This window comes from Gordonia sp. CPCC 205515, assembly GCF_048537925.1.
Taxonomy (GTDB): Bacteria; Actinomycetota; Actinomycetes; order Mycobacteriales; family Mycobacteriaceae; genus Gordonia.
The window spans coordinates 57275-114945 of the sequence record NZ_JBCLVJ010000014.1 but is presented as its reverse complement, the minus strand read 5'-3'; the positions used below and the strand labels follow the sequence as shown (position 1 = coordinate 114945).

Genomic DNA, 57671 nt, shown 5'->3' with positions numbered 1-57671 from the left:
ACCCTCAAGGCGGGTACCACCGTGAACCTCGTCATCGAGAAGGACTGACATCATGACCGACACCCCGGTCCGCCTGACCGCCTACGTCCACGGCCGCGTCCAGGGTGTCGGTTTCCGCTGGTGGACCCGCTCCCGCGCGCTTGAACTGGGGCTGGTCGGCTACGCATCGAACCAGGTCGACGGGCGGGTGTTGGTCGTCGCCGAAGGACCGCGCAGCGCCGCGGAATCGCTGCTGGCGGCGCTGCGCTCGGGCGAGACGCCCGGCCGGGTGGACCAGGTCGTCGAATCCTTCGACGACCCGCGTGGCGACCTGACCGGTTTCGGCGAGAGATAGGGCGTGCCGACGCCGTCGGTATGTGCGGATCCGACGCCGATCAGTGAGTACTCTGGTCCGACGTGCACCTCAAGAGCCTGACACTCAAGGGCTTCAAGTCCTTTGCGTCGGCGACGACCCTGCGTTTCGAACCGGGCATCACCTGTGTGGTCGGTCCCAACGGCTCGGGTAAATCCAACGTCGTCGACGCGCTGACCTGGGTCATGGGGGAGCAGGGTGCCAAGGCGCTGCGCGGCGGCAAGATGGAGGACGTCATCTTCGCCGGCACGTCCGGCCGACCCCCGCTCGGGCGTGCCGAGGTCACCCTGACCATCGACAACGCCGACGGTGCGCTACCCATCGAATACTCCGAGGTGTCGATCACCCGCCGCATGTTCCGCGACGGCGCAGGCGAATACGAGATCAACGGGTCGTCGTGCCGGTTGATGGACGTCCAGGAACTGCTCAGCGACTCCGGTATCGGCCGCGAGATGCACGTCATCGTCGGACAGGGGCGGCTCGCCGCCATCCTCGAATCCAGGCCCGAAGATCGCCGCGCCTTCATCGAAGAGGCCGCCGGCGTCCTCAAACACCGCAAACGCAAAGAAAAAGCGGTCCGCAAACTCGACTCGATGCAGGCCAACCTCGCGCGCCTGTCCGACCTCACGGCCGAACTCCGGCGCCAACTCAAGCCCCTGGGCCGCCAAGCCGAGGTGGCCCGCCGCGCGGCGACCGTGCAGGCCGACCTCCGCGACGCGCGTCTGCGGCTGGCCGCCGACGACCTCGTCACCCGGCGTTCCGAGATGGCCGAACAGACCGCGGGGGAGGACGAGGTGCGGGCGCAGCAGGACGAGGTCGCCGCCGCCCTCGATACCGTCAACGCCGAACTCGCCGACCACGAGCAGCGCCTGGCCGCGGTCACCCCCGCCGCCACCGAGGCCGGCCAGACCTGGTTCCGGCTCTCCGCATTGGCCGAACGCGTCGACGCGACCTGCCGGGTGGCCGCCGAACGCAGCCGCTACCTGGCCGAACCCACCGCCCAGAACACCGGCCCCGATCCCGACGCACTCGACCGCCAGGCCGAGGAAGCGGCCATCACCGAAGCCGAACTGACCGAGTCGGTGGAGGTGGCCGCCGACTACCTCGACGCCGCCAAGGGGGAACTCGCGCGCGCCGAGCAGACCGCGCAGGAGGCCGAACAGGCTCACCTGGCCGCGGTGCGGGCCATCGCCGACCGGCGCGAAGGTCTCGCTCGCCTCGAAGGACAGGTCGACAACCTGCGGACCAAGGCCGAATCCGTCGACGGTGAGACTGCCCGACTCACCGCGGCGATCGCCACCGCTGCCGAGCGTGCCGAGACCCAGCAGGCGCAGCAGGACACCACCGCGGCGAGTCTGGGCCAGTTCGAGGCGGCCGAGCACGGACTCGACGAGCACCATGAACGATCGATCACCGCCCTCAACCGATCCAACGAACGAGTCGCGACCCTGCAGCGCACCCAGCGGGAGACCGAGCAGAAGATCGCGTCGCTGACCGCGCGGATCGAGGCACTGTCCGTCGGTCTGGAACGCAACGACGGCGGGGCCTGGCTGCAGGAGAACGCTCCGGACGGACTGCTGGCGCCGATGTCGGAACTGCTGCGGATCGAGCCCGGCTACGAGACGGCGATCGCCGGTGCGCTCGGCACCGCGGTCGACGCGATCGCCACCGTCGATGCGATCGCCGCGGTCCGCGCCCTGACCGCACTGAAGTCCGGCGATGGCGGACACGCCGCTCTGATCCTGGGCGGATTGCCCGCGCCCGCGGCACCGGCCCGCTTCGACCTGCCCGACGGTGCGCGCTGGGCGTCGTCGGTGATCACCTGCCCGCCGGAGATCCAGGGCGCCGTCGAACTCGTGCTGGCCGACACCGTCCTCGTCGACACCGCCGAGCACGGCCTGGAATTGAGCCGCACCCACCAGGTACAGACCGTCACCCGCGACGGCGACCGCATCGGCCCGGCCAGCGTCGAAGGTGGTTCGTCGCGGCGGCCGTCCACCCTCGAGGTGCAGTCCGCGATCGACACCGCCACTGCGGAACTGGCTGCGGCGCAACGGAGTTCCGAAGAGATCGAGGCCGCGCTGGCGGGTGCGCTGACCGATCAGGCCGAGCGTGCCGAGGCTGCCGAGGAAGCGCTCGCCGCACTGCACGAATCCGACGCCACCGTCGGCGGCACCTACGAACAGATGGCCCGGCTCGGGCAGGAGGTCCGGACCGCGCGAGCCGAGGTCGACCGCCTGACCCGGCAGCGGGACTTCGTCGAGCGGGGCCGCGCGGAGACGCTGGAGAAGCTGCACGAACTCGAGGAACGGTTGCGGCTCGCGCACGACGAGTCGGAGGTGACCCCCGATCAGGTCGGCGACGACACCCCGCGCGCCGCGGCCGCCGAGGCCACCGCCGCCGCCCGCGCCGCGGAGATGGAGGCACGGCTGACGTTGCGGACCGCCGAGGAACGGCTCGCGTCGGTACGCGGCAAGGCCGACTCACTGCGCCGGGCCGCCCAACGCGAACGCGATGCTCGGGCGCGCGCCGAGCAGGCCGATCGGGCACGCCGGCACGCGGCCACCGTCGCCGCCGCCGTCGCGGACGCGGGAGCGCAAGTGGCCCAACGGCTTTCACTGGCAGTGGCGTCGGCGCAGGCCGGCCGCGACGAACTCGAGCAGGTGCGGGTCGAACGCACCGCCGCGCTCGACGAATGCAAACGCCAATCCGCGGACCTGACCGCGCGGCTCAACACGCTGCGCGACGCCGTACACCGCGACGAGGTCGCCCGCGCCCAGGTGGTGCTGCGGATCGAGCAACTCGAGGAACAGATCCTCGAGACGTTCGCGATCACCCCCGACGACCTGATCGCCGAATACGGTCCCGACGTGCCGCTGCCGCCGTCGGCACTGGAGATCGCCGAGTACGAACAGGCCAAGGAACGCGGCGAACAGGTGGTGGCGCCGGCGCCGATGCCGTTCGACCGGGCCGCTCAGGAGAGCCGCGCGAAAAAGGCGCAGAAGGACCTCAACACCCTGGGCAAGGTGAATCCGCTGGCGCTCGAGGAGTTCGCCGCCCTCGAGGAGCGCTACAACTTCCTGTCGGCCCAACTCGAGGACGTCAAGGCCGCCCGCCGCGACCTGCTCGCCGTCGTCGAGGAGGTCGACGCCCGCATCCTGCAGGTCTTCACCGAGGCCTACGCCGACGTCGAACGCGAGTTCACCCAGGTCTTCAGCACGCTGTTCCCAGGCGGGGAGGGGCGTCTCGTGCTCACCAACCCCGACGACATGCTGACCACCGGCATCGAGGTGGAGGCCCGCCCGCCGGGCAAGAAGGTCAAGCGGTTGTCGTTGCTGTCCGGTGGCGAGAAGTCGCTGACCGCGGTCGCGATGCTCGTCGCGATCTTCCGCGCGCGTCCGTCGCCGTTCTACGTGATGGACGAGGTGGAGGCGGCCCTCGACGACACCAACCTGCGTCGGCTCATCGCGCTGTTCGAGCAACTGCGCGAACGGTCGCAGCTGATCGTCATCACCCACCAGAAGCCGACCATGGAGGTCGCCGACGCACTCTACGGCGTCAGCATGCGTGGTGACGGCATCACCACCGTGATCTCCCAACGTCTTCGCGGCGTCGACATCCCCGTCGCCGCCGACACCACCAATCGATAGGGGCTCCGACCGTGAACACCGGAATCATCATCGGCATCGTCATCGCCGTGCTCGTGCTGATCGCGCTCGTCGCGCTCGGCGTGGGGATGTCGCGTCGTCGACGAATCTCGCTGACCGATGACCCGACCAAGCAGGCGCCGATCGACGGCACCAAGCCGCAGGTCGACAAATCCGGCGGCTACCAGGCGGGCTCCGGCTTCAACTTCAGTCAGGGCGGATCGGGCACCGCGCTCGCCGAACCACCGAGCAAGCCCGAATCTGCCACCCCGCCCGAATCTGTCACCCCGCCCGACACTGTCACCCCGCCCGTCGAGCGCACCGAGGTCGACGGACAGCCCGGTGTCGGCGACGACGCGTCGGTGCCGCGGGATTCCGCGCAGCGCGGTATCACCGAGGTCGAACTGCCGGACGTCGAGGTGGCCGAGGGGACGCTGATCGAACCCGACGGCACCGTTGTCTCTGTACCCGACGACGCCTCGACGCTGACCGCCCCGGCGCTCGACGAGATCGCGCCCACGGCCGGACGTCTGGGTCGGCTGCGGGGCCGCCTCGCACGGTCGCAGGGTGCGATCGGCAAGGGCGTGCTCGGCCTCCTGGGCGCCGGGGACCTCGACGAGGACTCGTGGGAGGAGATCGAGGACACCTTGCTGATGGCCGATCTCGGTACCGCGTCGACGACGGCGGTGGTGGACAAGCTCCGAGGAGAGCTGGCCACACACAGCGTGCGCAGCGCGGACGACGCCCGCGCGCTGCTGCGCCGCACCCTGGTCGGTCAGCTGCACCCCGAACTCGACCGGTCGGTGCGGGCGCTGCCGCACGGCGATCGTCCCGCGGTGGTGCTCGTCGTCGGCGTCAACGGCACCGGCAAGACCACCACCACCGGCAAACTCGCGCGCGTGCTGGTGGCCGACGGCCGGCGGGTGACCCTCGGTGCCGCCGACACCTTCCGTGCCGCGGCCGCCGACCAGCTGCAGACCTGGGGGGAACGCGTCGGTGCCGAGGTGGTGCGCGGCAAGGAGCAGGCCGATCCCGCCTCGGTGGCCTTCGATGCGGTCAACAAGGGCATCGAGAACGGCGTCGACGTCGTCATGATCGACACCGCAGGCCGCCTGCACACCAAGACCGGTCTGATGGACGAACTCGGCAAGGTCAAGCGGGTGGTGGAGAAGAAGGCGCCCGTCGACGAGGTGCTGCTGGTGCTCGACGCCACCGTCGGCCAGAACGGCCTCACCCAGGCGCGGGTGTTCGCCGAGGTCGTCGACATCACCGGCGTCGTGCTGACCAAGCTCGACGGCACCGCCAAGGGTGGCATCGTCTTCCACGTCCAGGAGGAACTCGGCGTGCCGGTCAAGCTCGTCGGCCTCGGTGAGGGTGCCGACGACCTTGCGCCCTTCGAGCCCGAGGCCTTCGTCGACGCGCTGCTCTGACCCGTCGGCAGGACGGTCACGCGGCGACGAATCGCCGATTTGCCGAATGCGATTCGGACATCGACGATTCTTCGCCGCGCCCGCCCGGCGCCAAAAGGCGACCTGGGCGGTTACTCGCAGGAAACATTTCCGGGCGTCGTGTTCACTCCGGCGAAACATGCCGTCGCCATCACTGAAACATCAACCGAGCACTCTTCTCGTCAGGTCAAGCCGCGGCCACAACGTCGCGGTGTGGATGAGGAGGGATACGAGTGGCGGATTTCCCCACTATGGGTTTGCCCGATACGGGTGACACCGCGTGGATGCTGACCAGCTCCGCGCTGGTGCTGCTGATGACGTTGCCGGGCGTGGCATTCTTCTACGGCGGCATGGTCCGTTCGAAGAACGTGCTCAACACGATGATGATGAGCGCGATGTCGATGGGCATCGTCACCGTGCTGTGGTGCATCTACGGCTTCTCGATGGCATTCGGCGACGACGAGGGCGGCGTGGTCGGTAACCCCGGGCAGTACTTCGGCCTCAAGGGCCTGCTCTCGGGCAACAGTGCCGCAGCGGTACCGGCCGATGCGGCGACCGGGACGGCGGCCACGGACGCGGTGAACATTCCGCTGTTCGGCACGATGCCCGCCATGGTCTTCGTCGCGTTCCAGTTGATGTTCGCGATCATCACCGTCGCGCTGATCTCGGGTGCGGTCGCCGACCGCATGAAGTTCGGGGCCTGGACCGTGTTCACGGTCATCTGGGCGACGGTCGTCTACTTCCCGGTCGCGCACTGGGTGTTCTCGTTCGACGGTTTCACCGCGGAGACCGGTGGATGGATCGCCAACAAACTCGGCGCGATCGACTTTGCCGGTGGTACCGCCGTGCACATCAACTCCGGTGTCGCGGGCTTGATCCTCGTGCTGTTCCTGGGTAAGCGCAAGGGCTGGCCGGGCACCCCGATGCGGCCGCACAACCTGCCGTTCACCATGCTCGGTGCCGGTCTGCTGTGGTTCGGGTGGTACGGCTTCAACGCGGGTTCGGCCGGCTCGGCCAACGGCGTCGCCGGCGCGACCTTCCTGACGACCACCGTCGCCACCGCGACCGCGATGCTGTTCTGGCTGCTCACCGAGCGTATCCGCGACGGTCACGCCACCAGCCTCGGTGCCGCATCGGGCATCGTCGCCGGCCTGGTCGCGATCACCCCGTCCTGTTCGTCGGTCGACGTGTGGGGCGCGATCATCATCGGTGCCTGCGCCGGTGTGATCTGTGCACTGGCGGTGGGCCTCAAATACAAGCTGGGCTATGACGACGCGCTGGACGTCGTGGGCGTCCACCTGGTCGGCGGTCTGCTGGGCACCATCCTGATCGGTTTCCTGGCCACCGAGAAGGCGCCGGCCGCGGTCAACGGCCTGTTCTACGGCGGCGGCGTCGAACAACTCTGGAAACAGATCGTCGGTGCGGGCGCGGTCCTCGCGTACTCGGCCGTGGTCACTGCAATAATCGCTGTTGTGTTGAAGTACACGATCGGCCTGCGGGCAGACGTCGAGGACGAGGCCACTGGTCTCGACGAGTCGCAGCACGCAGAGTCCGGATACGATTTCACACCCATCGGCGGAGGGTCCGCACTGGCCCAGTCCGGCGTTTCCCTCGGCAAGGAGGCATGATCCACAGTGAAGCTGATCACCGCAATCGTGAAGCCGTTCACCCTTGAGGATGTCAAGGCCGGACTCGAGCAGTCCGGGATCCTGGGTATGACCGTCAGCGAGGTCCAGGGCTACGGACGCCAGAAGGGGCACACCGAGGTCTACCGCGGTGCGGAGTACTCGGTCGACTTCGTGCCGAAGGTGCGGGTGGAGGTCGTCGTCGACGACGCCGCCGTGGACAAGGTCGTCGACGTCATCGTCGAGGCGGCACGCACCGGCAAGATCGGTGACGGCAAGGTGTGGGTCTCGCCGGTCGAGTCGGTGGTCCGCGTCCGCACCGGTGAACGCGGCGGCGACGCGCTGTAGGCCGACGCCCGTTCTCGATCGTTCATCTCGCACGGCCCCGCGTCTGACCCGTCGGACGCGGGGCCGTGCTCATCCTCGAGGGTTGTTTCCTCGACGACGATGTGGAAAGTCTTGTGGCGGAAACAGATCTCGCAGCAACCCGACGACAACTCCTGGATTCGTCGCGGTCCGGAAAACTCGACGCGGCCGGTTTGCGTCAGGTCTTGGTGGATCTGCACGAATTCTGGTTGACCAGCAAGGGTGCCGAACTCGGCATCAAACCCGACAGCGGTTTCGCGATCGTGGCGGTCGGCGGACTCGGCCGCGGCGAGTTGCTCCCGTATTCCGACCTCGATCTCATTCTGCTGCACGACAATCTGCCCGCCGAGCGGGTCTCCGAGGTCGCCGACGGACTCTGGTACCCGCTGTGGGACGCCAACATCCCGCTCGACCACAGCGTCCGGACGGTGCCGCAGGCGTTGCAGGTGGCTCGCGAAGATGTCAGTGCCGCACTCGGTTTGCTCGAAGCGCGGCACATCGCCGGCGACGAGGATCTCTCGACGCTGCTCATCGGCGGTATCCGGCAGCAGTGGCGCAGCGACATTCGCGACCGGTTCCCCGCGGTGGTCACCGCCGCCCAGGACCGGTGGCGCCGCGCCGGCGACATCGCCCACCGCGCGGAACCCGACCTGAAGAACGGTCGCGGTGGGCTGCGTGACGTGCAACTGTTGGGCGCGTTGGCGATTGCCCAACTGACCGACGGAATGGCAAGTCTGCGACCGGATTCCCCGGGTGCCGGACCGCAGATCGCCTATCAGCGATTGTTGGACATTCGTACCGAATTGCACCGGATCGCAGGTCGCCCACGCGAACAGGTGCGTGCCCAGGACGCCGACGAGATCGGTGCGGCACTGCGCATCGGTGACCGCTTCGACCTCGCGCGCGTCATCAGTGACGCCGCGCGCACCGTCAGCTACTCCATCGACGTCGGATTGCGCACGGCCGGAAACGCCTTGCCCCGCCGCGGTCTCGCGAAACTGCGCCGCTCGCCGATTCGTCGGCCCCTGGATGAGGGTGTCGTCGAACACAATGGGGAGATCGTGTTGTCGCGCAATGCGATTCCCAGCAAGGATCCCGGACTGATCCTGCGGGTGGCGTCCGCGTCGGCGCGCACCGGGCTGCCGATCAGTGCGTCCACACTGAGCCGGCTGGCCGACTACGCACCGGAACTGCGTGAACCCTGGCCCGCCGAGGCGCTCGGTGATCTGCTGGTGCTGCTCGGGTCCGGACATCACATGGTGGATCCGATCGAGGCGCTCGACCGCACCGGTCTGTGGGGCCGTCTGCTCCCGGAATGGGGTGCGGTGCGCGACCTTCCGCCGCGGGACGCCATCCACACCTGGACCGTCGACCGGCACCTGGTGGAGACCGCCGCCTACGCCGGGTCGATGACCACGCGGGTGGCCCGACCCGATCTGCTGGTCCTCGGCGCGCTCATCCACGATCTCGGCAAGGGGCGCGGGTCCGACCACAGCATCGTCGGTGCTGAACTCGCCATCCAGGTGGGCAATCGGTTCGGGCTCTGGCCGCAGGACGTGACCGTGCTCTCGGAGATGGTGCGCCACCATCTGCTGCTGGCGACGGTCGCAACACGGCGCGATCTCGACAATCCCGCGACGGCCGAACACGTCGCGGCCACCCTCGGCTACAACCGCGACCTGCTCGAGCTGCTGGCCGCGCTGGCCGAGGCCGACTCGCTGGCCACCGGCCCGGGCGTGTGGGGGGAGTGGAAGGCCTCGCTCATCAATGAACTCGTCCGACGATCGATGCGGCTCATCGACGGCGGGGAACTGGCCCGCCCGGACCCGCTGACGCCCGAGCAGATCGCGTCGGCCGAGAAGGACACCTACGCCGTCACCCTGAGGCCTGCCGAGGGTCCGCACACCTTCCGCGTCACGATGATCGCGCCCGATCACCCCGGCATGCTGTCCAAGATGGCCGGAGTGCTCGCCCTCAACGGGCTGCGGTCGCTCAAGGCCACCGTGCAGTCGCATGCCCGCAAGGCGGTCAACACCTTCATCGTCGTGCCGGTGTTCGGCAGCCCGCCCGAGGCGGGTCTGATGCGCCAGCAGCTCATCGCGGCCGTCGACGGAAAGGTCGATGTGCTCGCGCGCCTCGATGCGCGGGAGAAGGAGTCGCCGATCCCGACGATCGGCACCGTCAACGCGGCGCTCGGGATGTCCGCCAACACCGGTGCCTCGGCGGGCAGCACCGATCCGGCCGTCGACGGTGCGGGACACCCGAAGAACGCGGTGCCCGCGCTGTTTGCGGTCGCCCCACCGCGAGTGCTGTGGCTGGACAACACCTTCCGCTTCGACGTCACCGAGGACGACGCCACCGCCGACGACGTCGAGGGCACCGAGGTGCTGCTCGAACTGCGCACCGACGACCGGGTGGGCCTGCTCAGCCGGGTCAGCGCCGTCCTCGAACGACATGGTGCGCATGTTCGATGGGCCAAGGTCACCACCCTCGGCAACACCGTCGTCGACACCTTCAGCCTGCTGCTGACCGACGACTCCGACGAGCTGCGCACCACGCTCGCTGCCGCGATCATCGCGGTCTGTCCGCCGCCGCAACCGCGCGCCGACGGCGAAGGTGACGACGGTCCGCAGTCCTACGGCGGTACCGCCCGCACGGGCGTGCCCATCTCGTGAGCGACCGGACCCGAACCGGGCGTCGGTCGGACATGGAACACTAGGGGAATGTTCGATTCCCTCTCCGATCGGTTGGCCGGCGCGCTCAAGGACCTGCGCGGCAAGGGCCGCCTGTCCGACGCCGACATCGACCGCACCTGCCGCGAGATCCGCCTCGCCCTCCTCGAGGCCGATGTGTCGCTGCCCGTGGTCCGCGGATTCATCGCCAAGATCAAGGAACGCGCCAAGGGCGCCGAGGTCTCCGGCGCACTCAACCCGGCCCAGCAGGTCGTCAAGATCGTCAACGAGGAACTCGTCGGCATCCTCGGCGGCGAGACCCGGCGCATCGCGATGGCCAAGAAGCCACCGACGGTCATCATGCTGGCCGGCCTGCAGGGTGCCGGTAAGACGACCCTGGCCGGCAAGCTCGGTCACTGGCTCAAGAAGCAGGGGCACACCCCGCTGCTCGTCGCCTGCGACCTGCAGCGTCCGGGCGCGGTGTCGCAGCTGAAGATCGTCGGTGAACGGGCCGGGGTGAAGGTGTTCGCCCCGCATCCAGGTACCGACATCGGCGGCGAAGGCGCCCTGGGGGTGACCGCGGGCGACCCGGTCGCGGTCGCCCGCGCCGGCAAGTTCGAGGCGATGGCCCAGCAGTACGACGTCGTCGTCATCGACACCGCAGGCCGCCTCGGCATCGACGAAGAGCTGATGAAGCAGGCCTCCGACATCCGCGAGGCCACCGGTCCCGACGAGGTGCTCTTCGTCGTCGACGCCATGATCGGCCAGGACGCGGTCACCACCGCCGAGGCCTTCCAGTCCGGCGTCGGCTTCACCGGCGTCGTCCTGACCAAGCTCGACGGCGACGCCCGGGGTGGCGCGGCCCTGTCGGTGCGTGAGGTCACCGGCAAACCGATCATGTTCGCGTCGTCGGGGGAGAAGCTCGACGACTTCGACGTCTTCCACCCCGACCGTATGGCCAGCCGCATCCTCGGCATGGGCGATGTGCTCTCGCTCATCGAGCAGGCCGAACAGCATTGGGACGCCGAGCAGGCCGAGGCCGCGGCCGCGAAGATCACTCAGGGCGACCTCACCCTCGAGGACTTCCTCGAGCAGATGCTGATGATCCGCAAGATGGGTCCGATCGGCAACATCCTCGGCATGCTGCCCGGCGCCGGGCAGATGAAGGACGCGCTGTCCCAGGTCGACGACAAGCAACTCGACCGGGTGCAGGCGATCATCCGCGGCATGACCCCCGCCGAGCGGGACAACCCGAAGATCATCAACGCCTCGCGCCGCCTGCGGATCGCCAACGGTTCCGGGGTCGCGGTCTCCGAGGTCAATCAGCTCGTCGACCGCTTCTTCGAGGCCCGCAAGATGATGTCGCAGATGTCCGGGCGGATGGGGATGGGTCCGGGCAGCCGCAAGACCAACCGCAAGAAGGGCAAGGGCAAGAAGGGCAAGGGGCGCGGACCGACACCGCCGAAGGCCGCACGCGCCGGTATGCCCGGGATGGCCGGGATGCCCGGTCTGCCGCCGGGATTCCCCGACCTGTCGAACATGCCCGCCGGACTCAACGAACTACCGCCGGGCCTCGAGGGCCTCGACGTCTCCCAGTTCCAGAAGCCGAAGAAGAAGTAGGTCCGATGAGCGACGACGTCCGGCACTACCGCGGGCGCGACCCGTTCACCGACGACTCGCTCGACCTGTGGGTGGTCGGTGACCGGATCAGCCGGGAACCGGTCGCCGGGGCACCCACCGTCGCCGACGACGTCTGGCTCATCCCCGGCCTCGTCGACGCCCACAACCACGTCGGGATCGCACCCGGCCTCGGCGTCACCGTCGATCAGGCCCGCGAGTACGCCCGGGCCGACGCGCGCGCCGGGACGCTGCTGATCCGTGAGGTCGGTTCGCCGCTGGACACCCATCCGCTCGACGACGACCCGAGTTGCCCGCGGTTCATCCGGTCCGGCAAACACATCGCCCGGCCGAAACGGTATCTCCGCGACTACGGCATCGACCTGGAGAACCCGGACGACCTCGCCGACGAGGTCACCCGCCAGGCGCGAGCCGGTGACGGGTGGGTGAAGATCGTCGGCGACTGGATCGACCGCGAGGTCGGCGACCTGGCGCCGCTGTGGACCAGGACCCAACTCGACGCCGCGGTCGCGGCCGCACACGCCGAGGGGGCGCGCATCACCGCCCACGTCTTCGGTGCCGACGCCCTACCCGACCTCATCGACGCCGGCGTGGACTGCATCGAACACGGCACCGGCCTCACCCCCGATCAGCTCGACCAACTCGTCGAACGCTCGATCGCGTTGGTGCCCACCATGATTCAGGTGGAGAACTTTCTCTCCATCGCCGACGGTGCGGACCGGTTCCCGACCTATCAGGCCAATATGCGCAAGCTGCATCAGAACGCGGGCGACGTGTTCGCCGCCGCCCGGGAGGCCGGTGTGACGATCTTCGCGGGCACCGACGCCGGTGGCTTCGTCGAGCACGGACGCATCGTCGACGAGATCGACGCGTTGGCCGCGATCGGCTTCGGCGCCCGCGACGCCCTGGCCGCGGCGTGCGTCGGACCGCGGGCCTGGCTCGGTGCCGGAACCCTCGCGGACGGCGACCGGGCGGATTTCCTCGTCCTCGACGCCGATCCGGGTGTCGACCTGACGACGTTGCGTCGTCCGCGGGAAATCGTTTGCTCGGGGCTAACGGTCGTCTGACGTTCCTTTCGGGAAAAGTGCAGGTAGACGACATTCGGATCGCGACAACATGTGATGTACAACACCCGTTGAGGTCTGGTGGTGCTAACTTACTGCCTGGTAAAGTAGCTCACGCGTTGCACGGCCCGTCGAAGCGTTGCGGGGTAACCGCCGACGCGTACGCGCCAGCAGACCGGGGGAGGGTCGAGCTCGCGAACGCGGCGGTGCGGGGGGTTGATATCGACGGGCAACGCCGGCATGTGGTCGCTCTCTGCGGGGTGGGTGACCACATGCCGTTGCCGTTTCCGGGGCTCGACGATTTCCGCTCGACGATTTCCGCTCGACGATTTCCGCTCGACGATTTCCGCTCGACGTAGCCGATCTGGCAGAATGGCACGCTGGTTCGTCGGAGCCGGTCACGTACCGACCGACGGTCACCCCGAAAGAGAACGCAAAACCGGATTCGCCACACCGGCGGATCGCTGAATTGCGCAGTGACAACACAGAAGGAACCCAGATCATGTCTGTCAAGATCAAGCTCACGCGGCTCGGCAAGATCCGCAACCCGCAGTACCGCATCGTCGTCGCCGATTCTCGGACCCGCCGCAACGGCCGGGTGATCGAGACCATCGGCAAGTACCACCCCAAGGAAGAGCCGAGCCTGATCGAGGTCGATTCCGACCGCGCACAGTACTGGCTCGGCGTGGGCGCACAGCCCACCGAGCCGGTGGCCGCCATCCTCAAGGTGACGGGTGACTGGCAGAAGTTCAAGGGCCTGCCGGGCGCCGAGGGCACCCTGAAGACCGCCGAGGCCAAGCCGTCCAAGCTGGACCTGTTCAACGCTGCGCTCGCCGCCGCCGACAGTGCGCCGGTCGCCGAGGCCGTCACCCCGAAGAAGAAGGCCGCCAAGAAGGACGACGTCCAGCCCGAGGCCACTGCCCCGGTCGAAGAGAAGCCGGTTGAGCCGGAATCCGAGGCGGTTGCCGAGGCCGTCGCCGAGGATCAGGCGTGAGCGCAGTTGTCGCCGATGCGGTCGAGCACCTCGTCCGCGGAATCGTCGGCAACCCCGATGACGTCCGGGTGGAAATGATCACCGGACGTCGTGGGCGCCTCGTCGAGGTCCATGTCAATCCCGAGGATCTCGGGAAGGTCATCGGCCGCAATGGCCGGACCGCGACCGCCCTGCGCACCCTGGTCTCCGGTATCGGTGGCCGCGGTATGCGGGTGGACATCGTCGACACCGACCGCTGAGCACTTCACCCTCGATGGATCTCGTGGTGGGCCGTGTGGCCAAGTCGCACGGCGTACGTGGCGAACTCGTCGTCGAGATCCGCACCGACGACCCCGAAGCACGATTCGCGCAGGGCACCGTCCTGCGCGGCCGGCTGCCGAAGGGCGCGGGGGAGAAAAGCTTCACCGTGACAGCCGCCCGGCACCATGCCGGGCGGCTGTTGCTGTCCCTCGACGAGGTCGGCGATCGCGCCGCCGCGGATGCGTTGCGCGGCACGCTGTTCCTCATCGACGCCGCCGACGTCGACTCCGGCGACGATCCCGACGAGTTCTACGACCATGAACTCGAAGGGCTGGCCGTCACCACTGTCGACGGCACCGAGGTCGGGATTCTCGCGTCGGTGCTGCACCTGCCCGGCGGGGAGGTGCTCGCGGTCCGCACCCCTGACGACCGGGAGGTACTCATCCCGTTCGTCCGGCAGATCGTGCCGACCGTCGGACTCGACGGTATCGTGATCGACCCGCCCGACGGCCTGCTCGACGAAGCCTGATCATGCGCATCGACGTCGTCTCGATCTTCCCTGAATACCTCGATCCTCTCCGAGTTGCCCTGCTGGGCAAGGCAATTGATGCCGGTCACATCAGCGTCGACATTCACGACCTACGGAACTGGACGCACGACGTACACCGCAGCGTCGATGACTCGCCTTACGGGGGTGGACCCGGCATGGTGATGAAACCCGACGTCTGGGGCCCCTGTCTGGACGAGGTCTGCGCCGACGACGCCCTCCTCGTGGTGCCCACGCCGGCCGGCGTCCCGTTCACCCAGGCCACCGCACAGCGCTGGAGCACCGAGCAGCACCTGGTCTTCGCGTGTGGCCGCTACGAGGGCATCGACCAGCGGGTCTTCGACGACGCCGCCCGCCGGGTGCGGGTCGAGGAGGTCTCCCTCGGCGACTTCGTGCTCATCGGCGGCGAGGTCGCGACGATGGCGATGATCGAGGCCACCGTCCGTCTGCTCGACGGTGTGCTCGGCAATCCGCAATCGCATCAGGAGGATTCGTTCTCCGACGGTCTGCTCGAGGGGCCCAGCTACACCCGGCCGGTGTCCTGGCGCGGACTCGACGTGCCACCGGTGCTGCTGTCCGGCAACCACGCGAAGGTCGCCGAGTGGCGACATGAGCAGTCGCTGGAACGCACCCGCGCGCGGCGGCCCGATCTGCTTCCCGACCCCGAAAACCCGCCCACCGCCTAACCTGGGCGTGTGCACCATTGGCTCTCGCAGCGGGCCGCCGACTGGTTGAATCACGACATCATCGACCGCGGCAGATTGCCCCTGCTGGTGTTCTTCCTCGGCCTGATCATCGGCTTCGTCGGCATCCGCATCAGCGTGCGACTCATCCGTGCCGATGTGCGCTGGTGGTTCTCCAATGTCACCGCCGGCGACACCCACGTCCATCACGTGGTGTTCGGCGTCGTGCTGACCCTGTTGTCCGGGCTGGGGCTGATCGTGTTCGCGCTGTCCGGCGATCAGGCCATGATGTCGCTGCTGGCCGGGCTGTTCGGGATCGGCGCCGCACTGATCCTCGACGAGTTCGCCCTGATCTTCTACCTCCGCGACGTCTACTGGTCACACGAGGGCCGGACGTCGGTCGATGCGGTGTTCGTCGCGGTGGCCGCCACCGGGATGATCGTGCTCGGCTTCCGGCCGCTCGACCTCTACTTCGACGCGCTGCACGACCTGCAGATCGGCCGCACCCATGTCGTCGACATCGCCGCCGCAATCCTCAACCTCCTGTTGGCGGCGATCGTCGTCCTCAAGGGCAAGGTGTGGACCGGGGTCATCGGGGTGTTCGCGTGGCCACTGCTCATCGTCGGGGTGCTCCGCCTGGCCCGGCCGACCTCGCCGTGGGCACGCTGGCGGTATCTGTCCCGGCCACGCAAACTGAACCGGGCGATCGAGCGGGAACGACGGTGGCGCCGACCGTTCGTGCGGGCGAAGATCTTCGTGCAGGATCTGATCGCCGGCCGACCCGACGTCCTGCCGCACATGCGTGCCGCAGCCGAGGACCAGCTCGACGAGGTGGTCCACCCGGCACCCCCGCCACCGGCGATTTCGCCGCACCGGGGTCTGTCTGGCACAATAGTCGGGTTGCCTGGCGACGATGTCGGTCCTGTTTCGACGGACAGACGTGGTCGCGGGCCGCACCCTGACTCGGAGCACGAACCGGTCGAGCCTCACATGTGATGACCCGATGATCTCGTCGAACATCACTGTGGAGCCGCCAGGTTCCTCTGTTCACGCCAAAAGCAGATTGGACCCAACCACGATGAACACCCTCGACTCACTCGACCAGCAGTCGCTGCGCGACGACATCCCCGCCTTCCAGCCCGGTGACACCCTCGACGTCCACGTCAAGGTCATCGAGGGCAGCAAGGAACGTGTCCAGGTCTTCAAGGGTGTCGTGATCCGCCGCCAGGGTGGCGGCGTGCGCGAGACCTTCACCGTGCGCAAGGTGTCCTTCGGCGTCGGCGTGGAGCGCACCTTCCCGGTGCACAGCCCGAACATCGCCAAGATCGACGTCGTCACCCGCGGTGATGTGCGTCGCGCGAAGCTGTACTACCTGCGCGATCTGCGCGGCAAGGCAGCCAAGATCAAGGAAAAGCGCTGACGCGTCTACCCTGACCACGTGGCCGACAATCCATCGCCGGACAGCGAGTCCGAACCGACCGTCGAGGAGCGCCCCTGGCGCACCAAGGACGACAAGACGGAGAAGCGCGGCGGGTCAGTGCTGCGCGAAGCCGTCATCATCATCGGCTGCGTACTGCTGCTGACCTGGCTGCTGCAGACCTTCGTCGGACGGCAGTACGTCATCCCGTCGGAATCGATGGAACAGACGTTGCACGGTTGCGCCGGGTGCACCAACGACCGGATCGTCATCGACAAGTTCTCCTACCGATTCGGTGAGCCGCAGCCGGGCGACGTCGTCGTCTTCAAGGCGCCCACCGAATCGTGGGACGGCGCGTGGCTCTCGCCGCGGTCGGACAACGCGGCGGTGCACGCTCTGCAGGACGGACTCTCGTGGTTCGGCTTCGCGCCGCCCGACGAGAACGATCTGGTCAAGCGCGTCATCGCGACCGGCGGCCAGACCGTCGAATGCCGCAACGCGGCAGGGGTCGGCGTCACGGTCAACGGCAAACCCCTCGACGAGCCCTACGTCGACAAGGAACTGCAGGCGCAGGATGTCGCGGCCGGCAACGAGCTCGCCGCCGGTCCCGACGGCAAACCCAACGCCTGCTACGGCCCCGACTTCGGGCCCATCAAGGTGCCCGACGGCAACGTCTGGGTGATGGGGGACAACCGCGCCAATTCGGCCGACTCCCGATTCCACATGGAAGACGAGTACCACGGCACGGTGCCCGTCGACGACATCCGCGGCAAGGTCCGATTCATCATCTATCCTTTCTCGCGGATCGGTGGTGTGTCCTCGGACAACCCCCAATCATGAGTCCGCGTGTCCTGGGTCCGTCCGCGACTCGGTGGCCCCCGCGGTCGCCGGTGCGCAAGGCCGCGAGTCTGCGTACCTTCGAGTTCGCACTGCACCGCAATGGGCTCGGCCCGGTAGCCGGTGTCGACGAAGCCGGCCGGGGTGCGTGTGCCGGGCCGCTGGTGGTCGCCGCGTGCGTCCTCAAACCGACCCAACTCACCTCGCTCGCCGACCTCGACGACTCCAAGAGGCTCACCGAGGCCATGCGTGAAACGCTCTACAAGGCGGTCACCAAGTACGCGGTCAGCTGGAGCGTGGTGGTGATCGACTCGGCCGAGATCGATCGCATCGGCATCCACGTCGCCAACATCGAGGGCATGCGCCGGGCAATCGCCGGACTCGACGTCACCCCCGGCTACGTCCTCTCCGACGGATTCGTCGTCCCCGGCCTCACCGTGCCGTCGTTGCCGGTGATCGGCGGCGACGGGGCGGCGGCCTGCATCGCCGCCGCCAGCATCCTGGCCAAGGTCACCCGAGACCGCATCATGGTGGCGATGGACGACGACCTGCCCGGCTACGACTTCGCCGTCCACAAGGGCTACAGCACCGCCCACCACATGGCCCGGCTCGACGAGCACGGGCCGTCACAGCAACACCGCATGTCCTACCGGAATGTCGCCGCCCGCGCGACCTCCCGCCCGACCCCGACCACGATAGGCTTGATCAATGAGTGCTGAGGATCTCGAGAAGTACGAAACCGAGATGGAACTCTCCCTGTACCGCGAGTACAAGGACATCGTCGGGCAGTTCACGTATGTGGTCGAGACCGAACGCCGCTTCTACCTCGCCAACGCGGTCGAATTGGTCCCGCGCAACACCGACGGCGAGATCTACTTCGAACTACGCATGAGCGACGCATGGGTGTGGGACATGTACCGGCCGGCGCGCTTCGTCAAGCAGGTCCGGGTCATCACGTTCAAGGACGTCAACATCGAGGAACTCGAGAAGTCCGAACTGCGGCTGCCCGACGAGCCGTGAACCCTGTGGGCGTGATCTCGCCGCACATGTGATCTATCCACAACGGGGGTTCATCCACAGATTCGGCGGTGGATTGGATCGCGTCGTCGGATTCGACCGTTTCTGCGGTGATGCTGAACGGCATGAGCGACAACGCATCACCGCCGCCCCCGTCCGCGGGCAGGGTCCGGCGGTCGGGGAGACAGACCGCGGGTATCGGCCGTCTCGGTGAGGATCTCGCCGCCGACCATGTGCGTGCCCTCGGGTGGCGGGTGCTGGACCGCAACTGGCGCACCAAGTACGGAGAGCTGGATCTGATCGCCGCCGACGGCACGACGCTGGTGGTGATCGAGGTCAAGACGCGAGCGTCGCGGTTCTACGGCGATCCGGCGGCCGCGGTGACACCGCAGAAACTGGGGCGGATGCGGCGCCTCGCGGGGCAGTGGCTGCGCGAGAGCGGCCACGGATGGGCGCAGATCCGGTTCGACGTGATCTCGATCCAACTCGATCCGCGGGACCCGGAGGACACTGCGGCCGCGGTCGTCCGCCACCATCGCGGGGTGTTCGAGTAACCATGCGGCTCACGGGTTTCGGTCACACATATGCGGTGGCGCTCAATGCGTTCGAGGCGACCGGCGTGGAGGTCCAGGCCAATGTCGGGCAGGGATTGCCGAACTTCACGATCCACGGGCACGTCGACGCATCGTTGCGGGAGGCCAAGGATCGGGTGCGTCCGGCGATCACCAACTCCAAGTTCAGTTTCCCCGATCTGAAGGTGACGGTGTCGCTGGCGCCTGCGGATGTGCCGAAGGCGGGGTCGTCGTTCGATCTGGGTATTGCGGTGGCGATCCTGACGGCCACCGATCAGGTTGCGACAACGCGGATTCGGAACACGGTGTTGCTGGGGGAACTCGGTCTCGACGGGCGGTTGCGGCCGGTGCGCGGGGTGCTACCGGCACTGGTGAAAGCCCGCGCCGCGGGGTTCACACACGCGGTGGTGCCGCGGCTCAACGTGGCCGAGGCGACGTTGGTGACCGACCTGGAGATCGGTGGTGCGGACAGTCTTCGGGAGGTGACGCGATGGCTCGACGGCGATCACGTCTTGGACACCGTGGGTGGCGACGAATGCGCTCCGTCGCCGGAAATTCCGGACATGGCCGATGTCGTCGGGCAGGCCGAAGCGCGACATGCACTCGAAATCGCCGCTGCCGGAGCACATCACGTGTTGATGACGGGACCCCCGGGTATCGGCAAGACGATGCTGGCACGCCGGTTGCCCGGCATCCTGCCGCCGCTCGGGCGGGAGGAATCGTTGGAAGTGACCGCGATCCACTCGATCGCCGGCACCCTGCGCCCAGGACATCCGCTGATCTCCGAGGCGCCGTTCATCGCGCCGCACCACAGCACCTCGACCACCGCCCTGCTCGGGGGCGGCACCGGCATGGCCCGGCCCGGCGCGGTCTCGCGGGCGCATCGGGGTGTGCTGTTCCTCGACGAATGCGCCGAGATGGGACCCAAAGTGCTTGATTCCCTGCGTCAACCACTCGAAGAAGGGGAGGTTCACGTGTCGCGTCGCGACGGAGTGGCCAGCTACCCGGCCCGTTTTCAACTCATCTTGGCCGCCAACCCGTGCCCCTGTGCGCCGGCCCACGACGTCGACTGCGTCTGTTCGGCGCTGGCCCGACGACGCTACCTCGGGAAACTGTCCGGGCCACTGATGGACCGCGTCGACATCCGGGTCCGCATGGACCCGCCCGGCAACACCGCCCTCATGACCACGGTCGGCGAATCGTCGGAAGCGATGCGCGTGCGGGTGGCGGCAGCCCGCGCCGCGGCGACCGAACGGTGGCGTGCGCACGGCTGGCTCACCAACGCCGAAGTTCCGGGTTCAGCTCTGCGGCAACGGTTTCGGCTGCCGCCGGCGGCGTTGCGGCCGATCGAACTGTTCCTGCGCGACGGTCGGGTGACCGCCCGTGGCGCCGATCGGGCCATCCGGCTGAGTTGGACGCTCAGCGACCTCAAGGGCGCCGACCAGCCCACCGAATCCGACGTTGCCGAGGCGCTGCTCTACCGCGACCGGGGTGCCGCGTGGTGACCGCCGCCGGCGACGACACCCGGCGCGCCTGGGCCTATCTGTCCTCGGTGGCCGAATCACCCTGTGCACCAATCGAACTCCTCGCTGCGGAGTTGGGGCCGGTCGAAGCGACGGCGGCGATCAAGGCGCGGTCGGTGCCGCCGCAGCACGTGGCGGTCCTCGATGCGACGCAAGCCCGGTACGCGGTGGACAGTTCCACCCGCGACCTCGAGATCGCCGACCGGATCGGGGCACGGCTGGTCACGCGTGACGATCCCGAATGGCCGGGGTGGTCGCTGATGGCGTTGAGTCACGCCGACACCGCGGCCCGCGGCGGGGAACCGATCGCATTGTGGGCGCGCGGCCCTGGCCGGCTCGACGAGATGGCCGCGTCCGGGATCGGACTCATCGGGTCGCGGGCGGCGTCGTCCTACGGCGAACACGTGACCTCGATGCTCGCGTCGGGCCTCGCGATCGACGGGCACGCGGTGATCTCCGGCGGAGCCTATGGGATCGACGGCGTCGCTCACCGCGCCGCACTCGCCTCGGGCGGTCCGACGATGGCGGTGATGGCCTGCGGCATCGACCGTGACTATCCGGCCGGTCACGCCCGGCTCCTCGCCGAGATAGCCGAGACCGGCCTGGTGGTCTCCGAGTACCCGCCCGGCACCACGGCGGCCAAACACCGCTTCCTGACCCGCAATCGGCTGGTCGCGGCCATGTCGACGGCGATCATCGTGGTCGAGGCCGGTCGCCGCTCGGGGGCGGCCAACACGGCGGCATGGGCGCGCAAACTCGGGCGGCCGCTCGGCGCGGTACCCGGCCCGGTGACGTCGGCGACCTCGGTGGGCTGTCATCGCCTGATCGCCGACGACCTCGCGGAGCTGGTGACCGACGTGCCATCGGTGCTGGCATTGGCGAATCCGGACCCGACCGCCGACGCCGGGCGCGGCGCCACACGACCCACCGACCGACTGTCCGACGACGAGAAACGGGTACACGATGCGATCCCTGGCCGCGGGACGGTGACGATCGAAGAGATCGCATTCTCCGCGGGGCTCGACGTCGGGGTGGTGCGTAGCGCACTGGCCCGCATGGACGTGGCCGGGTTGATCACCACCGCGGACGGGGGATGGCGGTTGGCGTGAGCCACGGACACCACTAGATACGGGTGAGGATCTCCACGAGGATGCGCTTGTCCTCGTCGGTGGCGATGTCAAGGTGCTCACTGCCGGCCATGTAGCCGATACCGACGTAGACGAGGGTGGTGGCCCGCGCGTGGGCCTGCTGCTCGTCGAATCCGAGTTCCATGAACGCGTCGTGCGCGACGTCGAACACGGTGCTGTCCAGCGCGATCACGGACTTGGCCAGGTGGGGGTCGGTCTCGGCCCACGCCCGGACGGCGGCCTCGACCGACCGTCGGCGGGTGTCACTGACCAGCACCCCCATCGTGCGGATGCGCTCGACGGGCGGCAACGATCCGAGACCTTCAAGGGTCTCCATCGCGTCGGCCTGCACCCTGCGGCAGTGGTCGGCCAGTGCCGTCATCAAGGCGGCGATGTCGGTGAAATGCCAGTAGAAGCTGCCCTTGGTGACGCCGAGTTGCCGGCACAATCGGGAGATCTTGATCGCGCCGACGCCCTCGCTGATCAGCAGGCGCATCGCCGCGTCGAGCCAGTCGTCGACCGTGAGACGCGACCCGCGTCGCGACGGCGATGACTCCGGCATGATCTCCTCTTCGGCAGGCGCCCAGTGGGTGCGTCTGGTTCGACGTGATGAACTCCCAGGTTACGGGACTTCACGGGGTAACTCGGTGCCTCTTTAATTTAGGTTTACCTAAGTAGGCGTATCGTGATGTGCGAGAGGAGGCTTCATGGCCAACGGAAGCAACACTTTGACGGTGGTGCGGCGCGAACAGCTCAGCCCACACTTCGTCCGTCTCTATCTCGGGGGCGACAGGTTCGACGATTTCCTGTCCGCACTGGGTGACCAGCCCTGGGATACCGACCTGTACATCAAGCTGCTGTTCGCACCGCCGGGGGTGAGCATCCCCGACGAGTTCGACCGCCGCATGCTGCGCACGCTGCCGCCGGAACAGCAACCGGTGCTGCGGACCTACACGATCCGCCGCGTCGACGTGGAGAACAAAGAGATCCAGGTGGACTTCGTGGTCCACGGGGACGAGGGCATCGCCGGCCCGTGGGCCGCGACCGTCGAGCCGGGCACCGTGGTGCGGTTCCTCGGACCGGGCAGCGGCTACCGCCCGAAGTCCGACGCGCCGTGGCACCTGATCGCCGGTGACGAGGCCGGACTGCCGGCCATCTCCGCGGCCGTCGAGGCACTGCCGGCCACCGCGATCGGCAAGGTGTTCGTCGAGGTCGCCGGTCCCGACGACGAGATCGCATTCGACGCGCCGGCCGGTGTCGAGGTGACCTGGATTCATCGTGGCGGCGGAGCGGGCGAGGTCGGCGACGATCTGGCCGGCGACAACGCCCCGCTGATCGCCGCGGTCCGCGACGCCGAGTGGCTCGACGGCGAACCGCACGTGTTCATCCACGGCGAGGCGCAGGCGGTCATGCACAACCTGCGCGCCTACGTCCGCAAGGAACGCGGCGTGAGCGCGGGCAACGCGTCGATCTCGGGCTACTGGCGGCGAGGCCGCACCGAGGAGGGCTTCCGGGAATGGAAGGCCGAACTCCGTGACACCGAAGAGGGTGGATCGGGCGGCGGGATCGCCGGCAAGATCCGCCGCGGCGTCGCGTCGGTCACCGGTCGCTGACACGCCTTGCCGGGCTCGCCGGATCCCGACGACACGATCCGGCAACGCCCGAGCGCGTCCGGTTGCGCCTGGGGGCGCTGGACGGTTTGGTCTCCTGACATGACCACACCGTCCGGCGCGGTGCCGTCCGGGGGAGTCCTGGACGACTTCACCACCTACCTGCGCTACGAAAAGGGCCACAGCGAGCACACCGTGCGCGCCTACCTCGGCGACGTGCGCGGCCTGGTGTCCTACGCCGGTGCCCGCGGCGTGCCGATCGGCGACATCGACCTGCCGCTGTTACGGTCCTGGCTGGCCGATCACACGCGGCGCGGTGCCGCCCGCACCACCGTCGCGCGGCAGGTGTCGTCGGCAAAGACGTTCTGCGCGTGGGCAACTCGCGAAGGGCTCCTCGGCAGCGATCCATCCACCCGACTGCAGGCGCCCAAGGCGCACCGCACCCTGCCTGCGGTCCTCGCGCCCGCCCAGGCCGCCGTCGCGGCGACCGCGGTGGCCGACGACGCCACCGACGACCCCATCGCCCTGCGCGACCGGCTCATCGTGGAGTTGTTGTACGCCAGCGGGATTCGTGTCGGTGAACTGTGCGGCCTGGACATCGACGACGTCGACTCACCCCGCCGGGTGCTGCGCGTCATCGGCAAGGGCAACAAACAACGCACCGTGCCCTACGGCGATCCGGCGGCCCGCGCCATCGACCGGTGGCTGAGTCATGGACGTCCTGCGCTCGTCGGTCCGCGCTCCGGTGACGCGCTGCTGCTCGGTGCCCGGGGCGGGCGGCTCGACCAGCGGATGGCGCGCACCGTGGTGCACCGCGCGGTGGCGGCGGCGGGCGGCCCCGACATGGGCCCGCACGGACTGCGCCACAGCGCCGCCACCCATCTGCTCGAGGGTGGCGCCGACCTGCGCGTCGTCCAGGAACTGCTCGGGCATTCCTCGCTCGCGACCACTCAGATCTACACCCACGTCAGCGTGGAACGGCTGCGCGCGGTGCACCGACAGGCACATCCGCGGGCCTGAGCGGTTTCAGACGAACCCGGATCGCGCCGAGCAGCGCTCGCGGATCGAGGTAGGCCGCGTCGTGACCGCGCCCGCGGCGCGCACCCCAGTGCAGGCAGGCACTCGCCGGGCAGCCGGGATGACCCGCGATCACGGTGCCGATGAACTCGCCCCGGCTCACCGACTGACCTTGGCGCACCGACGCCTGCACCGGCTCGTAGGTGGTGATGAGTCCGTCGGCATGCCGGATCGACACCAGGCCACGACCCGCGACCTGCCCGGCGAACTGCACCGTTCCGGTTCCGGCCGCGCGCACCGGGGTGCCCGGCGCCACCGCGAGATCGACGCCACGATGCCCGGACTGCCAGCGTTGCGTCGGATTGTCGAAGCCCCGCACGACCTGCGGTGTCGGCGACACCGGCCATCCGAAATCGCCGCGCGCGGCACTTGCCGTGGCCGGTAGCGCACACAGCAGTAGCACCACGATCGCGATCCCGGCGAGGGCGAGGAGTAGGCCGTGACGCCGTGAGGTCATATAGATCAGACGCAGCGGGGGCCTCGACGGCTCCATCGTTTTGGTTTTCGACCCCTGACCGGCGTAAACTTCTCCGCGCACCTCATCGATTGCGATGGGGTGACTTCGCGCGCTCGTCACGCGACCCGCACCACAGCTGTGGAGCGGTGTCGGAAACAACCGCGGTGGGCGGTCCCGGACACCCGGGTCCACCTCGGTACGAGCGCCAGGATCGACACCAACCGGTGTCGATGTCAACTGCACACAAAGGACAAATCATGGCAGTCGTGACCATGAAGCAGCTGCTCGACAGCGGCGCACACTTCGGGCATCAGACCCGCCGGTGGAACCCGAAGATGAAGCGATTCATCTTCACCGACCGCAACGGCATCTACATCATCGACCTGCAGCAGACGCTGACCTACATCGACAAGGCGTACGAATTCGTCAAGGAGACCGTCGCCCACGGCGGCACCATCCTCTTCGTCGGTACCAAGAAGCAGGCGCAGGAATCCATCGCCGGTGAGGCCACCCGCGTCGGCATGCCGTACGTCAACCAGCGTTGGCTCGGTGGCATGCTCACCAACTTCTCGACCGTCCACAAGCGCCTGCAGCGCCTGAAGGAACTCGAGACCATGGAGCAGACCGGTGGTTTCGAGGGTCGCACCAAGAAGGAAATCCTCATGCTGACGCGTGAGAAGAACAAGCTCGAGCGCACCCTCGGTGGTATCCGCGACATGGCCAAGGTGCCGTCCGCGGTGTGGGTTGTCGACACCAACAAGGAGCACATCGCTGTCGGTGAGGCACGCAAGCTCAACATCCCGGTCATCGCGATCCTCGACACCAACTGCGATCCCGACCTCGTCGATTACCCGATCCCGGGCAACGACGACGCGATCCGCAGCGCCGCACTGCTGACCCGCGTGGTGGCCTCGGCCGTCGCCGAGGGCGTCCAGGCGCGTGCCGGCCAGGCGTCGGGCGACTCGAAGCCGGAAGCCGGTGGCGGCGAGCCGCTCGCCGAGTGGGAGCAGGAACTGCTCACCCAGGCCGCCTCGGGCACCGAGGTCGCCGCCGCAGCCGGTGCGGCCACCGAGGCCCCGGCCGCCGGCGCCGAGCAGTAGTCCCGGCGCCCGACATTCGGTAGCGATTGCGAAGCCGGCGCGTCACCTCGCGGTGATGACGCCGGCTTCGTACCGCCGAACACCTATCCGACACCACTTCTAAGGAGGTCGCCAACGATGGCGAACTACACCGCAGCCGATGTGAAGAAGCTCCGCGAGCTCACCGGCTCAGGAATGATGGACTGCAAGAAGGCGCTGGAGAACAACGACGGCGACTTCGACAAGGCCGTCGAGGAACTGCGTATCAAGGGCGCCAAGGACGTCGGCAAGCGCGCTGAGCGCTCCACCGCCGAGGGCCTCGTGGCCGCCAAGGACGGCGTGATGGTCGAGCTCAACTCCGAGACCGACTTCGTCGCCAAGAACGCCGAGTTCCAGGAACTCGCCGATCAGATCCTGGCCGCTGCCGCCACCGCCAAGACCAACGACGTCGATGCGCTCAGCGCCGCCGCCCTCGGTTCCGGCACCGTCGCCGACGCCGTGCAGGCCCTGTCGGCGAAGATCGGCGAGAAGCTCGAACTGCGCCGTGTCGCCAGCTACGACGGCCCCGTCGCCGTCTACCTGCACAAGCGTGCGTCGGACCTGCCGCCGGCCGTCGGTGTGCTCGTGTCCTACAACGGTGAGGGTGACGCCGCGGCCGAGGCCGCACGTGGCGCTGCCATGCAGGTCGCCGCGCTCAAGGCGCGTTACGCCACCCGCGAGGAGGTTCCGGCCGACGTCGTGGAGAACGAGCGTCGTATCGCCGAGGAGACCGCCAAGGCCGAGGGCAAGCCCGAGCAGGCGCTGCCGAAGATCGTCGAAGGCCGCGTCAACGGCTTCTACAAGGATGTCGTGCTCCTCGACCAGTCGTCGGTGCAGGATTCCAAGAAGACCGTCAAGGCCCTGCTCGACGAGGCCGGCGTGACCATCAACGGTTTCACCCGCTTCGAGGTCGGTCAGTCCTGACCCGAGTCGGTCCAGTTGTGTTCGAACGACCCCGTGTCACCCCGAGAGGGTGGTGCGGGGTCGTTCGTCGTTGCACCTAAGATGGTTCCGGATGTTCATCGTGGACTTCGTCGCCGCACCAGTGAGGATTAGATGAGCCAATCGCCTGCCCCCCAACCCGAGCGCCACGGCTACCATCGCGTCCTCCTCAAACTCGGCGGGGAGATGTTCGGCGGGGGTGAGGTCGGCCTCGACCCCGACGTCGTGGGTACCGTGGCCGATCAGATCGCCGAGGTCGTCAACTCCGGCGTACAGGTCGCGGTGGTGATCGGTGGCGGCAACTTCTTCCGCGGCGCCGAACTGCAGCAGCGCGGCCTGGACCGCTCCCGCTCCGACTACATGGGCATGCTCGGAACCGTGATGAATTGCCTTGCGCTGCAAGACTTCCTGGAGAAGCGCGGCATCTCGACCCGCGTGCAGACCGCCATCACCATGGGGCAGGTCGCCGAACCGTACATTCCGCTGCGCGCGCAGCGGCACCTGGAGAAGGGGCGTGTGGTGATCTTCGGCGCCGGCATGGGCATGCCGTACTTCTCCACCGACACCACCGCCGCGCAGCGTGCGCTGGAGATCGGGGCCGAGGTCGTACTGATGGCCAAGGCCGTCGACGGCGTGTACGACGCCGACCCGCGGGTGAGCCCCGACGCCACCATGTTCACCGAGATCACCCACCGCGAAGTGCTCGACAAGGAACTCAAGGTCGCCGACGCGACCGCGTTCAGTCTGTGTATGGACAACAAAATGCCGATCTTGGTGTTCAATTTGCTGGTGGAGGGCAATATCGCCCGCGCGGTCGCCGGCCAGCCGATCGGCACCCTGGTGGCGACCTAGCGTCCCCGCCTGCACCTCCGCACCACACCGAGACAAGCCGCACCGAGTAGAAGTAGGACGACGATGATCGACGAAACCCTCCTGGACGCCGAAGAGAAGATGGAGAAGGCGGTCACCGTCGCCAAGGAGGACATGGGTTCCATCCGCACCGGCCGTGCGAACCCGGCGATGTTCAACAAGGTGCATATCGAGTACTACGGCGCACTCACCCCGATCACCCAGGTCGCCGGAATCACCACGCCCGAGGCTCGGCTCGTCGTCATCAAGCCGTACGAGCCGTCGTCGCTGCGCGACATCGAGACCGCCATCCGCAACTCCGACCTCGGGGTGAACCCGACCAACGACGGCCACATCATCCGCGTGGCCATCCCGCAGCTCACCGAGGACCGTCGTAAGGAACTCGTCAAGCAGGCCAAGGGCAAGGGCGAGGACGCCAAGGTCGCCATCCGCAACGTGCGGCGCAAGGCCGTCGACGAACTCAAGCGCATCCAGAAGGACGGCGAGGCCGGCGAGGACGAGGTGACCCGCGCCGAGAAGGAAATCGACAAGACCACCCACGAGTACGTCGCCCAGGTCGACGAGCTGGTCAAGCACAAAGAGAACGAATTGCTCGAAGTGTGAGCGACACCGACAGCGCACCCGCCAAGAAGTCGCGGGCCGGCCGTGACCTGCCCGCGGCCATCGGCGTCGGGCTGACGCTCGGCATCGGCATCATCCTCACGCTGCTGTTCGCGCCGAAGGTCTGGTACGGCATCGTCGCGGTCGCGTTCGCGATCGCTACGTGGGAGGTCACCAAGCGGCTGCGTGACGGCGGCTATCAGGTCGCCCTGTGGCCGCTGCTGATCGGCGGTCAGGCGGTGATCTGGGCGGGCTGGCCGTGGGGCCAGACCGGTGTGCTGACCGCCTTCGTGGCGACCGTGCTGGTCTGCATGGTGTGGATGCTGCTGGAACAGGGCATCAATCATGCGCCCGAGAATTATCTGCGCAACCTCGCCGCCAGTGTCTTCGTCCTGGCGTGGCTACCGCTGCTGGCGTCGTTCGGCGCCTACATGGTGGTGCAGGATCACGGTGCGGCCCGGGTGGCGACGCTGATGGTCGTCGTCGTCTGCTCCGACGTCGGTGGCTATGCCGCGGGTGTGCTGTTCGGCAAGCATCCGATGGCGCCCGCGATCAGCCCCAAGAAATCCTGGGAAGGCCTGGTCGGGTCGTTGCTGGTCGGGACGGCCGGCGCGGTGGGCTGCGTGGTGTTCCTGCTCGACAGCGCCTGGTGGGTCGGTGTCGTCCTGGGCCCGGTGCTCGTGGTCTGCGCCACCCTCGGTGACCTCGTCGAATCCCAGGTCAAACGCGATCTCGGGATCAAGGACATGGGCACGCTGCTGCCCGGGCACGGCGGCATCATGGATCGCCTCGACTCGCTGCTGCCGTCGGCGTTCATCGTGTGGGCAGTGCTGACCGCCCTGCTCTAGCTCACCCGAGGACTGGTCTTTGCCTTCTTGAGTGCCCGGTTCATCTGGAACATTCGGAGTCCGCCGACCAGCGCGATGATCAGCGCGCCCGCGATGGCCGCGATCAGCAGACTGACCCCGAGCGGCAGGTTGACCTCCCACAGGAAGAGGTTGATCCTCTGCGAGTCCATGTTCTGCACGATGAAGATCAGCAGCAGGATGGTGATCACCGCGCCGATCACCAGACCCATGAAGGTTGCCCGGGTGCGGGTGTGTTCGACCTTCTTCACCTTGGTGCGCAGCGCGTTGCGCTCGTCGAGCAGCGCTTGGCGGTCCACCTCGGCCGACGACGGTTCGGGGGTCGCCGGCCCTGTCCCCAGCGGATCGGCACTGGTCTGGTCAACCGGGGGCTGCGGATCAGGATTCGTCATTCACCCATCATGACATGCGACAATGGCAACATGACGTCACTGCCGCTCGTGTTCGACGCGCCCAAGCGCGGGCGTCCGCCCACCCACTTCGCCGACCTCGACACCGAGGCCCGAATCGCTGCGCTCGCCGACCTCGGCCTGCCCAAGTTCCGCGCCAACCAACTGGCCCGGCAGTACTACGGCCGCCTCAACGGCGACGTCGAGGAGATGACCGACCTGCCGTCGGGTGCGCGAGAGGCGGTCGGGCAGAAGCTGTTTCCGTCGCTGCTGACCCCGGTCCGGCACATCGCCTGCGACGACGGCGACACCCGCAAGACGCTGTGGCGGTTGCACGACGGCACGCTGCTGGAAAGCGTGCTGATGCGCTACACCGACCGCAACACGCTCTGCATCTCGAGCCAGGCCGGCTGCGGCATGGCCTGCCCGTTCTGCGCCACCGGGCAGGGCGGTCTGGACCGCAATCTGTCCACCGCGGAGATCGTCGACCAGGTTCGGGCGGCCGCGCGGGCGTTGCGCGACGGTGAGTTCGGTCACGAGGGCCGGCTGTCGAATGTGGTGTTCATGGGCATGGGGGAGCCACTGGCCAACTACAAGCGGGTGGTCAGTGCGGTGCGGCAGATCACCTCACCGGCCCCCGACGGCCTCGGTATCTCCGCGCGCTCGGTGACCGTGTCCACCGTCGGACTCGCGCCGTCGATCCGACGCCTCGCCGACGAAGGACTCTCGGTGACGCTCGCGGTGTCGCTGCACACCCCCGACGACGAACTCCGCGACACCCTCGTACCGGTCAACAACCGCTGGTCCGTCCAAGAGGTGCTCGACGCGGCCCGCTACTACGCCGACACCACCGGACGACGGGTGTCGATCGAGTACGCGCTGATCCGGGACGTCAACGACCAGCCGTGGCGGGCAGATCTGCTCGGCAAGAAGCTGCACCAGGCGCTCGGCTCGCTGGTGCACGTGAATCTGATCCCGCTCAACCCGACGCCCGGATCAGAATGGGACGCCAGTCCCAAACCGGTGGAGCGAGAGTTCGTGCGGCGAGTGCGCGAGCAGGGTGTGTCGTGCACCGTCCGCGACACCCGCGGTCAGGAGATCGCCGCGGCGTGCGGTCAGCTCGCGGCCGAGGAACGCTGAGCGCGCCAGGCTTCCGGAGAGCGAAATGAGGTCGCACGCGGACTCATTTCGGTTTCGCGTACCCAGCTGAGTACGCGGAACCGAAATGACGTCGCATGCGACCTCGTCTCGAGACGTGCGCTAGTTCCGCCAGGTTCCGCGGGTGCTGAACGTGTTCTTGATCAGGAAGTACGCCAGGATCAACGCGGAGGCGGCGAGCCAGATGTCCTCGATGTGCCCGGTGTGGTTACCGATCATCATCAGCAGCAGGAACGCGACAAAGAACCAGCCGGCGACCATGAAGGTCTTCCTAGCCTGGCCGTGCCAGCCGAAACGCGCAGAGGGAGCATCGGCGGGCTCTCGCACCCAACCGGTGTCAACGGGCTCAACGTCGGTGCTTGCCACGGTGGCTCCTCACTGTCGTACGCGGCGACTCCGGGGACAGAACTCTGACGCCCGGTAGTAGTTCCCGCTCAGCATAGCGGTACCACCCGCGCACCGATGCGCGGACCGCGCCGCTGCGCCGAATCGGCTCTGCGGTGACAGAATGCGCGCATGTCCGAGAGCGCGCACCGCACCCTGGCCGACTATCGAGCCGAGGACTATCCCCGCGACATGGTTGGCTACGGCGCGTCGCCCCCCGATCCGCAGTGGCCGGGCGGTGCGAAGATCGCGGTGCAGTTCGTCCTCAACTACGAGGAGGGCTCGGAGAACAACGTCCTCGAAAACGACCGGGGCAGTGAGACTTTCCTATCCGAGATGATCGGCGCCCAGTCGTTCCCGAACCGGCACATGAGCATGGAGTCGCTCTACGAGTACGGATCGCGCGCCGGCGTGTGGCGCATCCTGCGCACCTTCTCCGAACGCGGGCTGCCGCTGACCATCTTCGCCGTCGCCCAGGCGATGGCCCGCAACCCGGAGGTCGTCGCCGCGTTCGCCGACCGTGGCGATGAGATCGCCTGCCACGGCTACCGCTGGCTCAACTATCAGATGGTCGACGAACACGTCGAACGCGAACACATGCGGGCGGCCATCGCACTGCTCACCGAGATCACCGGACAGCGACCGGTCGGCTGGTACACCGGCCGCGACTCACCCAACACGCGGCGGCTCGTGGTCGAACAAGGCGGGTTCGTCTACGACTCCGACAGCTACGCCGACGACCTGCCCTACTGGGTGAAGGTGCCGCACGCCGGCGACGAAATCGATCACCTCGTCGTGCCGTACACCATGGACACCAACGACATGCGGTTCGCGTCGCCGGGCGGATTCCCGTCCGGGGAACAGTTCTTCGCGCAGCTGCGCGACGCGTTCGACGTGCTCTACGCCGAGGGCGTGGCCGGTGCGCCGAAGATGCTGTCGGTGGGGCTGCACTGCCGGGTCGTCGGGCGGCCGTCGCGGCTCGCTGCCCTGCAGCGCTTCCTCGATCACGTGCAGTCCCACGACGACGTCTGGATCGCGCGTCGCATCGACATCGCCGAACACTGGCGGACGGTGCATCCCGTGTCGTAGGCACGCGCCACAATAGGAGGGTGACTCGCGTACTCATCCTCGGTTCCACCGGCTCGATCGGCGTCCAGGCGCTCGAGGTCATCGCCGAACACCCGGAACGATTCCAGGTGGTCGGGCTCGGTGCCGGGGGCGGCAACCTCGACCTCCTGCGGGAGCAGGCCACGGCGTTCGGCATCCCGACGAGTGCGCTCGCGGTGGCCGACGAGCAGGCCGCCCGCACTCTCTCCGACGACCTCGGCGGCCCGATTCTGGGCGGCCCGGACGCCATGTGTGAGCTGATCGACGCGGTCGACGCCGATGTGATTCTCAATGCGGTTGTCGGGTCGATCGGACTGCGCCCGAGCCTCGCCGCGCTGCGTTCCGGGGCCCGGCTGGCGCTGGCCAACAAGGAGTCCCTCGTCGCCGGCGGCTCGTTGGTGCTCGACGCCGCCGCACCCGGCCAGATCATGCCGGTCGACTCCGAACACTCGGCGATCGCCCAATGCCTACGGGCGGGCACCGCCGACGAAGTCGACCGGCTGGTGCTGACCGCCTCCGGCGGCCCGTTCCGCGGCTGGACCGCCGACGCTCTGGACGCCGTCACCCCCGAGCAGGCGGGACACCATCCGACGTGGTCGATGGGTCCGATGATCACGCTCAACTCGGCCACCCTGGTCAACAAAGCGCTCGAGGTCATCGAGGCTCACCTGCTGTTCAGCGTGGATTACGACCGCATCGACGTCACCGTGCACCCGCAGTCGATCGTGCACTCGATGGTCACCTTCGTCGACGGCGCAACCGTCGCGAAGGCGTCACCGCCGTCGATGAAACTGCCCATCGCGCTCGCGCTGGGATGGCCGGACCGGGTACCCGGATCGTCGTCGGCGTGTGACTTCTCCACCGCGTCGGCGTGGACCTTCGAACCCGCCGCCAACGCCGTCTCCCCGGCGACCGACCTCGCGCGCGAGGCCGGCCGGGGCGGGGGGTCGCTCACCGCCGTCTACAACGCGGCGAACGAGGCGGCCGCCGAAGGCTTCTTCGCAGGTGCGATCCGGTTCCCGCGGATCGTCGCGATCATCGGTGAGGTGCTCGCGCAGGCGGATCAGTGGCGCGCCGAGCCAGGTACTGTAGAGGAGGTTCTGGCCGCTGATCAGTGGGCGCGGACGCGCGCCGCGGAACTGGTCACGGCATATGCGGATGGAGTGAGTCAGTGAGTTTTGCGCTCGGCGTGGCGCTGTTCGCCGCGGCGTTGCTGCTGTCGGTGGCATGGCACGAATGCGGTCACATGTGGGCCGCGCAGGCGACCGGCATGAAGGTGCGCCGCTATTTCGTCGGCTTCGGACCCACCGTCTGGTCGACCCGCCGCGGCGAGACCGAATATGGCGTCAAGGCCCTGCCGCTCGGCGGTTTCTGCGACATCGCAGGCATGACCCCCTACGAGGAACTGACCGCCGACGAGAAGCCCCGCGCGATGTACGCGCAGAAGGCGTGGAAGCGCCTCGTCGTGCTGTTCGCCGGACCGGCACAGAACTTCATCCTCGGCTTCGTCCTGGTGTTCATCGTCGCCGTCGGCTGGGGACTGCCCAACCTCGACGGCACCGCGAAGGTCTACGTGGACCGCACCACGTGCGTCGCGGCGACGACCGACGCGAAGGGCGAACCCGTCGACTGCACCGGCACCGGACCCGCTGTACAGGCCGGCCTCCAGGCCGGCGACCAGATCATCGCCGTCAACGGACATCGGGTCGCCAACGCGCAGGATCTCGTTGCCGTCACGCAGAAGTCCACGGCGACCGCGACCGTCGAGGTGGCCCGCGACGGTCAGACCCAGACCTTCCAGGTGCCCGTCACCCAGGTCCAGCGGATGACCAAGAACGACGACGGATCGCTGAGCCCGGTCACCGTCGGCGCCATCGGCATCGGCCTGTCCCAGGACGGGATGAACCACTACAACGTGCTCACCGCCATCCCCGGCTCGATTGCCTTCACCGGCGACCTGTTCGTCGCGACCTGGGATGCCCTGCTGTCCCTGCCGTCGAAGATCGGCGCACTGTGGACCGCAGTCACCGGTGGCGAACGCTCCGCCGACACCCCGGTCAGCGTCTACGGCGCATCGGTGATGGGCGGGCAGGCCGCCGAACGCGGCGCGTGGAGCATGTTCCTGATGCTGCTGATCAGCGTCAACTTCTTCCTCGGCCTGTTCAACCTGGTGCCGTTGCTACCACTGGACGGCGGCCACATGGCCATCGTCGGGTACGAGAAGGGTCGCAACACGGTCCGTGGCTGGTTCGGTCGCGCACCCGGGGGCCCCGTCGACTACCTCAAGCTGATGCCGATCACCTACGCGGTGGTGATCGTGATGGGCGCCTTCATGGTGCTCACCCTGACCGCCGACATCATCAACCCGATCCAGGTTTTCTGACCGTTCCACACAGCCCGTTGCACCACCCAGCCAGCCCGTCGTTCCCAGAGGTGAAACAGATGAACAACCCGATCTCGGTCGGACTCGGCATGCCGGCCGCGCCGCCGCCCGTGCTCGCCCCCCGCCGCCAGACCCGACAGATCCAGGTCGGGTCGGTGGGCGTCGGCAGCGACCATCCGATCTCCGTGCAGTCGATGACCACCACGAAGACCCACGACATCAACGCGACGCTGCAGCAGATCGCGGAGCTGACCGCGTCGGGCTGCGACATCGTCCGCGTGGCCTGCCCACGCAACGAGGACGCCGAGGCGCTGCCCATCATCGCCAAGAAGTCGAAGATCCCGGTCATCGCCGACATCCACTTCCAGCCGCGCTACATCTTCGCCGCGATCGACGCCGGCTGCGCCGCGGTCCGTGTGAACCCCGGCAACATCAAGGAGTTCGACGGCCGGGTCAAGGAGGTCGCCAAGGCGGCAGGCGACGCGGGCATCCCGATCCGTATCGGTGTCAACGCCGGCTCGCTGGACAAGCGCATCCTGGAGAAATACGGCAAGGCCACCCCGGAGGCACTCGTCGAGTCGGCGCTGTGGGAGGCGGGCCTGTTCGAAGAGCACGGCTTCGGTGACATCAAGATCTCGGTCAAGCACAACGACCCGGTCGTCATGGTCGAGGCCTACCGGCAGCTCGCCGCCCAATGCGACTATCCGCTGCATCTCGGCGTGACCGAGGCCGGTCCCGCCTTCCAGGGCACCATCAAGTCGGCGGTCGCCTTCGGGGCCCTGCTGAGCGAGGGCATCGGCGACACCATTCGCGTCTCGCTCTCCGCGCCGCCGGCCGAAGAGGTGAAGGTCGGCGACCAGATCCTGCAGTCGCTCAACCTGCGGCCCCGCAAGCTCGAGATCGTTTCCTGCCCGTCTTGCGGACGGGCCCAGGTCGACGTCTACAAGCTCGCCGACGCCGTGACCGCGGGACTCGAGGGCATGGAGGTGCCACTGCGTGTCGCGGTCATGGGCTGCGTCGTCAACGGCCCTGGTGAGGCCCGCGAAGCCGACCTCGGTGTGGCGTCCGGCAACGGCAAGGGACAGATCTTCGTGAAGGGTGAGGTCATCAAGACCGTGCCCGAAGCGCAGATCGTGGAGACCTTGATCGAAGAAGCGCTGCGGATTGCGGGGGAGTCGGGTGACACTGGTGAGGACACGGAAGTGGGTTCGCCGATCGTCACGGTGAGCTGACCCCCGGCCCGAGTGGACAGGAGCAGTGGTGCTGAAGCTGCTGGGCGACCGCCCACTGGGTGCGCGCGACGCACCGGTGGTCGAACGCGTGATGTCGTCGGATCCGGTGGCGATGTGCATGGTGGCCGCCCGCTTCGAATCGCACGGCATCAACCCGCGACTGCTCGGCGGTGAACTGTGGACCGTCGACAACCCGACGACGTCGCTGTGCTTCTCCGGTGCCAACCTCATCCCGTTGCTCGGCGGCGTGTCGGACATGGAGAGCTTCGCCGACCGCGCGGCCGCGGCCGCCCGCGTGTGTTCCTCGATCGTCGGCCGTGCCGAACTCGTCCTACCGTTCTGGGACCGCATCGGTGCGTCGTGGGGTCCCGCCCGTGAGGTGCGCGAGGCGCAACCGCTGATGGCGCTCACCGGTCCGCCGGTGGTGCCGCCCGACCCCGCGGTCCGTCTGGTCACCCTCGACGACCTCGACGCCTACCTGCCGGCCGCGATCGACATGTTCATCGGCGAGGTGGGCGTGGACCCGTGCGCCGGTGACGGCGGGCGGTCGTACCGTCGTCGACTGGCATCACTGATCTCGGCGCAACGCGTGTTCGCCCGGTTCGACCGCGGTCAAGTCGTCTTCAAGGCTGAAATCGGTTCTCTCTCAAGAAGAGTCGGGCAAATTCAGGGGGTCTGGGTGGCGCCGGATCGGCGCGGCGGGGGGCTCGGCGCGACCGGTACGGCGGCGGTCGCCGCGGCCATCCTCGCGCACGGCCGGACACCGAGCCTCTACGTCAACAGCTTCAACGTGGCCGCCCGCGAGGCCTACCGCCGCGTCGGTTTCGCCGAGGTCGGCACCTTCGCCACGATTCTCGTCGACTGATTTCTCCCACGACCCGCGCGTGGCGCGGCGGTTTCGTCACGATTGCGCATTAAAGTCGTAACTGATGTGGCAGATGAGACGACGTGTAATCAGCGTGACGTGTGTGTCGGTGAGTGCCGCCGTCACTCTCGGAGTGGCCGGCTGCGCCACCGTCGACGACGGACCGCGGCAGGCCGTCGAACGATTCCTGGCTGCCTACGGAACCAACAACACTGCCGGGGCCGCAGACCTCACCGACAACCCCACGCAGGCGCGTACCGATCTGACCGCGGCGTGGGAAGGTCTCGCGGCGACGAAGCTGACCTCCTCGACGGGGCGGGCGCGGGTCAACGGTGACACCGCCGACGTCGACGTCACCTATCGCTGGGAGTTGCCGCGCGGTCGGCAGTGGAGTTACCCGGCCACGGTGAAGATGACCCGATCCGACGCCGCCGGCTGGACGGTGCGTTGGACGTCGACCGACATTCACCCGGAACTCGGTGCCAATCAACGACTTTCGCTGCGCACCGTGGAGGCGCCGCGGGCCACGGTGAACGAGTCCGACGGCTCGCGGGTGATGACCAACGGCACGGTCGTGGGCATCAACTTCGACGCCAAGCAGGCCGCCGCGAGCGGGTCGGTGGCCGATTCGGTCACCCGTCTGGTGTCCGCGCTGCACGGCGTCGACCCGACGTTGTCGGCGCAGAAGATCGCCGAGGACGCCACGGCGACCGACGGTCAGTACCCGATCACCCGGATGTCGCATCAGACCTTCGACCGCCTGCGGGACCGCCTGGCCATCCCCGGTGTCGTGCACAACGAGCAGGCCGAACTCGTACCGACCGACAAGAACTTCGCGCCGGCATTGCTGTCGGAAGTGAAGAAGGTCGTCGATGGTGAGGTCGACGGTCGGGTCGGGTGGCGAGTGGTCACCGTCAATCCCAACGGGCTCGATGCCGATGTCCTCGAAGATCATGCCGCCCAGCCCTCTCCGTCGATCTCGTTGAGTTTGTCGCGGCAGGTGCAGACCGCGGCGCAGCGGGCGGTCGACGCGACCAACCGGTTCCAGATCGCCATGGTGGTGATCCAGCCGTCGACCGGGCACATTCTGGCGATCGCGCAGAACTCCGCGGCCGACCGCAACGGGTCGATCGCGACGACCGGTCTCTACCCACCCGGCTCGACCTTCAAGATGGTCACCGCCGCCGCGGCGATCTCTCGGAACATCGCGCACCCCGAGTCGATGGTGCCGTGTCCGGGGGAGATCGAGATCGGGCCGCGTCGAATCCCGAACTACGACCGGTTCTCGCTCGGCACGGTGCCCATGTTCAGTGCGTTCGCCAACTCGTGCAACACCACCTTCGCCCACCTCGCCAGCAAGATGGGGCCGTCGGATCTGGCGCACACCGCCGCGGCGATGGGTGTCGGCGAACAGTACGAGATCGCCGGTCTCGACGCGGTGTCCGGGTCGGTGCCGATCGCGCCGGGGCTGGTGGCGCGCAGTGAGGACGGATTCGGTCAGGGACGCGTGCTGGTCAGTCCGCTGGGCCTGTCGCTGGTCGCAGCGACCGTGGCGCACAACGGGAAAGCGCCGGTGCCGCAATTGATCCTGGGGAAGCCGACGAAGGTCATCGGCCCGCAGCCGACGTTGGACCCGGCGGTGGTCGCGCAGTTGCGGCCGATGATGCGCGCAGTGGTGACCGAGGGCACCGGCACCGCGATCGCGGGGCAGGGCAACGTGCTCGGCAAGACCGGTGAGGCCGAGTTCGACGGTGGCTCGCACGCGTGGTTCGCCGGCTACCGCGGCGATCTCGCGTTCGCGACGCTGGTCGTACGGGGCGGCGACTCGAACAACGCGGTTGGCGTCACCCGCGACTTCTTCTCCTTCCTGCCGCCGGGCTACGCCACCGCCACCGCGTCCTGAGCGCGTCGGCCATTCGGTCGATCACGGCCACCGGATTCGACGCCGCGGGAGTGTATGTCGGGCGATGGGGATCGGTTGCCGAGTAGGGTTCGGACCATGTCGAATCCGAATGAGCCTTTCGGCCGTCCGCAGCAGCCGGGACAGCCCGGTTACGGGCAACAGCCGCCGAGCGAGCAGCAGCCGTACGATCAACCACCACAGGGGTATCCCGGTCCGGGACAACCCCAATCGGGTCAGCCGGGTGAGGGACAGGCGCCGTATGGGCAGCCCCAGTATGGACAACCCCAGTACGGCCAACCTCAATACGGCCAACCCCAGCCGGGGCAGTCGCCGTATGGCCAGCCCCAGTACGGGCAACCGCAGTATGGGCAACCGCAGTACGGGCAACCGCAGTACGGGCAACCCCAGCCGGGGCAGTCGCCGTACGGCCAGCCCCAGTACGGTCAGCCGCAACCCGGACAGCCCGCCTACGGGCAATCACACCCGGGACAGTCCCAGCCGGGCCAACCCCAACAGGGACAGCCCGCCTATGGCCAACCGCCGGCCGGTCAGCAACCCTACGGTCAGCCGTACGGGGCCGCGCAGCAACCCGGAGCCGGGTATCCCCCCGCCGGGTACGGTCACCAGGGCGGCGGTCACTACCCGCCCGCCGGTGCTACGGCCGGTGGCAAGCTGGCCGGTCTCATCCCGGTGATCTACTGGGTGCTGGCGGGTATCTCGTTGCTCATCATGATCAGCGCCTTCCTACCGTGGGTGAGCGCAGCGGGTAAGTCCTACAACGGTTTCGGAGGCAACGACAATGCCTCCGATGGCATGATCACGCTGATCCTCGCGTTGATCGCGGCCGCGGTTGCTCTCGCCGCGGTGTTCGTCGCGCGGGTGCCGCTGCTGGGATTGGCGGCCGGGGCGGTCGCGGTGCTGGCCGGTCTGGTCATCACGATCGTCGGTTTCCGCGACATCAGCGACGTGAACAATGCCAAGGACCAGTTGAGCAACATCCCCACCAACATCCCGGGCCTGCCGTCGAACATGCAGCCGACGCTGCCGGACCTCGACATCAGTGTCGGGATCGGTTTGTGGTTCACCGTGATCCTGGGTGTGCTGCTGATCGTCGCGGGTGTGGTCGCGGCGATCCCCGGGTTCGGTGCCCTCACCAACAAGCGCTGATCGGCGTCGTGATCAGTGCCGTCGGGGCACGATGACGGGTTGTCCCGACTCGGGGTGATCCCAGATCTCGACGGGGTGGTCGTAGGTGCTCGACAGCAGTTCCGCGGTCATCACGTCGCGGGTCGGGCCCTGGGCCAGGATGTGCCCGTCCTTCATCAGCGCCACCCGGTCGGCGTAGGCGGCGGCCAGCGACAGGTCGTGCACCACCAGCAGGATGGCGGTTCCGGCGTCGCGGGCCGCCCGCAGGATGTCGAGGACCGCCTCCTGATGGTGGATGTCGAGCGCCGCGGTCGGTTCGTCGAGCAGCATCACCGGCGCCTGCTGGGCCAGCGCCCGGGCCAGGGAGACGCGTGCCTGCTGTCCGCCGGAGAGCTGGGCGAACGGGCGGTCGATGATCTCCTGCAGGTCGCAGGCGCGGATGGCGTCGTCGATGACCTGCGGTGACTGCGCGGCCTGCGGCGTCCGCAGCCATGGGAACCGGCCCATCTCGACGACCTCGCCGACGGAAAACGGGGTGTCGCCGCGGTTTTGCTGCGTCATGAACGAGCGTTGCCGGGCGAGTTCCCGCGATGACAGGTCGGCCACCGAATGCCCGTTGATGCGGATGCTGCCGCCGTCGGGGCGTCGTAGATGCGCGATCACCGACAGGAGTGTCGACTTGCCGCAGCCGTTGGGGCCGACGAGCGCGAGGAGTTCGCCGGGTGCCACGCGCAGCGACACGTCGTGCACCACCTCACGCCCACCGAGGGACACGGTCACGTGCTCGGCGACGACACCCGTTTCACCGCCATCGGCAGCGGCCGCGGTCACCACCCGGCACCCGCGTGACGGCTGCGGCGCAACAGGATGAAGAACACCGGGCCGCCGACCAGCGAGGTGAACACGCCGAGCGGCAGGTCGGCGTCACCCATCACGGTGCGCGATGCCAGGTCGGCGGCGGCGATGACGATGGCACCGCCGATGATGCTGGTGGGCAACAGGATCGCGTGCCGCGGCCCAACGATCAGCCGCATCAGGTGCGGCACGATCAGCCCGACGAACATGATGATGCCGGCGAATGCGACCGCCGCGGCGGTGAGGATCGCGACCAGCACGATGACCTGCCGCCGCACATTCTCCACGTTGATGCCCAGCGACGCCGCCTGGATCTCGCCGAGCGCCAGCAGATCGAGCTTGTGTACCAACAGCATCGACGCCGCCACACCCGCGATCACCAGCGGCAGCACCACCCACACTGAACTCCACGTGGCGCCGGCGAGTGAGCCGAGTTGCCAGAACACGATCTGCTCACGGGCGGCGGTGGTGGCGACGAACGTGAGGTAGGCGATGATGCCGAGCGCGAAGGCGTTGACCGCGATACCGGTGAGCACCAACATGATCGCCGACGACGAGCCGTCGCGCAGCGACATGATGTAGACCGCGGCCGCGGTCGCCAGGCCGAAGACGAACGCGGCACCGGCCAGGGCCCAACCGTTCACGCCGACTCCGCCGATGACGATCATCAGGCAGGCGCCGACCGCGGCCCCCGACGACACCCCGATCACGCCGGGTTCGGCGAGGGGATTGGCCAGCACCCCCTGCAGCAGGCAGCCTGCGGCGCCGAGCGCCGCACCGACGAGCAGGCCCAGCACGATCCGCGGGAAGCGGATGATCCACAGCGTGTGTTCGCCCTGCGGGTGCTGCGGCAGCGGACCGATCTGCAGGTGGAAGTGATGGGCGAGGCTGCCGAGGACTTCCGACGGTGGGATCACGACCTGCCCGATCCCAGCCGAGATCACCACGACGACGGCCAGCAGTACCAGCATCGTCGCCACCACGAGCACGTTGCGTCGGGTGCGGGACGCGGGCCGCAGGTGGCGTCGCGCCGACTCGTCGGCTTCGGTGGTCGTCGGGGTCGTCATACGTAGATCGCCTGCGCCAGCGAGCCCAGCACCTGCCCGATGTCGGGACCGAACGCGAGGATCTCGGTCTGATCCATCTCGACGATGCGGCGGGCGCGGCCGGCGTTGGTGTCGGCGATGCCGGGCAGTCCGATCACCCCGTCGATCCCGCCGACCGACTCTGCGCCCTGGGTCATCACCAGGATCACGTCCGGGTTGGCCTTGACCATCGCCTCGGCCGTGACCGCGGTGTATGCCCCGGTGAGGTCGGCGTTGTCGGCCGCATCCGTGCCGCCGAGTTCCTTGATCAGGTCGTCGGCACCCGAGCCGGGACCGGCCAGCAGCACCAGTCGCGGACCGCGGATGTACACGAACGCGATCGTCGGATTCCCCGACGGGTTCGGCACGGACTTCTGCGCTTCGGCGATCTCGTCGTCGGTGCGTTTGACCAGTGCTTCACCGGCGTCGTGCACGCCGAGAGCTGCGGCCACCGACCGGATCAGCGTCGGAGTGGTGTCCAGGGTTCGGGTCGCGGAGAACGCGACGACCGGGATCTTGGCCGCACGGATCTGATCGACCGCCTGCGGTGGGATGGTGTTCTCGTCGACCAGCAGCACGGTGGGGCGCAGTGCGAGGACCTTCTCCGCGTTGAGTGTGTGGCCGGTGTTGGTCACCAGCGGCTTGTTCAACGCCGACGGGAAGGCGGTCGAGGTGTCGCGCCCCACCACGCGGGGTCCGAGGCCGAGCGCGAACACGATGTTGCCGAGCGTCCCGTTGCGGTCGACGGCGATGATGCGGCTGGTGTCGGTGACGGTCACTGGCGGATGACCCACCGAGTCGACGGTCACCGGTAGCTGCGGGGTGGGGTTGTCGGCGACCGGCACGACGTCGGTGCGGGGGAGTTCGGCAGTCGACGGCCCGTTGCGCAGATGTGCCGATGCCGGGACCGACCGGTCGGCCTGTTCGATGGGTGCGGTGGTGCAACCGCCCAGCACCAGAGTGAGGATCAACGCCACCAGGAGCGCACCCAGCGCCGTCGCCCGGCCTCGCCGGCGTCTGACACCCCGCACCGTCATCTCCTCGTCTCAGCTGGTTACGGGGCACCGTTTGCCCCGAAAGCCTTAGGACCACCTTAGTGGTCGAGTTCGGGCGGTCCGTTCGTCAGGCATACAGTGGAATCCATGACTGTGCGCGCTGCCCTGAGGCCCGGCACCCTCTCGCCGACCCGTGCCGTTCCCGACTCCATCGACCGCCCCGAGTACGCGTGGAAGGCCACCGCCAACGAGGGCCATGAGCCGTGGGTGCAGACCCCGGAGACCATCGAGAAGGTGCGCATCGCCGGCAAGATCGCGGCCAACGCTCTGCACGAGGCGGGCCGCGCCGTCGCATCCGGGGTCACCACCGACGAACTCGACCGGATCGCCCATGAGTACATGATCGATCACGGTGCATACCCATCGACGTTGGGCTACAAGAGCTTTCCCAAATCCTGCTGTACCTCGCTGAACGAGATCATCTGCCACGGGATCCCCGACTCGACGGTCATCTCCGACGGTGACATCGTCAACATCGACGTCACCGCCTATATCGACGGGGTGCATGGCGACACCAATGCCACCTTCCTGGCCGGCAATGTCTCCCAGGAGGCGGCCGATCTGGTCGAGCGCACCCGGATCGCCACCGAACGCGCGATCAAGGCGGTCAAACCGGGACGCGAACTCAATGTGGTGGGCCGGGTCATCGAGTCCTATGCCAACCGCTTCGGCTACAACGTCGTGCGCGATTTCACCGGCCACGGTATCGGTGAGACATTCCACAACGGACTCGTCGTGCTGCACTACGACGAACCCAACGTCGACACCGTCCTCGAACCGGGCATGGTCTTCACCATCGAACCGATGATCAATCTCGGTGGGCTCGGCTACGAGATCTGGGACGACGGTTGGACCGTCGCCACCACCGACAAGAAGTGGACCGCCCAGTTCGAGCACACCCTCGTGGTGACCGAGGACGGCGCCGAGATCCTCACGCTGCCGGACTAGTGCGCGGCGCGCTGCTCGTCGGAGGCACCACCTCCGACGCGGGCAAGAGTCTCGTCGTCACCGGACTGTGCCGGCTGCTGGCCCGCCAGGGCGTGCGGGTGGCGCCGTTCAAGGCGCAGAACATGTCCAACAACTCCGTCGTGACCCTCGACGGCGGGGAGATCGGGCGGGCGCAGGCGCTGCAGGCGTTTGCCTGTGGTTTGGCGCCGTCGACCCGGTTCAATCCGGTGCTGCTCAAACCGGGCAGCGACCGCCGATCGCACGTGGTGGTGCGCGGACAACCCGCCGGTGACGTCGGTGCCGCTGACTACCACACCCGGCGCACCGAGCTCGCCGGCCTCGTCGCCGACGAATTCGCCTCGCTCCGTGCGGAATTCGATGTCGTGATCGCCGAGGGGGCCGGATCGGTGGCCGAGATCAACCTGCGCGCCACCGACATCGCCAACATGGGCCTCGCCCAGGCCGCACGGCTGCCGGTCCTACTGGTGACCGACATCGACCGCGGCGGCTCGCTGGCCCACCTGTTCGGCACCACCGCCATCCTCGACCCGGCCGACCAGGCACTGATCGCCGGCTACCTCATCAACAAGTTCCGCGGCGACCCGTCGATCCTGGCTCCCGGACTCGACGCACTGCGCGAGCTCACCGGACGCCCCACCCTCGGGGTGATTCCCTACGCCGACGATCTGTGGATCGACGCCGAGGACTCCCTGGCCGTCCCGGTCGGCCGACGCGTCGGGCCGCCTGATCGGCGGGACACGGCCGATGCCCGGCTGAGCGTGGCCGCGATCCGACTCCCGCGAGTGTCCAACTCCACCGACGTCGAGGCACTGGCCTGCGAACCCGGCGTTGACGTCACCTGGGTCGACGACCCCGCCGCGGTCGCCGCCGCGGACCTGGCCGTGCTGCCCGGGACCCGCGCCACCGTGTCCGACCTCGGGTGGTTGCGCGAGCGGGGGATCGGCGCGGCCCTCGTCGACCGCGCCCGCCGTGCACGGCCGATCATCGGGATCTGCGGCGGGTTCCAGATGCTCGGCCGCCGCATCGACGATCCCGTCGAATACCCGGGCCACGGTGTCGTCGACGGGCTGGGCATTCTCGACCTCGACGTCACCTTTCACGCCGACAAGACGCTCCGGCAGGTCCGCGGGCACGCCGAGCAGACCGCGGTGGACGGCTATGAGATCCACCACGGACGGGTCACGCGTTCCGCGGAACGTCCGTGGATCGTCGACGACACGCTCGGCCCGGAGGGGGCAGTGGTCGGCCCGGTGCGCGGGACGCACTGGCACGGGCTGTTGGCGAACGACGCTTTCCGCCGTGACCTGCTGCGACGCATCGCCGACGAGGCCGGGAAGCCCGATTTCGACGTCGCGACCGACACCGTCGTCGACAGGGTTCGCACCGCCCAGGTCGATCTCATCGCCGACCTGCTCGACGCGCACATCGACCTCACTGCGCTGACTGACATCATCGAACACGGGGCATCGGCCGACCTCCCGACGATCACCCACCACCTCGACTGACCTGCACTGTCCGTCGGCGGACCGCTGCGTCGCCTATTCTGGGCCGGTGGATACCGAACAGCGTGCGGTCAGGGTAGGGGAGCTCACCTTCGATGTCGAGATCGGCGGCCCCGACGGCGGCAAGTGGGTGCTGCTGCTCCACGGGTTCCCGGTCAACGGCTCGTGCTATGCCGAGGTCGTGCCGCGGCTGCATGAAAGCGGTTTGCGGACAATCGTTCTGAACCAACGCGGATACAGTGCGGGCGCACGCCCGGAGGGTGTGGAGAACTACCGGATCGAGCACCTGGTCGCCGACGCGATCGGTGTCCTCGACGCGCTCGAGGTCCAGTACGCCCTGCTCGTCGGCCATGATTGGGGCAGCCTCGTCGGCTGGCACCTCGCGGCCAAGCACCCGGACCGATTCACCGGCTACGTGGCGGCGAGCATCGGGCATCCGTCGGCCATCCGGGATGCGTTGGAGGGCAGCGATCAACGTGACCGGTCGTCCTATATCAAGGATTTCATCGCCGAGGGCGCGGAGAAGACGTTGCTCGCCCGTAAGGGCGTGCTGCTGCGCCGCGCCGGGGTGAGCGCAGAGGAACTCGTGCCGTTGTCCGAGCCGGGCGCGATGACCGCCGCACTCAACTGGTACCGGGCCAACTTCACGGGCGACATCGCCGCCAATCTGGCGTGCGGCCCGGTCGAGGTGCCCACGACGATGGTGTGGAGCGACGACGATCCGACGTCGAGCCGCGAGCAGGCCGCCGGCAGCTCGCGCTACTGCTACTCCGAATACCGGTTCTGCGAACTGCCCGGTGTCGACCACTGGATACCGCAGCACGCGGCCCCGGCCCTCGCCAGTGAGATCGCGTTGCGGTCGGCGGTGTTCTGAGCCCGGTGGTCAGCCGAACCGCTCAGTGCGCACCCGCTCGGGCGCGTGTCCGGCGGCGATGATCGCGGCCGCGCAATGCTCGACGAACTGGTTGGGTCCGCAGATGTAAACCGTCGGATCCCGTTCTGGGGCAATCGAGAACTCGGCCAACTCCTCCGTGCTCAGCCGTCCCGCCGGGCGTGAGCTGTCCGGTGGTGCAGTGCGTGTGTAGGCGAGGTGGATCGGCAGTCGCCGGTGTTCGGTGAGTTGGCGGAGGTCGTCGTCGAACAGCAGGCGATCCGGCGACCGCAGCGAGTAGATCAGCGAGAACGGTGTCTGCGGGGCGAATACCTCGCGGCACCGGATCATCGAGATGAGTGGCACCAAACCCGAACCGCCACCGATCAATTGGACCGGACTCGGGTCGGAGGAGTCCCAGGTGAACCAGCCGCCGTGCGGGCGGGTCACCTCCAGCGGTTCGCCCACCTCGACCATGTCGACCAGATACGGGGAGACCTCGCCGTCCCACGCCCGCTCCACGGTCACTTCGAGCGTGCGCGTCTCGCGGGCATCCGACAGTGAGTAGGTGCGCGCGGTGGAGTAGCCGTCCTCGGCGGTGAGCCGGATGTCGATGTGCTGTCCCGGACGTGCCTCGACCTCATCCGGGAGGGCCAGGCGCAGCGAACGCGCGCTCGCCGAGTGGTGGACATCCGAGATGACGGTCGTCACCAGCCAGTCGCTCATGAGTACCGCTCCTCGGTCCACGGATCACCGTGCATGTGATAGCCGTGGCTCTCCCAAAAACCCGGCGCATCCTCGGACATGAAGCGCAATCGCCGAATCCACTTGGCGCTCTTCCAGAAATACAGGTGCGGCACGAACAGCCGGGCCGGACCACCGTGCTCGACGGCCAGCGGTTCGCCGTCGTAGGTGTCCACGATCCAGCCCCGTCCGTCGGTCAACTCGTCGAGCGCCAGATTGGTGGTGTAGCCGCCCTGGCAGTGGGCCATCACGTAAGTGTCCGCGGGCCACGGCAACTCGCCGAGGATCGTATCGAAAGAGACTCCCCGCCACCGGGTCTCGAACTTCGACCAGCGCGTGACGCAATGGATGTCGGTGACCACGTCGGCATGGGGGAGTGCCTGAAAGTCGCTCCAGCTCAACGTGTGTGCCCGATGATCCGACGACTGCACCGTCAGCCGCCAGGCCTCCAGCGCGATGGTGGGGGTGGGTTCCGCCGAGAGCACCGGAAAGTCGAACGTCCGGTACTGCCCCGGCGGCAACCGCCCCGCATCCCGATCCCGGCGACCGACGAAACCGCGGTTGACAATGGCCATGGCGTCTCAGACCTCCAACCCCAGCAACGCGTTCTCGAGTACCTCCGGCATCGCCGGGTGAATCCAGTACTGGCCGCGAGCCATGTCGGGTGCGGTGAGGCCGAACGACATCGCCTGGATCACCGGCTGGATCACCGTGGGTGCCTGCGGCCCCATGATGTGGCAGCCGAGTAGCCGTCCGGTGCCCTTCTCGGCGATCAGCTTGCAGAAGCCGGTGGTGTCCTCCATCGCCCACCCGTAGGCGACGTCGCCGTAGGCCTGCACCTTGACCGTGATGTCGAGACCCTGTGCATGGGCTTCGGCTTCGGTGAGCCCGACATTGGCGATCTGCGGGTGGGTGAATACCGCGGCGGGCACGAACCGATGGTCGAATTCCGCGAGATCGGGTGCATCCCAATCCTTCAGCAGGTTGGCCTGCACCACCCGCTCCTCGTGGTTGGCCACGTGCTTGAGCTGATACGGCGAACTCACGTCGCCGAGCGCCCACACATTCCGGGCCTGGGTGCGGCCGAACGAGTCCACCACGACACGACCTTCGTCGTCGAGACTGATGCCGACCGAGTCCAGATTCAGTCGGTCGCCGTTGGGCTTTCGGCCGGTCGCCACCAGGAGGGCATCCCCCTCGACGTGATCGCCATCCCGCAGGTTGATCCGGATGCCCCCGTCGGGCAGGTTGCAGGCGCCGGTGATCGGCGACGACAGACGGACGTCCCACGCCTTCTGCGCGACCTCGGTGAATCGGACGGCGATGTCGTCGTCGAGTTTCCGGAGTAGCCGAGGGCCGCGGGCGATCACCGACACCTCGCTGCCGAGGGCACCGAAGACGTGTGCGAATTCGGCTGCGATGTAACCACTTCCGACGATAACCAGGTGCTTCGGCAGTTCCGGCAGACGCATCACGTCGTTGTTGGTGTAGTACTGCACACCCGAGTCGGCGATGATCGGCGGGATGGTCGCGCGGGAACCAGCGGCGATCACCACCGTGGTCGCCTCCACCACCGCGTCGGCGGTGACCAGCCGGTACCGGCCGTCGTCGGTGACGCCGTCGAACTCGACATGCGACGAGTAGACGGTGATGTTGGCGCAGCGGTCGACGCGATATTCCTTGCCGCCGGCCGAGATCGGATCGATCCGCCCGAACACGCGCTCCACGATGCCCGGCCAGTCGACCGACTCGACCCGGCTGTGCACCCCGAGTCGGGCGCTCTCGCGGGCGATGTCGGCGACCTCGGCGGCGTAGACGAACATCTTCGTCGGGATGCAGCCGACGTTGAGGCAGGTGCCGCCGTAGACACCTTCCTCGAAGATCGCGATGGAGCGGTCGTCGAATCGTTCGTCGGGGATCGAGTTGCCGCTGCCGGAACCGATGATGGCCAGGTCGACCTGGGTGGTGGTCATGCGCGGACTCCTTCATCGGTGATCTGTCGGGCGCCGACGACCCCGGTCAGCCAACGCTCGATCTCGTGATAGGCCTGCTCACGTGCGGAGCGCACGGATAGCAGCACGTCGTGGCGGGCGTCGGCGATCGGCACGCAGGTGACCCGGTCGCCGAGGCAGCCGCACCAGCGGGAAATGTGTCGGACGTCGAGTACGACGTCGGAGTTGTCCAACGACGACGGATAGCTTTCGTCGTAGATCGTCTTGTCTGACCGCAGCACCAGCGACGGCACGCCGACGTCGATTCCGCGGTGCAATCGGGCCTGACCGCGCCGCACGGCGTTGAGGAAGCCGAAGGTGACCGGGAAACCGCCCATCGGCTTGAGCGAGAGCTCGTAAGCCCACTCGCCGCGGCCGCTGACATGGATGCTCTGCCCGTACCCGTCGGACAGTTCCTGCGGGATCACCGTCTTCGGCCGAACGGCGGCACCCGCCCGTATCGTCAGCGAGATCGGCACGGTGCGCAGCAGTGGGCTGCCCTGCAGGTCGAACCACGGGCTGTTGAGCAGCAGCCCACCGACGTGGGCGTGCCGATCGGGCCGCTCGACGCGGAGCCGGTCGAGCCACAGCGGTGTGATCAGGCCGCCGGTCGAATGGGCGGCCACCACCACCGGACCGGCGCCGCCGAGTTCACCGACGACGATGTCGAGGGCCTTGCCGAGTTCTTCGTCGTAGTGGCGCAGGTCGGTGGAGAAGTGCGGCGTGTGGTGCTCGGTCAGCGACCGCCCGCATTTGCGCAGGTCCAGCGCATAGAACGCATAGCCGTGAGCGTGAAAGAAGTCGGCGAGCGGTTCGTGGAAGAAGTAGTCGGTGAACCCGTGCACGTAGAGGACCGCGCCGTTGCGAGTGGGTTCCGGACCGGCCTTGCGGACCAGCGTCGCGGTGATCGGGGCCTCGCCGTCGGGGTCGTCGCCGAGGTCGATGGTGCGGATCTCGTAGCGATCGAGCAGATGGTCGGGTTGCCAGGTGTCGGCTGTGCTCACCTGAACCACAATAGAGAACGCGGCTGCACGTGAAGGTGTCCCGATTGTGACGCGGAAATGTCGTTCATCCCACATTTGTCGCAGGGGATTCTTTCGATGACACACATATAGGGAACAATGGCGGTTGACAGGGACGACCTCGTCTGTCAGGACGTCGTCCATCTCAGCTGACATGGGGAGATACCAGGTGTCTCAATCGGTGATCAAGACGGACGTTGCGCTGGTCGGCGCGGGAATCATGAGCGCCACTCTCGGCACTCTGCTTCGCCGTCTACAGCCGGACTGGTCGATCAGCCTGTTCGAGCGCCTCGACGCCGCCGCCGCCGAGAGCAGCGACCCGTGGAACAACGCCGGCACCGGCCACTCGGCGCTGTGCGAACTCAACTACACCCCCAAGACCGCCGACGGCGACGTCAACATCGACAAAGCCCTCAACATCAACGAGCAGTTCCAGGTCTCGCGACAGTTCTGGGCGAACTCGGTCGACACCGGCATCCTTGGCGACCCGACCGAGTTCATCAACCCCATCCCGCACGTCGCGTTCACCCACGGACCCGACGGCGTCGAGTACCTCCGCAAGCGCTACGACCGTCTCGCCGGACAGACCCTGTTCGAAGGCATGGAGTTCATCGACGACCCGGCCGTCTTCGCCGAGCGGTTGCCGCTGATGTCGACGGGTCGTGACTTCGCCGACCCGGTCTCGCTCAACTGGTTCACCGAGGGCACCGACGTCGACTTCGGGGCACTCACCCAGCAACTGCTGAACTTCCTGGGCCGGACCGGCGCCGACGTCTACTTCGGCCACCAGGTCACCAATCTGTCCAAGCAGTCCGACGGCAGCTGGATCATGAAGATCCGTAACGAGCGCACCCAGCGGACCCTGACCGTGCACGCGAAGTTCGTCTTCGTCGGCGCCGGCGGCGGTGCGCTGCACCTGCTGCAGAAGTCCGGCATCGCCGAGGCCAAGGGCTTCGGTGGGTTCCCGGTGTCCGGCGAATTCTTCCGCTGCACCAACCCCGATCTGATCGGGGAGCACCACGCCAAAGTCTACGGCCAGGCAGCCGTCGGCGCGCCACCGATGTCGGTGCCGCACCTCGACACCCGCGTCATCAACCACAAGCCCGGACTGCTGTTCGGTCCGTATGCCGGTTGGTCGCCGAAGTTCCTGAAGAACGGCAGCGTCGCCGACCTGCCGAGCACCATCAAGCCCAGCAACCTGCTGCCGATGCTGTCCATCGCGCCGCAGGAGTTCGGGCTGCTCAAGTATCTGATCAGCGAACTCGCCGCGAGCCGCGCCGACCGTGTCGACACGCTGTCGGAGTTCGTGCCGCGCGCCGACGGCGGCGACTGGGAGATCATCACCGCGGGTCAGCGTGTGCAGGTCATCCGCAAGACCGGTGTCGGCGGCACCCTGGAGTTCGGCACCGCGGTCGTCACCGCAGCCGACGGCACCATCGGTGGTCTGCTCGGTGCCTCGCCGGGCGCGTCGACGGCAGTGCCCGCCATGTTGCAGGTCCTCGAGAAGTGCTTCCCGAAGGAGTACGCGGGCTGGACGCCGGCACTGACCGACATGATCCCGTCGTTCGGGCAGAAGCTGAACAGCAACCGTGACCTGTTCCGGCAGGTGTGGGACTGGACCAACTCCAGCCTGCAGCTCAAGCGCGGGACCGTCGCGCATCAGGCGCCGTCGGATCGCACCCAGGCGTCGGTATAGCGCGGTGCCGCAAGTGGTGCCGATGTGCGCGCTTGTGGTAGTCACAACACCATGACCGCAGGGCATTCATCGGACGCAGCGCACGTGCAGCACCGCCGTTCGGCGGACCTCGATGCGGCGACGCTCTACCGGATACTGCGGTTGCGGGTCGACGTGTTCGTCGTCGAACAGGCCTGCCCCTATCCGGAACTCGACGGCCGCGATCTGGAACCCGACACCCGGCAGTTCTGGATCGCCGACGACGACGGTCGGGTGCTGGCCACCCTGCGGCTGCTTGTCGATCCGCCGGCCGACGACGGCAGTCTCGTCTCCCGGATCGGGCGCGTGTGCACCGAGCGGTCGCGACGCGGGCAAGGCATGACCGCGCGCCTGCTGAGCGCAGCGCTCGAGATCGCCGGCGATCACCTGTGCCGCATCGAGGCCCAGGCGTACCTCGTCGACATGTACGGCAAGTTCGGTTTCGTCGTCGAGGGCGAGGAGTACCTCGAGGACGGAATCCCGCACGTGTCCATGAGTCGTGACCCGAAAGCGGTGTCGGCGTGAGTGTTCCGGCGCAGTATCCGTTCAGTGCGGTCGTCGGTCAGGAGCAGCTCAAACTGGCCCTGATCCTGTCGGCGATCGCCCCGGGCATCGGCGGGGTCCTCATCCGAGGGGAGAAGGGCACCGCGAAGTCGACCATCGTCCGTGGCCTCGGTCCGCTGCTCGGCGAGGGTGCCCGCGTGGTCGAATTACCCATCGGCGCAACCGAAGACCGGGTCATCGGCTCGTTGGACCTCACCGCCGTGCTGTCGGAGGGACGCGCCGAGTTCACCCCCGGCCTGCTCGCGCGCGCCGACGGCGGGGTCCTCTACATCGACGAGGTCAATCTGCTCGCCGACCACCTCGTCGATGTGCTCCTCGACGCCGCAGCCAGCGGGCGGGTCACCATCGAACGAGATGGCGTGTCGCACACCCAGTCCGCCGATTTCGTCCTCGTCGGCACGATGAACCCGGAAGAGGGGGAGTTGCGGCCGCAGCTGCTCGACCGGTTCGGGCTCGCGGTGGACGTCGCCGCGGGCCGCGACATCGACGAACGGGTCGCGATCATCACCCGGCGCATGGAGTTCGATGCGGACCCAACGAGTTTCATCGACCGGCAGGCCGAGGTGGAGGCCGCGCTGACCGAGCGGATCGCCGCCGCCCGCGAGCAGGTCTCTGCGGTGCGGGTGCCGCCCGCCGAACTGCGGCGCATCGCCGGGATCTGCGCGCATCTCGACGTCGACGGCCTGCGCGGCGACATCGTCGTGGCGCGTACGGCGGTGGCGCATGCCGCGTGGCGGCTCGCCGACGAGGTCGACGAGAACGACGTGCGCATCGCCGTCGAACTGGCACTGCCGCATCGGCGACGTCGTCAGCCGTTCGACGAATCCCGTTTGAGCACCGAACAACTCGACGACGCGATGGCGGCCGGGCAGGACGCAGCCGACTCCACACCGCCCGAGCCCGACCCCACCGATCCCGACCCTGACGGTCCCGGCCCCGGTGGGGGTGCGCCGGAGTCCGAGTCCGGATCGACACCGCCCGCCACCGATACCCCCGGCGAGCCCACCGCCGGCGACAGCGACAAGAATGCCGAAACCCCGGACTCCGCACCGGTTTCCGGCGCCGTGTTCGGAGCCCCACCCACCGGATCGACCCTGCGACGGATGCGTCGGCTGCGGGTCGACGGCGTCGGCGACGGCGACCCGGGGCGACGGTCCCGCGCCCGCTCCCGGCGCGGACATACAACGCACGCTGTCGATTTCACCACCGGACGACCGGTCCACCTGTTCGGCACCGTGCTCTGCGCCGCCGAGCGTGACGCTGCGACCGGCGTCCGCATCACCGCCCCCGACCTACGGGCCGCCGCCCGCATCGGTCAGGAGGGCAACCTGGTGGTGTTCGTCGTCGACCTGTCCGGATCGATGACCGCCCGCCGACGGCTCACGGCGGTCAGTGAACTGTGCGTGGACCTGCTGCGCGACTCCTACACCCGCCGCGATCGGGTGGCCGTCATCGTCGCCCGCGGGACCGACGCGTTCGTGGCGGTGCCGCCGACCAAATCCGTGGAGATCGCCGTCGCCCGACTGGCCGAGGTCCGCACCGGCGGCCGCACGCCACTCGCCGAAGGGCTGCTGCGCGCAACCGATCTCATCGAACGCGCGGCCCACCGCGAACCCGACCGGCGACCGCTGCTGGTGGTACTCACCGACGGGCGGGCCACCGCCGGTGCCGACGCCGCCCCCCGCGCAAAGGCTGCAGCCACCGAGATCGCCCGCCGCGGCATCGACGCCGTGGTCGTCGACTGCGAACAGGGCATGATCCGCCTCGGACTGGCCGCCGACCTCGCCTCGACGCTGGGCGCGCAGTACCTGCCGATGGCCGACCTGAGCCTCGGTGCCCTGACCGGGCGACCCCACGCGGCCTGACATCCCCACCCCGACCAGAGCAGGAGGCGCAGTGCCGCAAGGAGTTCCGACCGCGGTCCCGGACGACGGACTGACCACCCGGCAACGCCGAAATCTGCCGGTACTCGCCGTGCACACCGGCGACGGCAAGGGCAAGTCGACGGCCGCGTTCGGGATGGCGATGCGCGCTTGGAACGCCGGGATGCGGGTCGCGGTCTTTCAGTTCGTCAAGAGTGCGAAATGGAAAGTGGGCGAGGAGAATGCGCTCACCGCCCTGGGTGACGTGCACGAGCAGACCGGTGCCGGCGGACCGGTCGAATGGCACAAGATGGGGCAGGGCTGGTCGTGGTTGCGGGCCAACGCCGAACACGACGACGACCACGCGGCCGCCGCCCAAGCCGGCTGGACGGAGATCGCCCGCCGGATCGCCGCCGAGGAGCACGACTTCTACGTCCTCGACGAGTTCACCTACCCGCTGCACTGGGGCTGGGTCGACACCGACGAAGTGGTTGCCGCACTGCGGGATCGACCGGGCAAGCAGCATGTGGTGATCACCGGGCGCCGCGCCCCGGACGCGCTGATCGAGGCCGCCGATCTGGTCACCGAGATGCGCAAGATCACCCACCCGATGGACGCCGGACGTAAGGGGCAGAAGGGCATCGAGTGGTGAGCACTCCGGCGATCGTCATCGCCGCGCCCGCCTCGGGCAGCGGCAAGACGACGGTGTCGACGGGGCTGATCGGCGCGCTGCGCGCCGCCGGGCATCGGGTGGCGCCGTTCAAAGTGGGCCCCGACTACATCGACCCCGGCTATCACGCGGTGGCCGCCGGCGTCGTCGGACGCAACCTCGACCCCAACCTCGTGGGTCCCGACCTGATCGGACCACTGTTCGCCGCGGGCTGCGCCGGCGCCGATATCGCCGTGGTGGAAGGCGTGATGGGGCTTTTCGACGGCCGCATCAGCGACGGACCCGATGACCTCGACTCCGATCCGGCTGCCTTCGGGTCCACCGCTCACGTGGCCCGCCTGATCGGTGCGCCGGTCATCCTCGTCGTCGACGCCGCCGGCCACAGCCAGTCGATGGCCGCCGTGCTGCACGGCTTCATCGCCCACGACCCGTCCATCCACATCGCCGGCGTCATTCTCAACCGGGTCGGGTCGGCCCGCCACGAGGCGGTGCTGCGACAGGCCTGCGCCCGCGTCGGGCTGGCCGTCGTCGGCGTGCTGCGCCGCGATCCCGACCTGCAGGTTCCCTCCCGGCATCTGGGGCTGATCCCGGCGGCCGAACGACGTGACGACGCGGTGCGTGCGGTCGCGGCCATGACCGAGACCATCAGCGCGGTTCTGGATCTCCCGGCCATCGTCGCGGCCGCACGCGGCCGACGAGGCACGCCAACCGACGCGTGGTCGGCGGACACAGCGGTGGGCGGGAGGACAGGTCCGGTCGACGGTCACCGGCCCGTGGTGGCCGTCGCCGGCGGTGCGGCCTTCACCTTCGGCTACGCCGAGCACCGCGAACTGCTCACCGCCGCAGGCGCCGACGTGGTCGGCTTCGACCCGCTCACCGATCCGCTGCCCCCGCACACCGCAGGCGTGGTGATCGGCGGTGGCTTCCCCGAAGAACACGCCGAAGCCCTGTCGGCCAATGTGCCATTGCGTGCCAACCTCGCGGCACACGCCGCCGCCGCCCGGCCCATCATCGCCGAGTGCGCCGGATTGCTGTATCTGGCAACCGAACTCGACGGCCATCCGATGGCCGGGGTGCTCGACGCGGTCGGCCGATTCACCCCGACACTGACCCTCGGCTACCGCGACGCCGTCGCCGTCACCGACTCGGTGGCGTTCACCGCGGGGGAGCGGGTCACCGGCCACGAGTTCCATCGGTCGACGGTCGTCCCCGCCGACGGCGCCGCGTCGCCCGCCTGGGCCTGGCGCGATCACCACGGTGCCGCCGGCACCCACGGCGTCGCGGTCGGGTCGGTCCATGCGTCCTACCTCCACGTGCACCCTGCCGGAAGCCCTTCCGCGGTGGTCAGATTCGTTGAGCATGCACGCGCGGCGATACCAATGACGACGACCCGGGAGCGTGCCGGATGAACCAGGGATTGACCCCGAAGGGACTGACCGACGCCCTCGACGCCCTCGCCGCGCACGGCGCCGACGACCCGGCGATCCTGCGGGATCTGCTCGAGGCCGTGCTCGTGGTGGGGCAGGGTCTCGAACTCGATCATGCGTTGCAGCGCATCGTCGAAGTGGCCTCCCAGGTGCTCGACGCCCGCTACGCCGCACTCGGAGTCCGCGGATCCGACGGCCAACTCAGCGCGTTCGTCTACACCGGGATCAGCAGGTCGCAACGCGCCAAAATGGGCCACCTGCCGGTCGGTAGGGGCGTCCTCGGCGAACTGATCACCAATCCCCAGGTGCTGCGGATCGCGACGCTGTCCAAACACCCTGCCTCCGTGGGCTTTCCCGACGGACACCCGCCGATGAACACCTTCCTGGGGGCGCCGATCATCGTGCGCGGCTCGGTGTTCGGCAGCATCTACCTGACCGAGAAGCAGTCCGCGCTGGAGTTCAGTGAGGTCGACGAGACGCTCGTCGCGGTGCTCGCCGTCGCCGCCGGGATCGCCGTCGACAACGCACGCCTCTTCGAGCGCGCCCGCACCCGGCACCGCTGGATGCGCGTCATCGCCCACCGCGGCTCCGAACCGCTCGCCGGGATCGCGCTGTCCGACACACTGTCCCGGCTGTGCACCGACGTCGCGGAGCTGACCGATGCCATCGATGTCTTCCTGCTGACCGACGACGCCGGCACCACCACCGTGGCCGGCCACACCGGTGCCGAGGTCACCGCCGGTGACATGTCGTTCTCGGTGGACCGGCATCTGACCGTCATGCCTGCCGCGGAGATTCCGTCGGAGCTGGTGCGCCGCAAGGCATCCTGGGCGTCAATCCAGCCGATGCAACGCGCCGCAGGCGAGTTCGGCTGGATCGTCATCACCCACCGGGACCGCCCCGAATGGGAGGACGAGGACACCTCCGGTGTCGCCGGTGTCGCCGAAATAGCCTCGCTGGCAGTCGCCTACGCCGAACAGCAACAGATGGCCCGCGACCTCGAGGTGCTCGAGGACCGGCACCGCATCGCCCGCGATCTGCATGATCACGTCATCCAGCGCCTGTTCGCGATCGGGATGTCGGTGCAGACACTGCAGGCCGCATCGGTGTCGGGGGAGAATCCCGACGCGGCGGTGACCGCACGGCTGGACCAGGTGGTCACCGACCTGGACCGCACCATCGCCCAGATCCGCACCTCCATCTTCGACCTACAGACCATCCCCGGGCACAGCGACACCTCGACGCTGCGCCGCCGCGTCCTCGACATCGTCGCCGAACTGGCCGGGCACGCCCCGATCGCCCCCGGCGTCCAGTTCGCCGGCCCGGTCGACACCGTCGTCCCGGAATCGCTTGGCCCGCATATCGATGCGGTGCTGCGCGAAGGTCTCTCCAACGCGCTGCGGCACGCCCACGCCGACCACATCGACGTCTCGGTCAGCGCCGACGACGACGTCCTCTCGGTGC

56 protein-coding genes (2 of these 56 running past the window's edge) are annotated in these 57671 nt (G+C 68.2%); 45 read left to right on the top strand and 11 right to left on the bottom strand.

Going from position 1 to position 57671, the window contains the following annotated elements:
* From AAFP30_RS21415 to dprA, 21 genes are all read left to right on the top strand, one after another.
* A protein-coding gene (locus tag AAFP30_RS21415) for an OsmC family protein (protein ID WP_419232038.1) crosses the window boundary here: on the top strand, positions 1 to 48 show its end. It extends 411 nt beyond the left edge of the window; 48 of the gene's 459 nt are visible here — the last part of the coding sequence; its start codon lies off the left edge, out of view; the stop codon is at positions 46 to 48.
* A 4-nt stretch (positions 49 to 52) separates the two neighbouring features.
* Positions 53 to 334: an acylphosphatase gene (locus tag AAFP30_RS21410; protein WP_419232037.1), complete on the top strand. Its 282-nt coding sequence runs from the start codon at positions 53 to 55 to the stop codon at positions 332 to 334.
* A gap of 62 nt (positions 335 to 396) precedes the next feature.
* Positions 397 to 4002 carry a chromosome segregation protein SMC gene (gene smc, locus AAFP30_RS21405; RefSeq protein WP_419232036.1) on the top strand — a complete coding sequence of 1202 codons (3606 nt, stop codon included), beginning with the start codon at positions 397 to 399 and terminating at the stop codon, positions 4000 to 4002.
* Positions 4003 to 4013: 11 nt separating this feature from the next.
* Positions 4014 to 5429, top strand: coding sequence for a signal recognition particle-docking protein FtsY (gene ftsY / locus AAFP30_RS21400; protein ID WP_419232035.1), 1416 nt, complete (start codon positions 4014 to 4016; stop codon positions 5427 to 5429).
* Between the two features lie 269 nt (positions 5430 to 5698).
* On the top strand, positions 5699 to 7075 hold the full coding sequence (locus tag AAFP30_RS21395) for an ammonium transporter (protein WP_419232079.1): 1377 nt from the start codon (positions 5699 to 5701) through the stop codon (positions 7073 to 7075).
* 6 nt (positions 7076 to 7081) lie between these two features.
* Positions 7082 to 7420, top strand: coding sequence for a P-II family nitrogen regulator (locus AAFP30_RS21390; RefSeq protein WP_419232034.1), 339 nt, complete (start codon positions 7082 to 7084; stop codon positions 7418 to 7420).
* A gap of 65 nt (positions 7421 to 7485) precedes the next feature.
* Positions 7486 to 10113 carry a [protein-PII] uridylyltransferase gene (locus AAFP30_RS21385; protein ID WP_419232033.1) on the top strand — a complete coding sequence of 876 codons (2628 nt, stop codon included), beginning with the start codon at positions 7486 to 7488 and terminating at the stop codon, positions 10111 to 10113.
* 48 nt (positions 10114 to 10161) lie between these two features.
* Positions 10162 to 11730 carry a signal recognition particle protein gene (gene ffh, locus AAFP30_RS21380; RefSeq protein ID WP_419232032.1) on the top strand — a complete coding sequence of 523 codons (1569 nt, stop codon included), beginning with the start codon at positions 10162 to 10164 and terminating at the stop codon, positions 11728 to 11730.
* Between the two features lie 5 nt (positions 11731 to 11735).
* The gene (locus AAFP30_RS21375) at positions 11736 to 12815 is read left to right on the top strand and encodes an amidohydrolase family protein (RefSeq protein ID WP_419232031.1); all 1080 of its coding nucleotides are present in this window, start codon (positions 11736 to 11738) and stop codon (positions 12813 to 12815) included.
* A gap of 499 nt (positions 12816 to 13314) precedes the next feature.
* Positions 13315 to 13806, top strand: a complete 492-nt coding sequence (rpsP, locus tag AAFP30_RS21370; RefSeq protein WP_419232030.1) for a 30S ribosomal protein S16 — start codon at positions 13315 to 13317, stop codon at positions 13804 to 13806.
* On the top strand, positions 13803 to 14045 hold the full coding sequence (locus AAFP30_RS21365; protein WP_419232029.1) for an RNA-binding protein: 243 nt from the start codon (positions 13803 to 13805) through the stop codon (positions 14043 to 14045). Before rpsP ends, AAFP30_RS21365 begins: the two co-directional genes overlap by 4 nt.
* Before the next feature lie 14 nt (positions 14046 to 14059).
* Positions 14060 to 14575 carry a ribosome maturation factor RimM gene (rimM, locus tag AAFP30_RS21360; RefSeq protein WP_419232028.1) on the top strand — a complete coding sequence of 172 codons (516 nt, stop codon included), beginning with the start codon at positions 14060 to 14062 and terminating at the stop codon, positions 14573 to 14575.
* Positions 14576 to 14577: 2 nt separating this feature from the next.
* The gene (trmD, locus tag AAFP30_RS21355; protein WP_419232027.1) at positions 14578 to 15279 is read left to right on the top strand and encodes a tRNA (guanosine(37)-N1)-methyltransferase TrmD; all 702 of its coding nucleotides are present in this window, start codon (positions 14578 to 14580) and stop codon (positions 15277 to 15279) included.
* A gap of 9 nt (positions 15280 to 15288) precedes the next feature.
* Entirely contained in the window at positions 15289 to 16272 is a 984-nt protein-coding gene (locus AAFP30_RS21350; protein WP_419232026.1) for a hypothetical protein, read from the top strand.
* 82 nt (positions 16273 to 16354) lie between these two features.
* Positions 16355 to 16696, top strand: coding sequence for a 50S ribosomal protein L19 (gene rplS / locus AAFP30_RS21345; RefSeq protein WP_419232025.1), 342 nt, complete (start codon positions 16355 to 16357; stop codon positions 16694 to 16696).
* 18 nt (positions 16697 to 16714) lie between these two features.
* On the top strand, positions 16715 to 17533 hold the full coding sequence (gene lepB / locus AAFP30_RS21340; RefSeq protein WP_419232024.1) for a signal peptidase I: 819 nt from the start codon (positions 16715 to 16717) through the stop codon (positions 17531 to 17533).
* Positions 17530 to 18249 (top strand): ribonuclease HII, encoded by a 720-nt coding sequence (locus AAFP30_RS21335; protein ID WP_419232023.1) that lies wholly within the window; start codon positions 17530 to 17532, stop codon positions 18247 to 18249. Before lepB ends, AAFP30_RS21335 begins: the two co-directional genes overlap by 4 nt.
* Entirely contained in the window at positions 18239 to 18550 is a 312-nt protein-coding gene (locus AAFP30_RS21330; RefSeq protein WP_419232022.1) for a DUF2469 domain-containing protein, read from the top strand. The genes AAFP30_RS21335 and AAFP30_RS21330 overlap by 11 nt, the downstream gene beginning before the upstream one ends.
* Before the next feature lie 122 nt (positions 18551 to 18672).
* Positions 18673 to 19101: a YraN family protein gene (locus AAFP30_RS21325; protein WP_419232021.1), complete on the top strand. Its 429-nt coding sequence runs from the start codon at positions 18673 to 18675 to the stop codon at positions 19099 to 19101.
* A gap of 2 nt (positions 19102 to 19103) precedes the next feature.
* Positions 19104 to 20624: a YifB family Mg chelatase-like AAA ATPase gene (locus AAFP30_RS21320; protein WP_419232020.1), complete on the top strand. Its 1521-nt coding sequence runs from the start codon at positions 19104 to 19106 to the stop codon at positions 20622 to 20624.
* Positions 20621 to 21751: a DNA-processing protein DprA gene (gene dprA / locus AAFP30_RS21315; protein ID WP_419232019.1), complete on the top strand. Its 1131-nt coding sequence runs from the start codon at positions 20621 to 20623 to the stop codon at positions 21749 to 21751. The genes AAFP30_RS21320 and dprA overlap by 4 nt, the downstream gene beginning before the upstream one ends.
* 13 nt (positions 21752 to 21764) lie before the next feature.
* Here dprA and AAFP30_RS21310 read toward each other — a convergent pair whose 3' ends face one another.
* Positions 21765 to 22331, bottom strand: a complete 567-nt coding sequence (locus tag AAFP30_RS21310; RefSeq protein WP_419232018.1) for a TetR/AcrR family transcriptional regulator — start codon at positions 22329 to 22331, stop codon at positions 21765 to 21767.
* A gap of 145 nt (positions 22332 to 22476) precedes the next feature.
* Here AAFP30_RS21310 and AAFP30_RS21305 point away from each other — a divergent pair, with 145 nt between their 5' ends.
* Together AAFP30_RS21305 and AAFP30_RS21300 are read left to right on the top strand one after the other, a co-directional pair.
* Entirely contained in the window at positions 22477 to 23382 is a 906-nt protein-coding gene (locus AAFP30_RS21305; RefSeq protein WP_419232017.1) for a siderophore-interacting protein, read from the top strand.
* A gap of 99 nt (positions 23383 to 23481) precedes the next feature.
* Positions 23482 to 24399 (top strand): tyrosine recombinase XerC, encoded by a 918-nt coding sequence (locus tag AAFP30_RS21300; protein WP_419232016.1) that lies wholly within the window; start codon positions 23482 to 23484, stop codon positions 24397 to 24399.
* On the opposite strand, the gene AAFP30_RS21295 is transcribed toward AAFP30_RS21300, so the two are convergent.
* Entirely contained in the window at positions 24347 to 24913 is a 567-nt protein-coding gene (locus AAFP30_RS21295) for a M23 family metallopeptidase (protein ID WP_419232015.1), read from the bottom strand. The two genes, AAFP30_RS21300 and AAFP30_RS21295, sit on opposite strands and share 53 nt — an antisense overlap.
* A 257-nt stretch (positions 24914 to 25170) precedes the next feature.
* On the opposite strand from AAFP30_RS21295, the gene rpsB reads away from it, so the two are divergent.
* The 5 genes from rpsB to AAFP30_RS21270 all read left to right on the top strand — a co-directional run bounded on the left by rpsB (position 25171) and on the right by AAFP30_RS21270 (position 29291).
* Positions 25171 to 26013 (top strand): 30S ribosomal protein S2, encoded by an 843-nt coding sequence (gene rpsB / locus AAFP30_RS21290; RefSeq protein WP_419232014.1) that lies wholly within the window; start codon positions 25171 to 25173, stop codon positions 26011 to 26013.
* Positions 26014 to 26130: 117 nt separating this feature from the next.
* On the top strand, positions 26131 to 26955 hold the full coding sequence (gene tsf, locus AAFP30_RS21285) for a translation elongation factor Ts (RefSeq protein ID WP_419232013.1): 825 nt from the start codon (positions 26131 to 26133) through the stop codon (positions 26953 to 26955).
* A 132-nt stretch (positions 26956 to 27087) separates the two neighbouring features.
* Positions 27088 to 27825 carry a UMP kinase gene (pyrH, locus tag AAFP30_RS21280; protein ID WP_419232012.1) on the top strand — a complete coding sequence of 246 codons (738 nt, stop codon included), beginning with the start codon at positions 27088 to 27090 and terminating at the stop codon, positions 27823 to 27825.
* A gap of 63 nt (positions 27826 to 27888) precedes the next feature.
* Positions 27889 to 28446: a ribosome recycling factor gene (frr, locus tag AAFP30_RS21275; protein WP_419232011.1), complete on the top strand. Its 558-nt coding sequence runs from the start codon at positions 27889 to 27891 to the stop codon at positions 28444 to 28446.
* On the top strand, positions 28443 to 29291 hold the full coding sequence (locus tag AAFP30_RS21270) for a phosphatidate cytidylyltransferase (RefSeq protein WP_419232010.1): 849 nt from the start codon (positions 28443 to 28445) through the stop codon (positions 29289 to 29291). Before frr ends, AAFP30_RS21270 begins: the two co-directional genes overlap by 4 nt.
* On the opposite strand, the gene AAFP30_RS21265 is transcribed toward AAFP30_RS21270, so the two are convergent.
* The gene (locus AAFP30_RS21265) at positions 29288 to 29701 is read right to left on the bottom strand and encodes a LapA family protein (RefSeq protein WP_419232009.1); all 414 of its coding nucleotides are present in this window, start codon (positions 29699 to 29701) and stop codon (positions 29288 to 29290) included. The genes AAFP30_RS21270 and AAFP30_RS21265 overlap by 4 nt on opposite strands.
* Before the next feature lie 30 nt (positions 29702 to 29731).
* On the opposite strand from AAFP30_RS21265, the gene rlmN reads away from it, so the two are divergent.
* The gene (rlmN, locus tag AAFP30_RS21260; protein WP_419232008.1) at positions 29732 to 30838 is read left to right on the top strand and encodes a 23S rRNA (adenine(2503)-C(2))-methyltransferase RlmN; all 1107 of its coding nucleotides are present in this window, start codon (positions 29732 to 29734) and stop codon (positions 30836 to 30838) included.
* Between the two features lie 120 nt (positions 30839 to 30958).
* On the opposite strand, the gene AAFP30_RS21255 is transcribed toward rlmN, so the two are convergent.
* Positions 30959 to 31222: a DUF2631 domain-containing protein gene (locus AAFP30_RS21255; RefSeq protein WP_419232007.1), complete on the bottom strand. Its 264-nt coding sequence runs from the start codon at positions 31220 to 31222 to the stop codon at positions 30959 to 30961.
* 150 nt (positions 31223 to 31372) lie between these two features.
* Here AAFP30_RS21255 and puuE point away from each other — a divergent pair, with 150 nt between their 5' ends.
* The 7 genes from puuE (at position 31373) to AAFP30_RS21220 (ending at position 39897) form a co-directional block, all read left to right on the top strand.
* Positions 31373 to 32329 carry an allantoinase PuuE gene (gene puuE / locus AAFP30_RS21250; protein ID WP_419232006.1) on the top strand — a complete coding sequence of 319 codons (957 nt, stop codon included), beginning with the start codon at positions 31373 to 31375 and terminating at the stop codon, positions 32327 to 32329.
* Positions 32330 to 32349: 20 nt separating this feature from the next.
* Positions 32350 to 33522, top strand: a complete 1173-nt coding sequence (gene dxr / locus AAFP30_RS21245) for a 1-deoxy-D-xylulose-5-phosphate reductoisomerase (protein ID WP_419232005.1) — start codon at positions 32350 to 32352, stop codon at positions 33520 to 33522.
* Positions 33519 to 34730: a M50 family metallopeptidase gene (locus tag AAFP30_RS21240; RefSeq protein WP_419232004.1), complete on the top strand. Its 1212-nt coding sequence runs from the start codon at positions 33519 to 33521 to the stop codon at positions 34728 to 34730. The genes dxr and AAFP30_RS21240 overlap by 4 nt, the downstream gene beginning before the upstream one ends.
* Before the next feature lie 59 nt (positions 34731 to 34789).
* Entirely contained in the window at positions 34790 to 35962 is a 1173-nt protein-coding gene (gene ispG, locus AAFP30_RS21235; RefSeq protein ID WP_419232003.1) for a flavodoxin-dependent (E)-4-hydroxy-3-methylbut-2-enyl-diphosphate synthase, read from the top strand.
* 28 nt (positions 35963 to 35990) lie between these two features.
* Entirely contained in the window at positions 35991 to 36827 is an 837-nt protein-coding gene (locus AAFP30_RS21230) for a GNAT family N-acetyltransferase (protein ID WP_419232002.1), read from the top strand.
* A 64-nt stretch (positions 36828 to 36891) separates the two neighbouring features.
* Positions 36892 to 38730, top strand: a complete 1839-nt coding sequence (locus AAFP30_RS21225; protein ID WP_419232001.1) for a penicillin-binding transpeptidase domain-containing protein — start codon at positions 36892 to 36894, stop codon at positions 38728 to 38730.
* Positions 38731 to 38826: 96 nt separating this feature from the next.
* Entirely contained in the window at positions 38827 to 39897 is a 1071-nt protein-coding gene (locus AAFP30_RS21220) for a hypothetical protein (RefSeq protein ID WP_419232000.1), read from the top strand.
* A 12-nt stretch (positions 39898 to 39909) separates the two neighbouring features.
* Here AAFP30_RS21220 and AAFP30_RS21215 read toward each other — a convergent pair whose 3' ends face one another.
* Genes AAFP30_RS21215 through AAFP30_RS21205 form a run of 3 tightly spaced genes read right to left on the bottom strand, consistent with a single transcriptional unit; the run spans position 39910 to position 42808 of the window.
* Positions 39910 to 40710 (bottom strand): heme ABC transporter ATP-binding protein, encoded by an 801-nt coding sequence (locus tag AAFP30_RS21215; RefSeq protein ID WP_419231999.1) that lies wholly within the window; start codon positions 40708 to 40710, stop codon positions 39910 to 39912.
* Positions 40704 to 41798, bottom strand: a complete 1095-nt coding sequence (locus AAFP30_RS21210) for a FecCD family ABC transporter permease (protein WP_419231998.1) — start codon at positions 41796 to 41798, stop codon at positions 40704 to 40706. The genes AAFP30_RS21215 and AAFP30_RS21210 overlap by 7 nt, the downstream gene beginning before the upstream one ends.
* A complete protein-coding gene (locus AAFP30_RS21205; protein ID WP_419232078.1) occupies positions 41795 to 42808 on the bottom strand; it encodes a heme/hemin ABC transporter substrate-binding protein in 1014 nt (337 codons plus the stop codon). The genes AAFP30_RS21210 and AAFP30_RS21205 overlap by 4 nt, the downstream gene beginning before the upstream one ends.
* A gap of 150 nt (positions 42809 to 42958) precedes the next feature.
* Between AAFP30_RS21205 and map the strand changes: the two genes are divergently transcribed.
* From map to AAFP30_RS21190, 3 genes are read left to right on the top strand one after another with little or no spacing between them, the layout of a single operon-like run.
* Positions 42959 to 43819, top strand: a complete 861-nt coding sequence (map, locus tag AAFP30_RS21200) for a type I methionyl aminopeptidase (protein ID WP_419231997.1) — start codon at positions 42959 to 42961, stop codon at positions 43817 to 43819.
* Positions 43819 to 45345, top strand: coding sequence for a cobyric acid synthase (locus AAFP30_RS21195; RefSeq protein ID WP_419231996.1), 1527 nt, complete (start codon positions 43819 to 43821; stop codon positions 45343 to 45345). Before map ends, AAFP30_RS21195 begins: the two co-directional genes overlap by 1 nt.
* Positions 45346 to 45391: 46 nt before the next feature.
* Positions 45392 to 46216, top strand: coding sequence for an alpha/beta fold hydrolase (locus AAFP30_RS21190; protein WP_419231995.1), 825 nt, complete (start codon positions 45392 to 45394; stop codon positions 46214 to 46216).
* Between the two features lie 9 nt (positions 46217 to 46225).
* On the opposite strand, the gene AAFP30_RS21185 is transcribed toward AAFP30_RS21190, so the two are convergent.
* The 4 genes from AAFP30_RS21185 to AAFP30_RS21170 are packed head-to-tail and all read right to left on the bottom strand — an operon-like array spanning position 46226 to position 49952.
* Complete coding sequence (locus tag AAFP30_RS21185; protein WP_419231994.1) at positions 46226 to 46939, bottom strand: FAD-binding oxidoreductase; 714 nt, start codon at positions 46937 to 46939, stop codon at positions 46226 to 46228.
* Positions 46936 to 47532 (bottom strand): sulfite oxidase-like oxidoreductase, encoded by a 597-nt coding sequence (locus tag AAFP30_RS21180; RefSeq protein ID WP_419231993.1) that lies wholly within the window; start codon positions 47530 to 47532, stop codon positions 46936 to 46938. The genes AAFP30_RS21185 and AAFP30_RS21180 overlap by 4 nt, the downstream gene beginning before the upstream one ends.
* Before the next feature lie 6 nt (positions 47533 to 47538).
* Positions 47539 to 48930: a mycothione reductase gene (mtr, locus tag AAFP30_RS21175; protein WP_419231992.1), complete on the bottom strand. Its 1392-nt coding sequence runs from the start codon at positions 48928 to 48930 to the stop codon at positions 47539 to 47541.
* On the bottom strand, positions 48927 to 49952 hold the full coding sequence (locus AAFP30_RS21170; protein ID WP_419231991.1) for an alpha/beta hydrolase: 1026 nt from the start codon (positions 49950 to 49952) through the stop codon (positions 48927 to 48929). Before AAFP30_RS21170 ends, mtr begins: the two co-directional genes overlap by 4 nt.
* 172 nt (positions 49953 to 50124) lie before the next feature.
* Here AAFP30_RS21170 and mqo point away from each other — a divergent pair, with 172 nt between their 5' ends.
* The 6 genes in view from mqo to AAFP30_RS21140 are tightly spaced (at most 51 nt apart) and all read left to right on the top strand, a layout consistent with a single transcriptional unit that may run on beyond the window.
* Positions 50125 to 51666: a malate dehydrogenase (quinone) gene (mqo, locus tag AAFP30_RS21165; RefSeq protein ID WP_419231990.1), complete on the top strand. Its 1542-nt coding sequence runs from the start codon at positions 50125 to 50127 to the stop codon at positions 51664 to 51666.
* Between the two features lie 51 nt (positions 51667 to 51717).
* The gene (locus AAFP30_RS21160; protein WP_419231989.1) at positions 51718 to 52209 is read left to right on the top strand and encodes a GNAT family N-acetyltransferase; all 492 of its coding nucleotides are present in this window, start codon (positions 51718 to 51720) and stop codon (positions 52207 to 52209) included.
* A complete protein-coding gene (locus tag AAFP30_RS21155) occupies positions 52206 to 54113 on the top strand; it encodes an AAA family ATPase (protein ID WP_419231988.1) in 1908 nt (635 codons plus the stop codon). Before AAFP30_RS21160 ends, AAFP30_RS21155 begins: the two co-directional genes overlap by 4 nt.
* A 31-nt stretch (positions 54114 to 54144) precedes the next feature.
* On the top strand, positions 54145 to 54762 hold the full coding sequence (gene cobO / locus AAFP30_RS21150; RefSeq protein ID WP_419231987.1) for a cob(I)yrinic acid a,c-diamide adenosyltransferase: 618 nt from the start codon (positions 54145 to 54147) through the stop codon (positions 54760 to 54762).
* Positions 54756 to 56189, top strand: coding sequence for a cobyrinate a,c-diamide synthase (locus AAFP30_RS21145; protein ID WP_419231986.1), 1434 nt, complete (start codon positions 54756 to 54758; stop codon positions 56187 to 56189). The genes cobO and AAFP30_RS21145 overlap by 7 nt, the downstream gene beginning before the upstream one ends.
* Positions 56186 to 57671, top strand: partial view of a GAF domain-containing protein gene (locus AAFP30_RS21140; RefSeq protein ID WP_419231985.1) — the 5' portion only. Its footprint extends 158 nt past the window's final position; the window shows 1486 of its 1644 coding nt (coding positions 1-1486); it begins with the start codon at positions 56186 to 56188; its stop codon lies off the right edge, out of view. The genes AAFP30_RS21145 and AAFP30_RS21140 overlap by 4 nt, the downstream gene beginning before the upstream one ends.

What these genes read in the sequence shown, in the direction of transcription:
- AAFP30_RS21410 (WP_419232037.1), top strand. Translation starts at nt 53, where the DNA reads ATGACCGACACCCCGGTCCGCCTGACCGCCTACGTCCACGGCCGCGTC.
- AAFP30_RS21395 (WP_419232079.1), top strand. Translation starts at nt 5,699, where the DNA reads ATGGGTTTGCCCGATACGGGTGACACCGCGTGGATGCTGACCAGCTCC.
- ffh (WP_419232032.1), top strand. Translation starts at nt 10,162, where the DNA reads ATGTTCGATTCCCTCTCCGATCGGTTGGCCGGCGCGCTCAAGGACCTG.
- AAFP30_RS21375 (WP_419232031.1), top strand. Translation starts at nt 11,736, where the DNA reads ATGAGCGACGACGTCCGGCACTACCGCGGGCGCGACCCGTTCACCGAC.
- rpsP (WP_419232030.1), top strand. Translation starts at nt 13,315, where the DNA reads ATGTCTGTCAAGATCAAGCTCACGCGGCTCGGCAAGATCCGCAACCCG.
- rimM (WP_419232028.1), top strand. Translation starts at nt 14,060, where the DNA reads ATGGATCTCGTGGTGGGCCGTGTGGCCAAGTCGCACGGCGTACGTGGC.
- trmD (WP_419232027.1), top strand. Translation starts at nt 14,578, where the DNA reads ATGCGCATCGACGTCGTCTCGATCTTCCCTGAATACCTCGATCCTCTC.
- rplS (WP_419232025.1), top strand. Translation starts at nt 16,355, where the DNA reads ATGAACACCCTCGACTCACTCGACCAGCAGTCGCTGCGCGACGACATC.
- AAFP30_RS21335 (WP_419232023.1), top strand. Translation starts at nt 17,530, where the DNA reads ATGAGTCCGCGTGTCCTGGGTCCGTCCGCGACTCGGTGGCCCCCGCGG.
- AAFP30_RS21330 (WP_419232022.1), top strand. Translation starts at nt 18,239, where the DNA reads ATGAGTGCTGAGGATCTCGAGAAGTACGAAACCGAGATGGAACTCTCC.
- AAFP30_RS21325 (WP_419232021.1), top strand. Translation starts at nt 18,673, where the DNA reads ATGAGCGACAACGCATCACCGCCGCCCCCGTCCGCGGGCAGGGTCCGG.
- AAFP30_RS21320 (WP_419232020.1), top strand. Translation starts at nt 19,104, where the DNA reads ATGCGGCTCACGGGTTTCGGTCACACATATGCGGTGGCGCTCAATGCG.
- AAFP30_RS21310 (WP_419232018.1), bottom strand. Translation starts at nt 22,331, where the DNA reads ATGCCGGAGTCATCGCCGTCGCGACGCGGGTCGCGTCTCACGGTCGAC.
- AAFP30_RS21305 (WP_419232017.1), top strand. Translation starts at nt 22,477, where the DNA reads ATGGCCAACGGAAGCAACACTTTGACGGTGGTGCGGCGCGAACAGCTC.
- AAFP30_RS21300 (WP_419232016.1), top strand. Translation starts at nt 23,482, where the DNA reads ATGACCACACCGTCCGGCGCGGTGCCGTCCGGGGGAGTCCTGGACGAC.
- AAFP30_RS21295 (WP_419232015.1), bottom strand. Translation starts at nt 24,913, where the DNA reads ATGACCTCACGGCGTCACGGCCTACTCCTCGCCCTCGCCGGGATCGCG.
- rpsB (WP_419232014.1), top strand. Translation starts at nt 25,171, where the DNA reads ATGGCAGTCGTGACCATGAAGCAGCTGCTCGACAGCGGCGCACACTTC.
- tsf (WP_419232013.1), top strand. Translation starts at nt 26,131, where the DNA reads ATGGCGAACTACACCGCAGCCGATGTGAAGAAGCTCCGCGAGCTCACC.
- pyrH (WP_419232012.1), top strand. Translation starts at nt 27,088, where the DNA reads ATGAGCCAATCGCCTGCCCCCCAACCCGAGCGCCACGGCTACCATCGC.
- frr (WP_419232011.1), top strand. Translation starts at nt 27,889, where the DNA reads ATGATCGACGAAACCCTCCTGGACGCCGAAGAGAAGATGGAGAAGGCG.
- AAFP30_RS21265 (WP_419232009.1), bottom strand. Translation starts at nt 29,701, where the DNA reads ATGACGAATCCTGATCCGCAGCCCCCGGTTGACCAGACCAGTGCCGAT.
- rlmN (WP_419232008.1), top strand. Translation starts at nt 29,732, where the DNA reads ATGACGTCACTGCCGCTCGTGTTCGACGCGCCCAAGCGCGGGCGTCCG.
- puuE (WP_419232006.1), top strand. Translation starts at nt 31,373, where the DNA reads ATGTCCGAGAGCGCGCACCGCACCCTGGCCGACTATCGAGCCGAGGAC.
- ispG (WP_419232003.1), top strand. Translation starts at nt 34,790, where the DNA reads ATGAACAACCCGATCTCGGTCGGACTCGGCATGCCGGCCGCGCCGCCG.
- AAFP30_RS21225 (WP_419232001.1), top strand. Translation starts at nt 36,892, where the DNA reads ATGTGGCAGATGAGACGACGTGTAATCAGCGTGACGTGTGTGTCGGTG.
- AAFP30_RS21220 (WP_419232000.1), top strand. Translation starts at nt 38,827, where the DNA reads ATGTCGAATCCGAATGAGCCTTTCGGCCGTCCGCAGCAGCCGGGACAG.
- AAFP30_RS21210 (WP_419231998.1), bottom strand. Translation starts at nt 41,798, where the DNA reads ATGACGACCCCGACGACCACCGAAGCCGACGAGTCGGCGCGACGCCAC.
- map (WP_419231997.1), top strand. Translation starts at nt 42,959, where the DNA reads ATGACTGTGCGCGCTGCCCTGAGGCCCGGCACCCTCTCGCCGACCCGT.
- AAFP30_RS21185 (WP_419231994.1), bottom strand. Translation starts at nt 46,939, where the DNA reads ATGAGCGACTGGCTGGTGACGACCGTCATCTCGGATGTCCACCACTCG.
- AAFP30_RS21180 (WP_419231993.1), bottom strand. Translation starts at nt 47,532, where the DNA reads ATGGCCATTGTCAACCGCGGTTTCGTCGGTCGCCGGGATCGGGATGCG.
- mtr (WP_419231992.1), bottom strand. Translation starts at nt 48,930, where the DNA reads ATGACCACCACCCAGGTCGACCTGGCCATCATCGGTTCCGGCAGCGGC.
- mqo (WP_419231990.1), top strand. Translation starts at nt 50,125, where the DNA reads ATGGGGAGATACCAGGTGTCTCAATCGGTGATCAAGACGGACGTTGCG.
- AAFP30_RS21160 (WP_419231989.1), top strand. Translation starts at nt 51,718, where the DNA reads ATGACCGCAGGGCATTCATCGGACGCAGCGCACGTGCAGCACCGCCGT.